51 protein-coding genes and 2 tRNA genes (2 of these 53 only partly in view) are annotated in these 57119 nt (G+C 61.0%); 32 read left to right on the plus strand and 21 right to left on the minus strand.

Annotated elements, in window-relative coordinates; genetic code table 11:
- From D3Y59_RS07305 to D3Y59_RS07335, 6 genes are all read left to right on the plus strand, one after another.
- Positions 1–35 carry the end of a hypothetical protein gene (locus tag D3Y59_RS07305; protein ID WP_162910616.1) on the plus strand. The gene continues 1168 nt to the left of window position 1, outside the view, so 35 of the gene's 1203 nt are visible here — the last part of the coding sequence; its start codon lies off the left edge, out of view; it ends in the stop codon at positions 33–35.
- Between the two features lie 784 nt (positions 36–819).
- On the plus strand, positions 820–2967 hold the full coding sequence (locus D3Y59_RS18540; protein WP_240410565.1) for a hypothetical protein: 2148 nt from the start codon (positions 820–822) through the stop codon (positions 2965–2967).
- A gap of 255 nt (positions 2968–3222) precedes the next feature.
- Positions 3223–4335 (plus strand): GDP-mannose 4,6-dehydratase, encoded by a 1113-nt coding sequence (gmd, locus tag D3Y59_RS07320; protein ID WP_119444459.1) that lies wholly within the window; start codon positions 3223–3225, stop codon positions 4333–4335.
- Positions 4336–4375: 40 nt separating this feature from the next.
- A complete protein-coding gene (locus tag D3Y59_RS07325; protein WP_119444460.1) occupies positions 4376–5347 on the plus strand; it encodes a GDP-L-fucose synthase family protein in 972 nt (323 codons plus the stop codon).
- Between the two features lie 46 nt (positions 5348–5393).
- Positions 5394–6623 (plus strand): glycosyltransferase family 61 protein, encoded by a 1230-nt coding sequence (locus D3Y59_RS07330; RefSeq protein WP_119444461.1) that lies wholly within the window; start codon positions 5394–5396, stop codon positions 6621–6623.
- 75 nt (positions 6624–6698) lie between these two features.
- Positions 6699–8657 (plus strand): glycosyltransferase family 2 protein, encoded by a 1959-nt coding sequence (locus D3Y59_RS07335; RefSeq protein WP_119444462.1) that lies wholly within the window; start codon positions 6699–6701, stop codon positions 8655–8657.
- 169 nt (positions 8658–8826) lie between these two features.
- Here D3Y59_RS07335 and D3Y59_RS07340 read toward each other — a convergent pair whose 3' ends face one another.
- From D3Y59_RS07340 to D3Y59_RS07385, 10 genes are all read right to left on the minus strand, one after another.
- Positions 8827–10119, minus strand: coding sequence for a UDP-glucose dehydrogenase family protein (locus D3Y59_RS07340; RefSeq protein ID WP_240410566.1), 1293 nt, complete (start codon positions 10117–10119; stop codon positions 8827–8829).
- Positions 10119–11234 (minus strand): NAD-dependent epimerase/dehydratase family protein, encoded by a 1116-nt coding sequence (locus D3Y59_RS07345; protein WP_119444464.1) that lies wholly within the window; start codon positions 11232–11234, stop codon positions 10119–10121. Before D3Y59_RS07345 ends, D3Y59_RS07340 begins: the two co-directional genes overlap by 1 nt.
- A 51-nt stretch (positions 11235–11285) precedes the next feature.
- Positions 11286–12599 (minus strand): NAD(P)H-dependent oxidoreductase, encoded by a 1314-nt coding sequence (locus D3Y59_RS07350; RefSeq protein ID WP_119444465.1) that lies wholly within the window; start codon positions 12597–12599, stop codon positions 11286–11288.
- A 302-nt stretch (positions 12600–12901) separates the two neighbouring features.
- A complete protein-coding gene (locus tag D3Y59_RS07355) occupies positions 12902–14272 on the minus strand; it encodes a glutamate-1-semialdehyde 2,1-aminomutase (RefSeq protein WP_119444466.1) in 1371 nt (456 codons plus the stop codon).
- Between the two features lie 59 nt (positions 14273–14331).
- Positions 14332–15555 (minus strand): class I SAM-dependent methyltransferase, encoded by a 1224-nt coding sequence (locus tag D3Y59_RS07360; RefSeq protein WP_119444467.1) that lies wholly within the window; start codon positions 15553–15555, stop codon positions 14332–14334.
- 86 nt (positions 15556–15641) lie between these two features.
- Positions 15642–16907 carry a class I SAM-dependent methyltransferase gene (locus tag D3Y59_RS07365; RefSeq protein WP_119444468.1) on the minus strand — a complete coding sequence of 422 codons (1266 nt, stop codon included), beginning with the start codon at positions 16905–16907 and terminating at the stop codon, positions 15642–15644.
- A 152-nt stretch (positions 16908–17059) separates the two neighbouring features.
- On the minus strand, positions 17060–17626 hold the full coding sequence (rfbC, locus tag D3Y59_RS07370) for a dTDP-4-dehydrorhamnose 3,5-epimerase (protein WP_119444469.1): 567 nt from the start codon (positions 17624–17626) through the stop codon (positions 17060–17062).
- Positions 17627–17761: 135 nt separating this feature from the next.
- Positions 17762–18649 carry a glucose-1-phosphate cytidylyltransferase gene (gene rfbF, locus D3Y59_RS07375; protein ID WP_119444470.1) on the minus strand — a complete coding sequence of 296 codons (888 nt, stop codon included), beginning with the start codon at positions 18647–18649 and terminating at the stop codon, positions 17762–17764.
- 208 nt (positions 18650–18857) lie between these two features.
- Positions 18858–19634 (minus strand): WecB/TagA/CpsF family glycosyltransferase, encoded by a 777-nt coding sequence (locus tag D3Y59_RS07380; RefSeq protein ID WP_119444471.1) that lies wholly within the window; start codon positions 19632–19634, stop codon positions 18858–18860.
- 81 nt (positions 19635–19715) lie between these two features.
- Positions 19716–21113, minus strand: coding sequence for an undecaprenyl-phosphate glucose phosphotransferase (locus D3Y59_RS07385; RefSeq protein WP_119444472.1), 1398 nt, complete (start codon positions 21111–21113; stop codon positions 19716–19718).
- Between the two features lie 570 nt (positions 21114–21683).
- Between D3Y59_RS07385 and D3Y59_RS07390 the strand changes: the two genes are divergently transcribed.
- Positions 21684–22208 carry a GNAT family N-acetyltransferase gene (locus D3Y59_RS07390; protein ID WP_119444473.1) on the plus strand — a complete coding sequence of 175 codons (525 nt, stop codon included), beginning with the start codon at positions 21684–21686 and terminating at the stop codon, positions 22206–22208.
- Positions 22209–22392: 184 nt separating this feature from the next.
- Here the strand turns inward: D3Y59_RS07390 and D3Y59_RS07395 are convergent, their stop codons facing one another.
- The 3 genes from D3Y59_RS07395 to D3Y59_RS07405 all read right to left on the minus strand — a co-directional run bounded on the left by D3Y59_RS07395 (position 22393) and on the right by D3Y59_RS07405 (position 24840).
- Entirely contained in the window at positions 22393–23634 is a 1242-nt protein-coding gene (locus D3Y59_RS07395; RefSeq protein WP_119444474.1) for a hypothetical protein, read from the minus strand.
- Positions 23635–23798: 164 nt separating this feature from the next.
- Positions 23799–24413: a trimeric intracellular cation channel family protein gene (locus D3Y59_RS07400; RefSeq protein ID WP_119444475.1), complete on the minus strand. Its 615-nt coding sequence runs from the start codon at positions 24411–24413 to the stop codon at positions 23799–23801.
- Positions 24414–24766: 353 nt separating this feature from the next.
- Positions 24767–24840, minus strand: a tRNA-Ile gene (locus D3Y59_RS07405).
- A gap of 89 nt (positions 24841–24929) precedes the next feature.
- Here D3Y59_RS07405 and D3Y59_RS07410 point away from each other — a divergent pair.
- The 4 genes from D3Y59_RS07410 to D3Y59_RS07425 all read left to right on the plus strand — a co-directional run bounded on the left by D3Y59_RS07410 (position 24930) and on the right by D3Y59_RS07425 (position 27850).
- Positions 24930–25598 carry an HAD family hydrolase gene (locus D3Y59_RS07410; RefSeq protein ID WP_119444476.1) on the plus strand — a complete coding sequence of 223 codons (669 nt, stop codon included), beginning with the start codon at positions 24930–24932 and terminating at the stop codon, positions 25596–25598.
- Positions 25573–26787 (plus strand): site-2 protease family protein, encoded by a 1215-nt coding sequence (locus D3Y59_RS07415; protein WP_240410567.1) that lies wholly within the window; start codon positions 25573–25575, stop codon positions 26785–26787. The genes D3Y59_RS07410 and D3Y59_RS07415 overlap by 26 nt, the downstream gene beginning before the upstream one ends.
- A gap of 46 nt (positions 26788–26833) precedes the next feature.
- The gene (locus D3Y59_RS07420; RefSeq protein ID WP_119444477.1) at positions 26834–27187 is read left to right on the plus strand and encodes a hypothetical protein; all 354 of its coding nucleotides are present in this window, start codon (positions 26834–26836) and stop codon (positions 27185–27187) included.
- A gap of 72 nt (positions 27188–27259) precedes the next feature.
- Positions 27260–27850, plus strand: coding sequence for a hypothetical protein (locus D3Y59_RS07425; protein WP_119444478.1), 591 nt, complete (start codon positions 27260–27262; stop codon positions 27848–27850).
- A gap of 444 nt (positions 27851–28294) precedes the next feature.
- Here D3Y59_RS07425 and D3Y59_RS07430 read toward each other — a convergent pair whose 3' ends face one another.
- A complete protein-coding gene (locus D3Y59_RS07430; protein WP_119444479.1) occupies positions 28295–29482 on the minus strand; it encodes a phosphoglycerate kinase in 1188 nt (395 codons plus the stop codon).
- A 325-nt stretch (positions 29483–29807) separates the two neighbouring features.
- Between D3Y59_RS07430 and D3Y59_RS07435 the strand changes: the two genes are divergently transcribed.
- The 5 genes from D3Y59_RS07435 (at position 29808) to D3Y59_RS07455 (ending at position 36711) form a co-directional block, all read left to right on the plus strand.
- Positions 29808–30434: a porin family protein gene (locus tag D3Y59_RS07435; RefSeq protein ID WP_119444480.1), complete on the plus strand. Its 627-nt coding sequence runs from the start codon at positions 29808–29810 to the stop codon at positions 30432–30434.
- 84 nt (positions 30435–30518) lie between these two features.
- Entirely contained in the window at positions 30519–33290 is a 2772-nt protein-coding gene (locus D3Y59_RS07440; RefSeq protein ID WP_119444481.1) for a D-alanine--D-alanine ligase family protein, read from the plus strand.
- 91 nt (positions 33291–33381) lie between these two features.
- Complete coding sequence (locus tag D3Y59_RS07445) at positions 33382–34167, plus strand: PASTA domain-containing protein (protein WP_119444482.1); 786 nt, start codon at positions 33382–33384, stop codon at positions 34165–34167.
- A gap of 257 nt (positions 34168–34424) precedes the next feature.
- Positions 34425–36326, plus strand: a complete 1902-nt coding sequence (locus tag D3Y59_RS07450) for a T9SS type A sorting domain-containing protein (RefSeq protein ID WP_119444483.1) — start codon at positions 34425–34427, stop codon at positions 36324–36326.
- 85 nt (positions 36327–36411) lie between these two features.
- The gene (locus tag D3Y59_RS07455) at positions 36412–36711 is read left to right on the plus strand and encodes a rhodanese-like domain-containing protein (protein WP_119444484.1); all 300 of its coding nucleotides are present in this window, start codon (positions 36412–36414) and stop codon (positions 36709–36711) included.
- 109 nt (positions 36712–36820) lie between these two features.
- On the opposite strand, the gene D3Y59_RS07460 is transcribed toward D3Y59_RS07455, so the two are convergent.
- From D3Y59_RS07460 to D3Y59_RS07470, 3 genes are all read right to left on the minus strand, one after another.
- Positions 36821–38749: a RecQ family ATP-dependent DNA helicase gene (locus tag D3Y59_RS07460; protein ID WP_119444485.1), complete on the minus strand. Its 1929-nt coding sequence runs from the start codon at positions 38747–38749 to the stop codon at positions 36821–36823.
- 531 nt (positions 38750–39280) lie between these two features.
- Entirely contained in the window at positions 39281–40057 is a 777-nt protein-coding gene (locus D3Y59_RS07465; protein WP_119444486.1) for a hypothetical protein, read from the minus strand.
- Between the two features lie 348 nt (positions 40058–40405).
- Positions 40406–41059, minus strand: coding sequence for an ABC transporter ATP-binding protein (locus D3Y59_RS07470; RefSeq protein ID WP_119444487.1), 654 nt, complete (start codon positions 41057–41059; stop codon positions 40406–40408).
- Between the two features lie 325 nt (positions 41060–41384).
- Between D3Y59_RS07470 and sucC the strand changes: the two genes are divergently transcribed.
- Entirely contained in the window at positions 41385–42593 is a 1209-nt protein-coding gene (gene sucC / locus D3Y59_RS07475) for an ADP-forming succinate--CoA ligase subunit beta (RefSeq protein WP_119444488.1), read from the plus strand.
- A gap of 176 nt (positions 42594–42769) precedes the next feature.
- A complete protein-coding gene (locus D3Y59_RS07480) occupies positions 42770–43663 on the plus strand; it encodes a transglutaminase-like domain-containing protein (RefSeq protein WP_119444489.1) in 894 nt (297 codons plus the stop codon).
- A 57-nt stretch (positions 43664–43720) separates the two neighbouring features.
- Here D3Y59_RS07480 and D3Y59_RS07485 read toward each other — a convergent pair whose 3' ends face one another.
- Entirely contained in the window at positions 43721–44206 is a 486-nt protein-coding gene (locus tag D3Y59_RS07485) for an Ohr family peroxiredoxin (RefSeq protein ID WP_119444490.1), read from the minus strand.
- 145 nt (positions 44207–44351) lie between these two features.
- On the opposite strand from D3Y59_RS07485, the gene D3Y59_RS07490 reads away from it, so the two are divergent.
- From D3Y59_RS07490 to D3Y59_RS18240, 3 genes are all read left to right on the plus strand, one after another.
- Positions 44352–44423 (plus strand) — tRNA-Arg (locus D3Y59_RS07490).
- A gap of 565 nt (positions 44424–44988) precedes the next feature.
- Complete coding sequence (locus D3Y59_RS07500; protein WP_240410593.1) at positions 44989–45492, plus strand: fasciclin domain-containing protein; 504 nt, start codon at positions 44989–44991, stop codon at positions 45490–45492.
- Between the two features lie 172 nt (positions 45493–45664).
- Positions 45665–46384, plus strand: a complete 720-nt coding sequence (locus tag D3Y59_RS18240) for a hypothetical protein (protein ID WP_162910618.1) — start codon at positions 45665–45667, stop codon at positions 46382–46384.
- Positions 46385–46510: 126 nt separating this feature from the next.
- Here D3Y59_RS18240 and D3Y59_RS07510 read toward each other — a convergent pair whose 3' ends face one another.
- Positions 46511–46786: a GNAT family N-acetyltransferase gene (locus D3Y59_RS07510; protein ID WP_119444492.1), complete on the minus strand. Its 276-nt coding sequence runs from the start codon at positions 46784–46786 to the stop codon at positions 46511–46513.
- A gap of 143 nt (positions 46787–46929) precedes the next feature.
- Here D3Y59_RS07510 and D3Y59_RS07515 point away from each other — a divergent pair, with 143 nt between their 5' ends.
- From D3Y59_RS07515 to D3Y59_RS07555, 10 genes are all read left to right on the plus strand, one after another.
- Entirely contained in the window at positions 46930–47112 is a 183-nt protein-coding gene (locus tag D3Y59_RS07515; RefSeq protein ID WP_119444493.1) for a hypothetical protein, read from the plus strand.
- Positions 47113–47139: 27 nt separating this feature from the next.
- Entirely contained in the window at positions 47140–47406 is a 267-nt protein-coding gene (locus D3Y59_RS07520) for a hypothetical protein (protein WP_119444494.1), read from the plus strand.
- A 114-nt stretch (positions 47407–47520) separates the two neighbouring features.
- Positions 47521–47817, plus strand: coding sequence for a hypothetical protein (locus D3Y59_RS07525; protein ID WP_119444495.1), 297 nt, complete (start codon positions 47521–47523; stop codon positions 47815–47817).
- 186 nt (positions 47818–48003) lie between these two features.
- Positions 48004–48348: an ArsR/SmtB family transcription factor gene (locus D3Y59_RS07530; RefSeq protein WP_119444496.1), complete on the plus strand. Its 345-nt coding sequence runs from the start codon at positions 48004–48006 to the stop codon at positions 48346–48348.
- Between the two features lie 51 nt (positions 48349–48399).
- Entirely contained in the window at positions 48400–48558 is a 159-nt protein-coding gene (locus tag D3Y59_RS18245) for a VOC family protein (RefSeq protein WP_162910619.1), read from the plus strand.
- Positions 48537–48944, plus strand: a complete 408-nt coding sequence (locus D3Y59_RS07535) for a VOC family protein (protein ID WP_119444497.1) — start codon at positions 48537–48539, stop codon at positions 48942–48944. The genes D3Y59_RS18245 and D3Y59_RS07535 overlap by 22 nt, the downstream gene beginning before the upstream one ends.
- A gap of 33 nt (positions 48945–48977) precedes the next feature.
- Positions 48978–49514, plus strand: a complete 537-nt coding sequence (locus tag D3Y59_RS07540; protein WP_119444498.1) for a GNAT family N-acetyltransferase — start codon at positions 48978–48980, stop codon at positions 49512–49514.
- Between the two features lie 144 nt (positions 49515–49658).
- Positions 49659–50468, plus strand: coding sequence for a universal stress protein (locus D3Y59_RS07545; protein ID WP_119444499.1), 810 nt, complete (start codon positions 49659–49661; stop codon positions 50466–50468).
- Between the two features lie 58 nt (positions 50469–50526).
- Positions 50527–51324 (plus strand): phosphatase PAP2 family protein, encoded by a 798-nt coding sequence (locus D3Y59_RS07550; RefSeq protein ID WP_119444500.1) that lies wholly within the window; start codon positions 50527–50529, stop codon positions 51322–51324.
- A 209-nt stretch (positions 51325–51533) separates the two neighbouring features.
- Positions 51534–52688, plus strand: a complete 1155-nt coding sequence (locus D3Y59_RS07555; protein WP_119444501.1) for a Gfo/Idh/MocA family protein — start codon at positions 51534–51536, stop codon at positions 52686–52688.
- Between the two features lie 18 nt (positions 52689–52706).
- On the opposite strand, the gene D3Y59_RS07560 is transcribed toward D3Y59_RS07555, so the two are convergent.
- Entirely contained in the window at positions 52707–53036 is a 330-nt protein-coding gene (locus tag D3Y59_RS07560) for a hypothetical protein (RefSeq protein ID WP_162910620.1), read from the minus strand.
- Positions 53037–53262: 226 nt separating this feature from the next.
- Here D3Y59_RS07560 and D3Y59_RS07565 point away from each other — a divergent pair, with 226 nt between their 5' ends.
- Positions 53263–55593 carry a PAS domain-containing sensor histidine kinase gene (locus D3Y59_RS07565; protein WP_119444503.1) on the plus strand — a complete coding sequence of 777 codons (2331 nt, stop codon included), beginning with the start codon at positions 53263–53265 and terminating at the stop codon, positions 55591–55593.
- On the opposite strand, the gene D3Y59_RS07570 is transcribed toward D3Y59_RS07565, so the two are convergent.
- Positions 55544–57119: the 3' portion of a TonB-dependent receptor family protein gene (locus tag D3Y59_RS07570; RefSeq protein WP_119444504.1), read on the minus strand. The gene runs 575 nt beyond the window's last position; the window shows 1576 of its 2151 coding nt (coding positions 576–2151); its start codon lies beyond the right edge, outside the window; its stop codon occupies positions 55544–55546. The two genes, D3Y59_RS07565 and D3Y59_RS07570, sit on opposite strands and share 50 nt — an antisense overlap.

Raw genomic sequence — 57119 nt, forward strand, 5'->3', positions numbered from 1 at the left:
CCAAAGCGTTGGCCGTCCGCGCCAAACGCGTCTGATTACCAACCTTTTTCAACTTTTTTTCGGCAGCACTCCCACTCGGAGTGCTTTTTTTATGGCCGAGCTTACTTAGAATTGGTCTATCAAAATTAGGTCTAGCTGTACCGTACGGGCTATAATTTCGACGCTAGGGCGCCGAAAGGCATATAAATAGTGCAATTCAACTTTATTTTGCCCCCCCCTTGCTGTTTACAAAACTTTTATACATTTGCATTGAACAACGGCATCAGCAATTGTACTTTTAACATACAATAGCTGAGTTAAAAACCTAATCAACCAGCGTGCATTTCGCAGTAGCCAGATTGCACGACGCAAAATTAGGTGATGGAAGAAGTAGGTGATAAGTGGTTGCCTGCTAAGTTTGGAGAACAGTGAAGTTGGGTTAAAAGGCTTAATACAAGCCTACTTAGCTTGGTGACGACGCCAGGCAAACCGACGCTAAGTTCTGGGCCCGGAACAAGCATTTCGGTTAGCACTGCGGTCGAAAATGGATTTTCTGGTTTAATTCTTTTCCTCTCCGAGGATAATTAAATCTCAAACCCACAATTGCACATTAAACATCTGGCGGACGGAACAAATTGTAACGACCCCAGGTTGAAACCGCAACAATTCCTGCAAAGGATCTTTTTCCCTAACAAAAACAGAATGCAAAAAACCTCTGGATTCCGGCCGCGGTTTGACCGTGAAAACTCTGGTGCACGCTTTCTGCCCTCAGTGGTGCTCGTGCTGTCGATGATTGGACTGCAGCCTAGCGTTTCGCTAGCGCAGGGCCAAGCCCCTAATGTGACGTATTCGGCACCCCTCGTAATTACGCAAGGTGGTACCTACTCTGGCAACTTCCGAAGCACGGACTCGAATACCCCGTGCATCCGAATCCAGACCACTCAACCGGTTACGATTGAGAACTGCATCCTGGCAGGCGCCGGCGACCTGATTGATGCCAAGAACGGCGGTAGCACGCTGATTATCCGCAACAACAAGGGCTACGGCCTGAACCAAAGCGTAGATAATCGCCGCCATGGCCGTTTCGTGGAGGTAAACTCGGGTCGTTCGGTACTTGTTGAAAACAATTACTTCGAACACACCTCGGGTGTGGCTGCCTACCAGTGGAGCGGCGATGGTTCGCCCTCGCAAACCCTAACGGTGCGCCGCAACGTGGCCAAGAACATCGACGGCCGCTACCGCAACGGCGGCGGCGAGTACGTACAGTTCCTAGGTCTGAACCAGGTGCGCAACGTGGGCAACATCGAGGTAGCCTGGAACCAGGTTATCAACGAGCCCAACAACTCGCTCGTCGAGGACAACATCAACTTCTACAACTCGGGTGGCAAAGCGGGCAGCCCGGCGCGCGTGCACAACAACTACGTGCAAGGTGCCTACCCCATCCCGGCCAACGCCACCAAGTTTACGGGCACCGGCATGACCACCGACGGCGACGGCTCGTCGGCCACGACCACGGCTGCCTTCATCGAAGCGTTCAACAACCAGTTCATCTCGACGTGCAACGCGGCGATGAACATTGCTTCGGGCCACGATATCCGCTTCCACCACAACCGCATGGTTACGGCTGCCGTTCTGCCCGACGGCACCAAGTTGCCTTCGGCTTGGGCCGCTACGGCTATCTTCAATGCCTACCAGCAACCGAGCAGCGTATTCTACAATAACCAGACGGACAACAACACCATTGGTTATTACCGCCAAGGCTACAACGTTCCCTTCGCCAACCGTCACGATTTGAGCACCGGTGCCTGCAACAACTGCACGAGCACCAACCACCTGCCCAACCCGATTACCATTGACACGGAGAAGAACGAGTTGACCCTGTGGCAGCAGAAGCTCCAGCAAAACAACATCACCATCGGTGTGGGTGGCTCGGGTACGGTTGTCGTTACCACACCTACGGCTCCTGCGCCGGCCCCCGCACCGGCCCCTGCTCCCGCTCCGGCTCCTGCCCCTACCAACACCGGTAGCACGCCCATGAGCGGCCCCGCCGATGCTGCTTTCTACCGCGGCATCGACATCAACGGCACGGCTGTTACCCTCGACGGCAACAAGTGGGAAGCTTCGGCTGGCGCTGCCAACGTGCAAGTAACGGGCACGAACTTCTCGAACACCTCGACTGCACTGAGCCCGGCAACGGATGCAACCCGCGCTGGCATGTTGCAAACGGCTGTAGGCGGCAGCTCGGTAGGCACTACCCTAAGCGGCGTGCCCGCTGGCACCTACTCGGTATACGCTTACATCTGGGAAGACAACAGCGCTGAGACCACCAACATTGTGCTGAATGGCCAAACGGTGAAAGCAAACCACAACACCGGCGGCGCCGGCAAGTGGGAGCGTGTAGGTCCTTTCAAAATCGAGGTAAGCAACGGCAGCATTGCCCTGAGCACCTCAGGCGGCCACCCCAACCTTTCGGGTGTGGAGGTTTGGAAACACAATACCACGACTACCGCACCGGCCCCCACGGCCCCGGCCGTAACCCGCACCTTGTTCCGCGCCATCAACCTGAACGGCCCGGCCCAGACCATCGACGGCATTAGCTACGAAGACGGCACTACGTTCAAGGACATCACCACCAACGGCGGTAAGATCTCGACGCAATCGGTGACGCTAAACCCGGCTACCGACGCAGCCCGCGCCCAGATGATCCGCTCGTTTGTATGGAGCAATAGCCTGAGCTTGAAGGTGAACAACGTTCCGAACGGCACCTACGAGGTATCGTACTACGTCTTCGAAGACAACTATGCACAAACCTACAGCACCACGCTGAATGGCCAGCCTTCGCTGACGAACTACAACAGCGGTACAGCCGGCAAGTGGCAAAAAACCGCACCGCAGAAGGTAACCGTTACCAACGGCGTTATCGAACTGCGCAGCACCGGCGGTGCCATCAACGTATCAGGTATGGAAATTTACCGCATCACGCAGTAACCCCTGCCTTCACTCAACCTCTTGCAAAGCCCGGCTCCTGCCGGGCTTTGCTGTTTTGCGACCTACTTGCTAAGCCCAGCCATTGCAATGGCTGGGCTTTTTGCACTGAAGCAGCATGATGGTACTTTTCTGAATAAAAATAAAATTTTATTTATTGAAACCGTTGTTTGCCAAATAAGTAATCCAATTATTTGCTGGCAAAGTTCTAGGATGAACTTTGTCGTATCTCCTCCACCTTTCTTTTGCCTACCAACCATGAAGCGTGCCCTCCTTACCGGCATTACGGGCCAAGACGGCTCGTATTTGGCCGAGCTGCTGCTCAGCAAAGGTTACGAAGTACACGGCATCAAGCGCCGCTCCTCGCTCTTTAACACCGAACGCATCGACCACCTCTACCAAGACCCCCACGAGCAAGACATCCGCTTCAAGCTGCACTACGGCGACTTGTCGGACTCGACGAACCTGATCCGCATCGTGCAGGAGGTGCAGCCCGACGAGATTTACAACCTCGGGGCCATGTCGCACGTGAAGGTGTCCTTCGACACGCCCGAGTACACGGCCGACGTGGACGGGGTGGGCACCTTGCGCCTGCTGGAAGCCATCCGCATATTGGGCCTGACGGAGAAGACGCGCATTTACCAGGCCAGCACCTCGGAGCTCTACGGCCTGGTGCAGGAGGTGCCGCAGCGCGAAACGACGCCCTTCTACCCCCGCTCGCCCTACGCCGTGGCCAAGCTCTACGCCTACTGGATTACGGTGAACTACCGCGAGGCCTACGGCATGTACGCCTGCAACGGCATCCTCTTCAACCACGAGAGCCCGCTGCGCGGCGAGACGTTCGTGACGCGCAAGATCACGCGCGCGGCGGCCCGCATCGCGCTGGGCCTGCAGGACAAGCTGTTTTTGGGCAACCTCGACGCCAAGCGCGACTGGGGCCACGCCAAGGACTACGTGGAGGCCATGTGGCGCATCCTGCAGCAAGACACGCCCGAGGACTTCGTCATCGCCACGGGCGTGACCACGACCGTGCGCGAGTTCGTGCGCCTGGCGTTCCGCGAACTCGGCATTGAGCTGACGTTTTTCGGCGAAGGCGCCGACGAAACCGGCCACGTGGTGGCCTGCCACAACCCCGAGTTCCAGCTGCCCCTAGGCAAAGAAGTGGTAGCCGTCGACCCGGCGTACTTCCGCCCCACCGAAGTGGAGCTGCTCATCGGCGACCCCACCAAGGCGCAGGAGAAGTTGGGCTGGAAACCGCAATACGACTTGCCGGCCCTGGTGCAGGATATGATGCAGGCCGATCTGGAGCTGTTCCGCCGCGACGCCACGTTGCGCGAAGCCGGTCACAAAGTGCTGAACTACTACGAATAATAGCTATTCGGCACCGGACTGCTTTCCACCTCCTCCACCTATGGAAAAGAACGCTAAGATTTACGTTGCCGGGCACCGCGGAATGGCGGGCTCGGCCATTGTGCGCCGCTTGCAACAAGCCGGCTACCACAACCTGGTGCTGCGGACCTCTAAGGAACTCGACTTGCGCAACCAAGCCGCAGTGGCCGACTTCTTCGCGGAAGAAAAGCCCGGGTATGTGGTGCTTGCTGCTGCCAAAGTAGGCGGCATTGTAGCCAACAACACCTACCGCGCCGATTTCCTGTACGACAACCTCATGATTGAGTCAAACGTGCTGGAGCAAGCCCGCGTGCACGGCGTGCAGAAGCTGCTATACCTAGGCTCGTCGTGCATTTATCCGAAGATGGCGCCTCAGCCCATCAAGGAAGAGTACTTGCTGACCGGACCGCTGGAACCCACCAACGAACCGTACGCCATTGCCAAAATTGCGGGCCTCAAATTGTGCGAGGCCTACCACGACCAGCACGGTTGCCGCTTCATCACGGTGATGCCCACCAACCTGTACGGCCCCGGCGACAACTACCACCCCGAAAACTCGCACGTGATGGCCGCGCTGCTGCGCAAAATCAGCGAGGCGGCAGCCCTAGGTCGGCCGCAGGTGGAGGTGTGGGGCACGGGCAAGCCGTACCGCGAGTTTTTGCACGTCGATGACTTGGCCGATGCTTGTCTGCACCTGCTGCTGCACTACGATGGGCGCGACCCCATTAACGTGGGCACCGGTGAGGACCTTACTATCCGCGAATTAGCCGAAACCATTGCCGAGCTCACCGGCTACCAAGGTGAGTTGGTGTTCGATACTTCTCGCCCCGATGGCACCCCGCGTAAGCTGCTCGATGTAAGCCGCCTGCATAACCTAGGCTGGCACCACCGAATTGAATTACGCGAGGGCATCCGGCACGTTTTGGAGGCCGCTGAGTGGCACACCGATGCCGCCGAAGTAGCCAACCACGCGCTGTCGGCCTTGGCCACCTAGGCGGCAGGTTCGTCGCATTCCATTTAATTAGCCTTACCGCCTATTTATGCACGCAGTACTAAGTAGGGTTCAGCGCAGGGCTGGGCGTTTGTTGCGCGAGTGGGTACCGTACCGCCGCCACTACCGCCCGGTAGGCGTACATGCTAGCAGTGCCCAACTGGCCCAGCAGGCCGGCAGCGGTGCTACGTACAATGAAATTGAGCCGGCCCATACCTCCACGCTGGAGCTTCCGGCCGGCTTTTATGAGTGCGCGGCCGACTTTTCGGGCTTGCACGGCAAACCCAACGCTACCGAGCAGTTGCCCGCTGCTTTTGTGCTAACGCTGCGCAACGGCCGGGTGTACGCCGACAACCCCAACAGCGTAGCCATCATCAGCGCCGACAACCGGTTGGTGGGCGATGTATCGTTTCAGTACGGCAACTCCTGGAACCTCGCGCAGCCCGAGCACAACAACATCTTTCGGCAGCAGTGGTTTGTGGCGCCTACCCGCATCGAGGGCACCGTGTTCAGCTTGCTTTCGGGCGGCGGCGCGGCCTCGGGCAACTACTACCACTGGCTCGTCGACTCGCTGCCCCGCTTGCACCTGTTGCAAGAGGCCGGACTGCTTGGCTCCGTCGATTACTTTTTGGTGTACAACCGCAACCACGGCTTCGTGCGCGAGAGCCTCGCGCACCTAGGCATTGGCCCCGAGCGCATCATCGACGTAGAAACGCACCGCCACGTGCAAGCTACGCAGCTAATTGCCACTACCTCGGTGCGAGGCCAGGGTACCCACGTGCCCCGCTGGGCCAGCGACTACCTGCGCGCGGCATTTTTGCCCCCCGATGCGGCCGTAGCCAGCCGCTTCGGGCCGCTGGTTTACATCAGCCGCCGCGACGCTTCGATGCGCCTAACCCGCAACGAGGCCGAGGTAGAAAAGCTGCTACACGGCTACGGTTTCGAAACGCACGTGCTCAGCCCCTACTCGTTTGCCGAAAAGGTAGCCTTGTTTGCCGGCGCGCGCGTTGTGGTGGGCCCCGTCGGCGCGGGCCTTGCCAACCTGGTTTTCTGCCCCACCGGCGCCAGTGTAATTGAGCTGTTCTCGGAACACTTTGTGGTGGCCGATTACCTCGACTTAGCTACCAAAGCCGGCATGCATTACCAATTTTTGGTCTCGACCCTAGGTGCTCTTGTAAAAGACCGACGCCAGGCCTGGGAAGAAGACCTGCTGATTGACGTAGACGCCCTGCGTGCTCGGGTAGAGCCGCTCGTGGCCGCCAAGCAGCAACTTGCTTAAGCACCTACCCCGCTCCTGTTCACCTGCTTGCGGCAACGGCCGCAACTCCTCCTTTTCAGCTAGCCGCTCCGCCTCATGGCTACTTCCACTGCCACGCCTACGGCGTTGCTTTCCATTGTTACCTGGAACAGCGCCGACACCATTGAACAGTGCCTTGCCTCGGTACTGGCGCAAGACCACCCCAACCTTCAGGTTTGGGTGGTCGATAATGACTCGACCGACGACACCTGCGCCCGGGTGCAGCGCCTCATCGGGGGCGATGCGCGGGTGCAGCTGCACGCGCTGCCCCAAAACACCGGTTTTTGCGGCGGCCACAACTACGCCCTCGACCGCACCAGCACCGATTTTGTGTTGCTGGTGAACCCCGACGTGGTGCTGCCCCCCGACTACCTCAGCCACGCCTTACGCATTATGGAGCGCGACGAGCACATTGGTACGGTGTGCGGCCTGCTGGTGCAAAGCGATGATGCCGACCCGCTCATCGACTCGGCTGGCATGAACCGTTACTCTGCCGGGCGCTTTGGCCTGCGCCTGCACGGCCAGCGCGTTTCGGAGGCGCGCCCCGAAGCCGGTTGGGTTGATGGCGCCGATGGGGCCCTGCCGCTGTACCGCCGCCGTTTTATCGACGACCTGCGCGTGGCCGGCCATTTTTTCGACGAACGTTTTTTTGCGCACAAAGAAGACTGGGACATTGCCTGGCGCGGCCAGCTGTACGGCTGGCGCACTTGGTTCGAGCCCGGGTGCCGGGCGGTGCATCCGCGCGTTTTTCGCCCCGGCGACCTAACCCTGCGCCGCCGCCTAGGGGCCGCTATCAAAGCCGATGCTGTTAAAAACCAACTGCTGCTGCTCACCAAAAATGCGCCCGCCAAACCTGGTTTCTGGTTGCGGGCGCTGCCCCGGCAAGCGGCCGTATTAGCTTATACTTTACTTATGGAACGCTCCTCGTTATCAGCTTATTCCTACATCTGGCGCCACCGGCGCGAGGTGCTAACCAGCCGGCGCCTGGTGCAAGCCCGTGCGCGCCTAGGTGCCCCAGTGCCCCAGGCCGCGGCCAACCAAACCAAGCCTGTGCTGAGCCTGTGCGTGCCCACCTACAAGCGGCCCGAACTGCTGGAGCGCACCCTGCGTTCCATTGGCCCGCTGCCCCCCGATGTGGAGCTGGTTATTTCCGACAACTCGCCGCTGGAGGATACGCGCAGCGAAGAGCTGGTGAAGCGCGTGCTGGCCGATGTGCCGGCCACCCAGTGGCGCTACTACCACAACCCGCCCGGCGGCACCACCGCTACCAACTTCAACCTGTGCATTCTGCGGGCCAAGGGTCATTACGTGATGCAATTTCACGACGACGACTACTTCTTCCCGGGGGGCCTGATGCTCATGCTCAACCGGCTGCGGCGCACGCAGCGCACCCACCCCGTGGTGCTGTTCGGCGTCGATCTGGTGGATATGCAAGAACGCTTTATTCGCCACCAAGGGGTAAAGCAAGAGGTGTTCCTGAAACCCGCCGACGCGCTCAAAGCGGTGCTCACCAATTCTTCGCTGGTGCGCATGCCGGCCATGATCGTGAGCCGCGATGCGTACATGGCGGCCGGCTGCCTCGACGAGCAGCAGGGCCCCAGCGGCGACTCCGATATGTGGGTGCGCCTGTTTGCGCAGCACGGCGTGTTGCGCGTGCCCGAAACGCCGGCCGCCTACACCATTCACCAAGGCGCCGTTACGGCCCAAATGTTTAACCAAGTAACCATCCGGCACCTGATGCGCATGTTCGATAAGGTGCGCACGGCCCAGCACTTGCCCGCCGAGGCGCTCGACCGCGCTCAGGCCAACTATTTCTACCAATTTGTGTTGGCCGGTGCGTACCGGGCCCTGCAACGCGGCGACGTAGCCGAAGGGCGCCAAATTTTGGGGCTGCTGGGCACTCCGGAGTTGCGCGGCCTGCCAGTGCCCGTGCGCTGGTTGCCGGTGCGCGCGGCCTTCTCGCTGCTTTCGCGCCTCGATGGCCGGGTGGTTCGCCCGCTGCTGCCGTCGATATAGGCCGCTGGCTTCCGTTGCAATGCCAAGCCCCGCGGCGCTAACGAGCGCTGCGGGGCTTGGCGTTTTCCTAGATAGCTGGTTTGTGCTTTGCGCGGGGCACCCCGGCGCAAAGCATACCGCCCTAGGTGCCGGCGGCACCTAGGGCGGTTTTGTAGGCATGGGCAGCTGGCTAAGCCACGCTCTCGGCCGCTACTGGCGGCTTGGGCAGCTCGGCAAACGCATAGCGGAAATCAAACAAACGCTTGCTGGTAATCAGCTCCTTGTTTTGCTTGAACTCGGCCCAGCTCGTCAGCAGCACCAGTTCGTCGGCCTGCTCCACGAGGCTTTCGAGCGAGTCGGCGTAGGCTATCGGCAGCTTAAACTCTTTGTCGAACACCTCGTTGGCCATGGGGTCGTAGGCCACAATGCGGCTGTAGCCTTTGGCCAGCAGCTTCTCGATGATGAACTTGCTCGGGCTCAGGCGCACGTCGTCGGAACCGCTCTTGAACGCCAAACCCAGGATGCCAATGGTGGCCTCTTTGTTGGGCACCGCAGCGGCAATCTTGTTGGCCATAAAATCCATGATTTCATCGTTGATTCGCAGGTTGCCTTCCAGAATTTTGGCCTCGAAGCCGTTCTCCTTGGCAATGCTGGCCAGCGCGGCCGTATCCTTGGGCAGGCAGTAGCCGCCGTAGCCGCAGCCGGGGAACACGTAGCTGGCCATGTTGGCCGGGGCCCCTGTCCAGCGCTTGTCCTGATGCAGAATCTTGAATGCCGAGGGCACGTCGATGTCGCCGATGTGCTCGGCAATCATGCTCATCTCGTTTGAGAAGCTGATGAGCGTAGAGAGCAGCGTGTTGGAGAGGTACTTGATGAACTCGGCCGAGTTGTACGTAACGTAGTGTACCGGCGCGTTGAAGGGCAGGTAAATCTGGTTCAGCACTTCTTTGGAACGCTCGTCCTCTACCCCAATCACCACGCGGTCGGGGTTCATAAAGTCGTCCCAGGCGTAGCCCTCGCGCAGAAACTCGGGGTTCGAGGCCAGGCCAATGGGCTTGTTGTACTGTTGGTTTAGCTGATCAACGTAGGGCTTCACCTTCCGCGACACCGTGGAGGGCGGCACCGTGCTTTTCGTCACGATTACTTTAAAGTCGCCTTCGCTGGCCTCGAACACGTCCTTCACGGCGCTCAGCAGGTACGTAAGGTTGGCGCTGCCATCGGGGTTGCCGGGGGTGCCCACGCAAATGATGATGGCCTTGCTGTCGTTCACGGCTTCGTGCAGCGACGCGTCGACGATGAAGTTCTGGCCCAGCTCCTCGCGCAGGGCTTCGTCGAGGTGAGGCTCGTAAAACGGCACCTCGTAGTTCTTGATTTTGGCTACGCGCTCCTGGTTTACGTCGATGCCGTACACCTTGAAGCCTTTTTTGCTGAAGCCCAGGGCCGTGGTAAGCCCAACGAACCCTAATCCGAGTACCGTAATCATTATAGCTGGCCGTTGTTGAGGTGGAGAAATTTCAGGTAGCGCTGGATGCCTTCTTCAATGCGCACCTGCGGGTCGTAGCCCAAAATGGTGCGTGCCTTGGTGAGGTCGGGGCAGCGGCGGTTGGGGTTGTCGGTCATGTACTCCTTGTCGTGCGACACGCTAAAGGAGATTTTGCCCGTGTACCCGAAAATTTCGCGGCCGTTGCGCTCGAAGATTTCGGCAAACTCGCGCACCGACAGCTCTGGGTTGTCCATGCCGATGTTGAACACATCGAACTCGCCGTGCAGCAGCACTTTGAGGTAGCCCGTAATGGCATCGGAGATGTAGCAGAAGGTGCGCGTGGGCGTACCGTCCGACAGGATTTCCAGGTCGCGGCCTTCTACCACGGCTTTGGCAAAGTCGGCGGGCAGGCGCTTGTCGTTGATATTCATGCCGGGCCCGTAGTTGTTGAAGGGCCGCGCCATGCCGATGGGCATGTTGTACTTCTGCGAAAACAGGTAGCACAGCGTTTCGCCGAAGCGCTTGGCCTCGTCGTAGCAAGCCCGTGGGCCAATGGTGGCTACGTTGCCGCGGTACTCCTCTTTGGTCGGGATGAATTCAGGAAACGGGTCGCCGTAAATCTCGCTGCTCGAGAAGAACAGGAAGCCACGCAGCTGCTTTTCGGCATAAAAGTCGAGCAGGCGGCGCAGGCCCGTGATGTTGGCATCTACCGTTTCGATGGGGTAAATGCGGTAGAACGTGGGCGAGGCAATGGAGGCCATGTGAATGACCAAATCGGCCTCGGCGGCACCGGGAATATCCGCTACCGAGTCGGTAATTACGTTGAACTCGTGCAGCTTAATTACCTCGGGCTTGCTGGCCACCAGGTTGTCGAGCCAGTCTTTGGTGCCGGTCAGGAAGTTCTCGAGGGCGATGATGCGCTTGATTTGCAGCTCCTCGGCAAAATGCGCGAAGAAGTGCATAAAGTAGTAGCCCAAAAAGCCGCCGCATCCGGTCAGCAGAATGGTGGAGTCGCGCAGTTTATCCTTTTCCTGGTCGCTAAGCTTTTCATAGATAGCCACCATGTCCTCCCGCAAAATGCGGTTATCGGTTTTGGTAGGTAAGGCGTCGATCATGTATGGGGTAGGTGAAAGGTGGAGGAGCGTGTGCAGGAAGCGAAGCCGGGCTTACACCAGCTCGGCTTTGGGTTGCAAATGCGGGAAGAACAGGGCCGTTTGCTCGCGGTAAAGGCGCTGCACCAGGTTGTCGGCGGGCAGCTCTACGTCGTCGAACGTGATGGGGTGGTCGCGCGGCACGTCGCGCTTCAGTACGCAACCTTCGGCCAGGCCCACGGGCAGCAGGTTTTCGAGGCGGGCGGTTTCGGCGTTTTCGCACTGCCCGTAAGTATCGTAGCCCCCTAGGCCATCGAGCTTGTGGCCGGCTTTCAAGGGTGTTTTGGCGTGCGTTATTACTTCTACCACCGGGCCACCTAGGGGCGCCATGATGATGTCCTGGAACAGCACCATGCGGGCAATGGAAATCGGAATTTCGGCGTAGATGAGGTGGTACGGCGTGTAGAAGCTGTAGAGCGGCCCCGTGCCCAGCTTGCCGTACTCGAGGTAATGCTTGGTTTTGGGGTCGTCGGTGGTGGCGAATACAAACACGCCGGGGCCGGGCTTGGGCCCTACCACATAATCGACGATGCCACCTAGGCGCTTCAGCTCCTCCACGTCGTAGAGGCCGGTCATGTCGTCGACGTGGCCGTCGTGGTGGTAGCCAAGCATACCGCGCTTGGCCACGCCCATGCCGGTGGCGTTGGCCACGCAGGCTTGCTCAATCGAAATTTTGGTGCCGTCGGCAAAGCTGGTTACCATTTCGGGCGTCAGCTGCCAGCGTTCGGCAAAGCCTTTTTGGGTGGTGGGGTTGCGGTAGAAATCCTGCAGCCCTTTGATGTTGCCGCAAATCAGCGGCGTCAGACCCAGGCCCTTCACAAAGCGGTACAGGTTCATGATTACACCGGGTTGGTCGCCGTCGCAACCGCTCAGCATCACGCCCGCTTTGTCGGCGTACACCTTCATAATCGGCCCCACGGTGGCATCTACCTCCGGATTGAAAAGCAGCACGTGCTTTTTGTTCTCGATGGCCTTCATCACCAAGTTGGCGGCGTAATGGATGGTACCGGTGCACTCCACCAGCAAATCCAGCCCCTCTACTTCGCACAGCAGCTCGGCATTTTCCGTCACGGCCAGGCCGCCACCCGAAATACACGCCTGCAGCGAGGCTAAGTCGTTGCACTCCTGAGCGGTGTGGCCGGTGTACGCGTAGGCTTCGTGGGCTTTGCTCAGGGTACGGTTGGCAATAACGCTCACCACCATGCCCGGCGTGTAGCGCATTACCTGGTTTACCATGCCCTTCGCCATTTCCCCGGCGCCCCAAAGTCCTACGCGAATTGGCCGTCCTTCTTGCTCGCGAGCTTGCAGAAATTTATCAAGTATGATCATAACCTGGTTTGGTTGGCAGAGACTTTTACTTATTTTGATTTAAGATAGCCACAAATAGGCCAATATTTCTATTTATTCATAGTAAAATATTACGATCAGGTTTTACACGAAATAGGCTTAAACGTGGTATTCAGCAGGCATTTCATTGATTCACAACGCATCTATTTTAGACTAATTAAAGGCGTTGCCCTAGGTTTTGCTCAATAAATAATGGGTGGTTTTTGCTGAGCCGTAAATAACAACCCCGCCGGTCCCTTTCGGGTCCGACGGGGCGGCACAAGGCATCGAAACTGCTCCACCTTTCAGTTTCGCGCCCGGTACACGGGTTGCACGGAGCGGCCGTGCAGGTATTTGTCGAGGCCTTCGTCGAGGGCCTTGCGGTATACACCAAGCACCTCGTGCAGGCGCTCGGCGGTTAGTTCGATGTCGGCGGGCTGGTGGGCGTAGCTCACAATCAGCGAGGGCAGCAGCAAGCCCCGGCGCAGCGCTTCTTGCAGCACCAAGGTGCGGAACCCCTGCGAGGGCTGCTGGTCGGCGTCGCGGGTGGCGTACACCAGGCACTGCGGCTGGCCCAGTACCGCAAAGTGCCCGCCTAGGTGGTACTCGTCGATCGACTGCGACACGAGGCGGCGCAGGCAGTCGCCGGCTTGCTGCATGTGCTCGTTCACGGGCTCGCGGCGGTAAGCGGCCAACACCGCGCGCATGGCCGCCAGCGAGTGGCTTTCGGCGCCGTAGGTTGTCGAGAGCAAGAACACCCGCTCCTTTTGGTGGTGCAAGCCGCCCAGCTCCATCAGCTCGCGCTTGCCCGCGAGGGCCGCAACGCTAAAGCCGTTGCCGAGGGCTTTGCCCCAGGTGCTGAGGTCGGGCTTTACGCCGTAAAGCGCCTGCGCACCGCCCACGTGCCAGCGCAAGCCGGTAATGATTTCATCGAAGATAAGCACGGTGCCGTGTTGGTCGCAGAGACGGCGCAAACCGGGCAGAAAATCGGGAGCCGGCGGGGTTTCCTTCTCAATTTCCAGAATGATGCAGGCAATTTGGCCGGGGTGCTCGGCAAAAAGCTGTTCCACGCTGCCTAGGTCGTTGTAGCGGAAGCCGAGGGTAAGCTGCCGTACCGCATCGGGTATGCCCGCCCGAACGGCGGTGGTGCCGATAAACCAGTCGTCGGTAGAAAAAAACGGGTGGTCTTGGCAGCAGGCCACCAGGTCGCGGCCGGTAGCGGCACGGGCCAGCTTCACGGCGGCCGTGGTTACGTCGGAGCCATTTTTGGCAAACTTCACCATGTCGCCGGCGCCGGTGGTTTCCAGGAAATCCTCGGCGGCGCGGAGCTCCAGCACGGTTGGCCGGCCCACGTTGGTGGTGCCTCGCAGCATTTCGCGCTGTGCTGCCCGCAGCACCGGGCCGTAGGCGTGCCCTAGGGTTACGGCCCGCAAGCCCATGCCGTACTCGATGTACTCTTGCTGCTCGGTATCCCACACGCGGCAGCCCTTGCCGCGCACCAGGTACGGGGCCATGCTCTCCGGAAACTGGTCGTCGCCTTTGGCATAGGTATGACTTCCGCCCGGAATAACCGCATGAAAGCGCTCCTGCAACGCCAGCACGCCGGTGGCCGTTGCGGCCAGCGCAGGTGTTTGGGCTACGGGCGGCGCCAGTGCTGCAAGTACAGAGGGAGTCATGAGCAGTAGGTATGTTGGGAGGTGGAGCTATAGGAGAAGGTACGCGAAGCGACCCTAGGTCAGAGGATTAGAAACTCGCCTTGGAACCCGAGCTGGCGGGCTTGCTCCTGAATTTCGGGGGCGTAGGTAGGGTTGCTGATGAGCACTACATCAGGATGAAACCCCATCAGTTGTTGGGGCGCTACCACCGGGTGCGCCGTATGGGGCATGTATTGGCCCTGCCGGCGGGGGTTGATGTCGACCACTGCTACCACGCAGTCGTTCAGGTCGAACGTGTTCAGGAAGGTAATGGCGCGCGACCCAGCAGCCCAGATCACCACGTGCATTCTACTGCTACGCAGCTCGTTTACCCGTAGTTGCCATTGCGCAATTACTTTTTCGGCGGCGGTTGTGAAAGCACGCACGGCTACGGGCGTGGTGGGGTCGTTGGTTGGCGGCAACGCGGCAGGCTCGGGCAAGGGCATGCCCGCCGGGCGCGCCACCAGGCTAATGTATTCGCCGTGCCAGCACGGCTCTACTTCGAGCACCTCAAACCCGCTGCTCCGGAACAGGTACGCCAACGATTGCGGCGTAAACCAAGCCGAGTGCTCGTTTACGATGTTCCAAACCACCTGCTCGCCGATGTTGTAAAGCGCGTTTGGCACCTCAAAATAAATCAGCGGCTGTTCGTCCTCCGGAATGGCCCGGCGCAGCATGCGCACAAACTCGGCTTGGTTGCCGGCCATAATATCGAGCATGTGGCGGCAGCTGATGAGCGCGGCCCCGTGCAAGGCGTGGGCTTTGTCGGCCCCGAAAAATTCTTTGCTAAAGTGCAGGTTATCGGGGTTGCTCTGCCCCTCCCGCGGCGCGTAGCTCGGATCGATACCTAGGCCCGACCCCATGCCCGAGCGCAACATAGTGCGCAGAAAGTCGCCGTCGCCGCAGCCGATATCCACCACGCGCTTGCCTTGCAAGCGGTAACGCTGCACCAGGTTTGTTGCCAGGCCATCGGTAAAGGCTTTAAACGAAGGCGAAAACTCCAGCGAAAAGTCGTTGCGGGTGTGGATTATTTTGGCTGGCTCGTAGGCTTCGTTTATAATAAAGTGGCAATGCGGGCAAAACGATAGGCGCACATCGGTGATGGGCGCCGCCAGCGCCGCCGCGCGCGTGGGCCACAGAATGCCGGTTTGCGTGGGTACCCCGTGCACTTCGTAGAATATCTCGCAATTGGCAAAGCCACACACCCTGCAGGGTTTGCTGGCTGCCTGGCGCGGGCGAGCTTCTGTTAGTATTTGGGGTTCCATGGGGAGCGGTCTGAAACGGTGGTGGAGGCGGTAAGCGTACGCATCAGGCCATGGCCAGCAACTCGGCCAGCGCCGAGGCTGCCGCCTCAGACTTGTGCAACACGGCTGGTGCTGGGTGCATGGCTGTATACCTCGAGTTCGGGAATGGCCACTACAAACTGCCCGCCCCACTCGCTGATGAAACCGAGGCGTTCGGCAATTTCTTCGCGTAGGTTCCAGGGCAGAATGAGTACGTAATCGGGTTGTTTTTCGCGAATCAGATCGGCTGCCAGCACCGGAATGTGGCTGCCGGGCAAATATTTATTCTGCTTGTAGGGCGAAACATCGGCCACAAACTCGATGAGCCCGGTACCCTGAATGCCGCAGTAGTTGATAAGCGTATTGCCTTTGGCGGCGGCGCCGTAGCCGGCTACGCGCTTGCCCAGGCGCTTTTGCTCCAGCAAAAACCCCAACAAATCGGTGCGCACCGTATCGATGCGGGGCTGAAAATCTTGGTAGTACTCCAGCGTGAGCATGCCCGCCTCCCGCTCGCGGGCCAGCAAGGCCCGCACCGCCTCGGTTACGGGCTTGGCGGCGTCGGTGGTGTGGCGCGCAAAAATGCGCAACGAGCCGCCGTGCGTGGGCAGCTCCTCCAAATCGAACACGGTAAGGCCCTGCGAGGCAAAAATGCGGTTTACCGTGCTCAACGACAGGTAGCTGTAGTGCTCGTGGTAAATCGTGTCGAACTGGCACTTCTCCACCAAATTCAGCAAGTGCGGAAACTCCATCGTTACCACGCCGCCGGGCTTCAGGGCCACGTGCATGCCGCCCACAAAGTCGTTGATGTCGGGCACGTGGGCCAGCACGTTGTTGCCGATGATGAGGTCGGCCTTCTGATCGGCGCTGGCCAGCTCGCGGGCCAGCTTGGTGGTGAAGAAATCGACCAGCGTACGAATGCCTTTGCCGGCCGCAATGCGGGCGGTGTTGGCCGTAGGGTCGATGCCCAGCACCGGCACGCCGTACTCCTGGAAGTACTGCAGCAGGTAGCCGTCGTTGGAGGCCGCTTCAATCACCAGCGAATCCTGGGTGTAGCCAAAGCGCGTCATCATCATGTCGACGTAGCGTTTGGCGTGGTTGAGCCAGCTGCTGGAGTACGAAGAGAAATACGTGTACTCGGCCCCGAATATGTCGGCGGCCTTTTTTACCTCCCCGATTTGCACCAGAAAGCAGTTGTGGCAAACGTAGGTCTTGAGCGGGTAGTGCAGTTCGGGCTCCTCCAGTTGCTGGGCACTCAACATCGAGTTGGAGGGCGGACAATGACCTAGGTCAGCGAAAACGTGGTGTAGTTCTGTTTCACAGTGCCGGCAGTTCATAGTGCAAAGGCTTTCAGAAAGCTCAGGTGAAGAAGGCCGCTCCGCCCGCAAGCGTGGCTCCTGGCTGCTACCTTGCTAGGTGTGGGAAATGAGTTGCTGGGCAAACGGGGCAGGCTAGCCGAGCCAAGGGCTGGGCAGCACCGCCCAACGCTTTACTCGGCACTTACCACTGCTGGTTTGGGAGTACGGATAAGCGTGAAATCGGGATGCTGCTGGTCGCGGGCCGAAACCAGCACCGGTTCCATCGGCCACTCGATACCAAAGGCTGGGTCGTTCCAGCGAATGCCGGCCTCGTGCTGGGGCGCGTACTTGGCCGATACCTGGTAGCTGATGTCGGTATTGTCCTGCAGGGTAAGAAACCCGTGGGCAAAACCCGCCGGCACGTACAACATGCGGTACGAGTCGGCGGTTAGCTCCACGCCCAGCCACTGCCCATAGGTGGGCGAGTCGGGACGCAAATCCACGATTACATCGTAGAGGGCGCCGCGCGTGCAACGCACCAGTTTGGCTTCGGCGTAGGGTTCGGTTTGGTAGTGCAGGCCGCGCAAGGTGCCCTTGCGGGGGTTGTGCGAAAGGTTGGCTTGCAGCGGCGGCGTGCTGATGCCGCGGGCCGCAAACTCGTCTTCGCACCAGGAGCGGGCAAAAAAGCCGCGCTCATCGGCTATCCGCTCCACATCGACGATGAAAGCGCCGGGAAGTTCCGTCTCGGTGAAGATCATACAGGTGGGGTTGTTGCAACAGGCAGGGCAGCGAGCCAACTCGGCACCGGCCCCTAGGGCTGGCGCACGGCGGGGCACCTAGGGCCCGCCGGGTGTGCTTGCCGCAGCAGCTGGCTGCCGACAACAAATAGGGCGTTAGTCGATGGGCAAAATGGTGGGCAGGGCAATCCGCTCGCCGATGGGCGCCTGCACCGGCCCCGACAGAATTTCTTCCATCACCGGGTCGGCGGCGGGGGCGGGCTTGTCGCTCCAGACCTTCCAGGCGGCTTCGCCGCGTTGCCACATATCCTCGAGTAGGTTCTTGTCGCGGAGTGTGTCCATGGGCTGCCAAAAACCTTGGTGGCGGAAAGCCGCCAGCTTGCCTTCGGCTGCCAGGCGCTCGAGCGGGCCTTTTTCCCACACGGTGCTATCGGCCTCGATGTAGTCGAACACGGCGGGCTCCAGCACAAAAAAGCCGCCGTTGATCCAGGGCGTTTCGGCGCCTTCGGGCTTCTCCGTAAACGCCTCGATGCGGCCCGAATCTTCGCCTAGGTTAAACACCCCAAAACGGCCTGGCTGGCGCACCGCTGTAAGGGTAGCCATGGCTCCCTGCTCGCGGTGGAAGCGCACGGCCTCGCGAATATCAATGTTGCCCACGCCATCGCCGTAGGTCATGCAAAACGTTTCGTTGCCTACGTACTCGCGCACCCGGCGCAGGCGGCCACCCGTCATGGTTTCGAGGCCGGTATCAACCAAGGTCACCGTCCAGGGCTCGGCGTTGTGGCGGTGCACCTGCATTTCGTTGCGGTCGACGCGAAACGTGATGTCGGCGTTGTGCAAGAAGTAATCGGCAAAATATTGCTTGATCATGTGCCCTTTGTAGCCGCAGCACACCACAAAATCGGTGATGCCGTGGTGGGCGTAGATTTTGAGGATGTGCCACAAGATGGGCCGGCCGCCTACCTCGACCATCGGTTTGGGACGTACGCCGCTTTCCTCGCTAATGCGGGTGCCGTAGCCCCCCGCCAGGATAACTGCTTTCATGTATTGGGTGAAATTTGGTGGAGAGTAGCTGTTGAACGGGTGTATTCGCCGGCGCCTCGGCTGGACGCAAGCAGGATACTTGATTCGATATGACTAAAGATATTTTTAATTATAACTTACGAATTACAAATTCCACAGTTAATTTTAATAAGTATAATACATCTTAAAATATTATAAAATTTGCGTTGGCGGTTACGCAGCGACTGGCTCACCAAGGAGCCGGCTCGGCAGGCCGCCCCACTAGGTGTTGCACCGCCCGCTTCGACATCAGCCACACAAACCGCGAGTTGGTAACGAGGTAGCGGCGCCACAGGCGGCGGGGTTCTAGGTACAGGCGGTAGGCCCACTCCAGCCAGAGCTTACGGGCCCACTCGGGTAACCGACGCTCCAGGCCGGCGTAGGTCAGAAAAGCCTGCCCCACCCCAAGCATACAAGCCGTTACGCGCCCCTGGTGTTGGGCCATCCACTGCTCCTGGCGCGGGCAACCTAGGGCCACAAACACAAGGTCGGGGTTGGCGGCGTTGATGCGGGCCACGTCGGCTTCGTCTTCGGCCGGGGTAAGCGGCCGGAAGGGCGGCGCGTGCATGCCGGCCACGCGCAGCGTGGGCAACTCGCGCCGGATGCGTTCGTCGATGGCTTGCAGCACGTTTTCGGTGGTGCCGTAGAAGTACACCGACTGGTTGCGCCGGGCGGCCTCGGCCAGCAGCAAGGGCAAGGCATCCATGCCGGCTACGCGCGGCTGGCGGGGGCCACCAAACCAACGCACGGCGGCAGCCACGGGGCTGCCGTCGGGGGCTACCACGGCGGCCCGGTTTACCACGGCGCCAAAAGATGGCTGGCGGTAGGCCTCCACCACCATGTGCACGTTGGCAAAGCACACGTACGACGAGGTACGGGCTGCACCTAATTTCAGAATGGTGTCGACCATGGCCGTGGGCGTACCGGTCGAAATCCAGGTGTTCAGGACGGGGTAACGAGGTAGCACAGAAGCGGTGGATGAAGTAGGAGTCGGGAGAAGTTGGCTGGGTAGCCGTGCGGGCTTGGGGGCTGCCGAACGGGGCTGGGGCTAGTAGGCGTTCTTCTCGCCGCGCACCATGTTCCAAACCGTTTGGCCGATGATCTTCATATCGAGCCCAAACGACCAGTTCTCCACGTACTTCAGGTCGTACTCCACGCGTTTTTCCATGGTGCCTTCCTCGCGGGTTTCGCCGCGGTAGCCGTTCACTTGGGCGTAGCCCGTGATGCCGGGCGTTACGGCGTGGCGCATCTGGTATTGGGTGATGTGCTTGGAGTACTCCTCGAGCTGCGACACCATGTTGGGGCGCGGGCCCACCACCGACATGTGGCCCAGCAGCACGTTGAAGAACTGCGGCAGCTCGTCGAGGTTGTACTTGCGCAGGTAGGCGCCCACGCGGGTTACGCGCGGATCGTTTTTGGTAGCCTGCAGCTCGGTGCGGCCGTGGGAGGCGCTCATGGTGCGCAGCTTAAAGCACGGGAAAAGCTGGTTGTGCTTGCCTGGGCGCATCTGCTTAAAGAATATCGGCCCGCGCGAATCGAGCTTGATCAGCAACGCCAGAATGGGCATGATGATCGGGAACACCAGCAGGATTACCGCCAGCGAAAAAGCCACGTCGAAGATGCGCTTGAGCATCTGGTTCGTGCGAATGCCCAGCGGCTCGTGCCGAATGGTAAGAATGGGCATGTGGTCGTAGAAGTACACGTTCACGTCCTTGCGCACGGTACCGCGGAAATCGGGCACGATGCGGAACGAGAGGAAATGCTGATCGGCAAACTGCGAGAGTTCCTCGATGAGGTCGCGCCGATCGAGCGGCATGGCAAAGTAGATTTCGTCGATGCGGTTTTGCTGGCAAAAGGTTTTCAGATCGGATACTCCGCCGCGCACTAAGTTGCGCAGGCCGCCGGGCACGGGCTCGTCGGCAAAAAAGCCGGCAAACTCGTTGGCGATGGGGTCGTGCGAGGCCAGGAAACGGTACAGGCTTTGGCCGCTTTCGCCGGCGCCTACAATTACGTAGCGGCTAACCGGGCGCGCTACGTGGCGCAGGTACTGGCGGTAGCCAAACGTGAGCACGAAGCGCCCCGACACCACTGCTACCAGCGACAGGCTGTAAGCCGCAAACAAAAAGCGGGCGGGCACCCAGTATTGTTGCATCAGTACTGCGCCCGTGAGCAGCAGTACCGCGTGCAGCAAAAAGGTGCGCACCACGTACATCAGCTTCTCGGGGTACGTGATGAGCCTGTCGACGCGGTAGATGTTGGCGTACTGGCCGGAGAGTATCCACCAAAGGAGGGCGAATACAACTAAAAGTGCCGGGTAAATGCCTTCAAAATTCCAAGTACCCGACGTGATGTAGCCAGCGCAGCGAAAGGCGCCGAAAATCAGCAACACGTCGGTGATGGGCAGGATTACACGAGAGGCATCGGTGTAGTGGCGGTACCGTTCCATAGTTACGGGTGCAGGTGGTTGCGACGTAAAGACTTGGAGCTGCCGGAGTCCGTTACAAGGGCTCAGTACGGGCAAGGTAAGAAAAGGATATTACTTAATAAGTATTAATTATTACTTATTTAATATTAAATCTAATCAAACTAGTTTAAGTACCATGGCTAAGCCTATGCCTCAGGCTTCGATTTTCCTGCGGCAGGCCCTAAACGCCGCATACAGCCGAGCTTTGCTTTGTGCTTAAGCTACTGATGCTCACCTGCTTCGTCGGCGAAGCTCCTCTGTAGTTCCGGCTACACCCGCGTAGGGAGGGTTTTGGGATGCGACATCCAAAATCTTCACAAAAAAATTTTAGATAAACCACATTTTCACCTTGCAGCCAGCGGCAGGCGGGGGCGGCAAAAGCGCTGCGGTAAGCAAGCCAGGCTGCGAGGTACTGTTGAGTTGGGTGCGTTCTTTTGGTCGGGTACCTTTGCGCTGCCTAGGTGCCACGGGCCGTGTGGGGTGCCGGAGCAGTGCGGGGCCTTCTCTCCCATCCGCTCCTGCTGGATTATGACGACGGCGCTATTTTTGGCTATGAACCCTGCTTACACGGTGGCCCCGGCCACCGCCGCCGACGTGCCCGCGCTTGTTCAGCTCATTAACGCTGCATACCGCAGCGAACCAGACCGCGCCGGCTGGACGGGCGAAGGGCACCTGCTCAGCGGCCCACGCACCGACGCCGCGGCACTGCTGGAGCTTTTACAGACGCCCGGCGCCACTATTCTTACCTACCGCAACGCCGTGGCCCAACTGCTGGGCTGCGTGTTTGTGCAGCCCCAGCAAGACACCCTTTACCTGGGCCTGCTGGCGGTGCAGCCCACGGCCCAAACGCACGGCATCGGCAAGCAGCTGTTGCAGGCAGCCGAGGCCTACGCCCGCCAACACGCCTGCCGCAGCATCACGATTACGGTGCTTTCGGCGCGGCCCGAGTTGGTAGCGTGGTACGAGCGGCACGGCTTTCGGGGCACCGGCAACGCGCACCCGTTTACGGATGACACGCGCTTTGGCGTACCCTCCCAGACCCTTACGTTGCTCGAAATGCAAAAGCCGTTGCCTTAGCCCGTTAGCTGCTCGTTAAAAGCTGGCCCTGCGGCACCTAGGGCGCGCTGGCTTTGGCACGCACCTGGGGCAATTGGCTGGTTGGCGGGCCGGCCTTGGCCGCTGGTGGCCGCGGCACCGCCTAGGTGCCGCGGCGCGGCTGGCGTGCGGGCAGCTGTTGCCTGCCGGGCAAGCGCCCTATGTGCTATTTAAAGCTGAACAGAAACGGAAAAATGAACGTGACGATAACCGTCCAGATAAAGTAAATGGGCAGGTACACGGCAATGGCGCGCCCCACCCCGCCGAGGCTGCTCTTGCGCGACGCCGCCCCGAACAGCTGAGCCGTTACAAGCAGCAGGTGCACCAAAATGAGCACGTTGCCGCCCAGCACTGCGGCCCGGTTCGGGGTGATGCCCCAAGTTGAAATCCGGAACAGAATGGCCGACAGCGCCACGCCGTTGACGAGTACTGTAACGGCCGAAAGCAGGGCCAGCACCCAAATTTCGGGGCGCGTTTTGGTGGCGTGGGCGCCTTCCGAAACCGAGAAAAAGATAATGGCCAGCACACCGATCAGCAGCGCGTTGAAAATCAGCAGAAACTCCCGGTCGTTGTAGGGGTCTTTGCCCGAGTACAGCATTGCGCCCAGGTACACCACCAGCATTACCAACACCAGCGGGCTGAAGATGCGGGCAATAACCGGCGACACCCGGCCCACCAGCTGCGGGTTGGTTTGCGTGAGGTAGGTGCCCACAATGGGCGCGGCCGCCAGCCCGAATACCACCACGTACTGCACGTAAAACTCCTCGATTTGCAGCCCGATCAGGGAAAACAAGCCGATGGTGATGCCCGTCATGATGGCGCCGGCAATCAGGATAAGCGTGGTGATAACCACCAAGTCGCCGTTGTATTTCAGAAAACCCAAGCGCTTATCGGGGTTATTGGCAGCGCCGCCCACGTAGGCAAACCCCAGCAACGACCACAAAAACAGCAGCAAGTGCACGCACGAGAGCAGCAGTGTGTCGCTGGTGGGCACATTGGGCAGCCAGTTAATGAACAGCACGGCCAATAGGCTGGCCCCTACCAGAAACGCCGCGGGGCCAACGGCCAGCTTGTTGCGCCAGGCGAAATAGGCCGAGAGCAGCGGAAACACCACGAAGCCGATGTTGCGCAGGTAAAAGAACTCCTCGCGGAGGTGAAAAATGGCCGGCAACTTGGCAATCAGCCCCGCCAGCAACGACGCAACGACGACAAACCCTAGGTGCGTGCCGCCTCCGGCAACCGCCGGGGCAGTATATGTAAGGCGGGCGTGCCAATAGGCCAGCAGCACGTTGTCGGGTTGCGCGGGGTACGCAGCCTGAAAGGCCCGCCGGAAAGCCGGTTTGTCTTCGCGGTACAACCGTTCCAGCAGCTGCGGATTGTTAAGGTTGGCGAGGATGAGGTTTTCCATGCGGGCGATGAATTGGCGCGTTACACTAAAGTACTTTGTGTTTCAAAGCTAATAATCTTGCCGTAACCTGCATTGCTCCTGCGCGAAAAAGTTTGCACTACCACCTAGGGCCGCGCCAAGTAATTCAGTCAATTCCTCTGCGAAGGGCAAGCAGCCCACCTTGGCTATACCCGTATGGGCGGCAACGACCAACCTTTTTTGGCAGCCAGCAGCCGAAAAACGGTAATCACGCCCACCGACACGAGGAAATTAATCGTCGGATCGAAGCCCAAAAACAGCAGCAGCACGTACAGCACCGCTCCGGTTAGGCAAGGCGTAGCGTACAGCTGCCGCTCAAACACCAGCGGCACCTCGTTGGCTAGCGTATCGCGGATGACGCCGCCAAACAGCGCCGACACAATGCCGAGCAGCACTGCCGCCCACGCGTTTACGCCCGCGCTCAGGGCCTTTTGCAGCCCCAGAATGGTAAATATGCCAATGCCCAAAGTATCGAACACCAGCAGCGGGCGCTGCAACACGCCCAACCACCAGCGCCGGCAAACCACGGCAATTAGTACGCTCGCGGTTATTACCACCAGGTAGTTGGCGTCGGTAATCCAAGCCACCGGATGGGTTCGAATGATGACATCGCGCAGGGTGCCGCCGCCCACTGCCGTCACAAACGCGAAGATGAACAGCGTGAGCACGTCGTGGTCTTTCTTCTTGTGCAAGGCGGCCAGGGTGCCCGATATGGCAAACACGCCGGTCCCGATTAAATCCGTCAGGTAGATTACACTCATACACAAACTCGTCAAGCGCCAAAGGTCGGGCCCCAGTTACCGAAGGTGCCCGTTAAAAAGCAAATTGTTGGCAGTGCGTACGCCGCCCGAACGGGTTGCGCCCGTGCGCTTGCGGCCCCGCTTAGGCCGAAGCTTTGCGGGCGAGGGCGTGCCGGCAACCGCGCTCCTCCTAGGTGCCGCCAGCCAAAGCGGTGCCGGGGAGCTGGCCCACTGCGTAGTTGGCGTAGTGTGCGCGATAGGTTCGTCCTTTGCTCGTTGGGTGGGCTTGGCGGCTGGTTGCTGCAGCTAACGACGGGCAAAGCTATTGGCATTAAACAAAAAACCCTGCTTACTGGTCGTAAACAGGGTTTTAGTGGGCCCAGCTGGAATCGAACCAGCGACCTACTGATTATGAGTCAGTTGCTCTAACCGATTGAGCTATAGGCCCGGCTGAAACCTCAGTACTGAAAAGGCAGTTGGTTGGTTTCGGCGGCGCAATCTACCAATTTCGCGGGCTCATTACCAAATCTTGCGCTTATGTCTGCTCCTGCGCGGCGGCTGCCCAACCTGCTTTTCGACTTCGGCGGCGTTATCATCAACGTCGATTACAACCGCACGCTGGAGGCCATGCGCGCCCTAAGCCGCGCGGGCTCCACCATCGAGTTTACGCAGGCCTCGCAATCGGCTTTGTTCGACGAGCTGGAGACGGGCCGCCTCACGCCTGCCGAGTTCCGCACGGGCCTGCGCCACCACTACGACCTGCACCACGCCACCGACGCCCAGCTCGACGAAGCCTGGAACGCCATGGTGCTCGATTTGCCGCTGGAGCGCATCGAGTACATTCGGGAACTGCGCCGCGAGGGCTACCAAACCGCGCTGCTCTCCAACACCAACAGCATCCACATCGACATGATTCTGGAGATGCTGCGGCGCCAGTACGGGTTGCAAAACGGCATTGCCGATGTGCTCGACCGCGTGTTCTACTCGCAGGAAGTGGGCCTACGCAAGCCGGGTAAGGAGGTGTTCGGGCACGTGCTGCGCGAGCTGAACTGGCGCCCCGAGGAAACTCTTTTCGTGGAGGATAGTATCCAACACATCCGGACGGCCGAAGCGCTGGGCATTCGCACGTTGTTTTTGCAGCCGCCGCTTACCCTCACCCAAGCCCTACCCGCTGCGCTCCGTGCCTTTTCCGTCCCTTCCACCTAGCCCCCACGGCAGCGACCCGGCCACGCCGCCCGTTGGCCGCGCGCCCCACGCCCCGCTGCGCTGGCGGTGGCGGCGCTACGAGCGCCCCGAGCCCCCGCTCTGGCGCGTGGTGCTTGTGCACCTAGGGCTGTTTCTGATTACCCTGTACACCACCACGGTGGCCGGCGCCGAGCAGGTTACGGCTAAGTCGTTGTGGTCGGGCTGGTGGCCGTCGGTAGCGGAGCTCAAGCGTGGCTTGGCTTACTCGATTCCGTTTTTGGCTATTCTGACGGTGCACGAGTTCGGGCACTATTTCACGGCGCGTTACAACCGCATCCGTACCTCGTTGCCGTATTACATCCCCATTCTTAACGGCCTGCTCGACATCGGCACGTTTGGAGCGGTTATTCAGATTCGGGACAAGATTTTCTCGCGGCGCGAGTTTTTCGATGTGGGCATTGCCGGGCCGCTGGCCGGGCTGGTGGTAGCCGTGGGCGTGCTGGTGTACGGCCTCACGCATTTGCCGCCGCTGGAGTACCTGTTTCAGGTGCACCCCGAGTACCGTTTTTACGGCGCCGACTACGCCCGCCACGTCTACAACGCCGAGTCGTTTGGCGTGAACCCGCCGCTGCTCTACCACGGCCTGGCCCAACTGCTGGCCGACCCCGCACGCCTCCCCCACCTCAACGAGCTGATGCACTACCCGTACCTACTGGCGGGCGTGCTGGGGCTGTTTTTTACGGCGCTGAATTTGTTGCCCATCGGGCAGCTCGATGGCGGCCACATTTTGTACGGCTTGCTGGGTTTTCGGCGCGGCAATCAATTGTCGGCGGTGCTGTTTCTGTGCTTTATCTTCTACGCCGGCCTCGGGCTGTTTTCATTTAACGCTTCGCGCGAAACCTGGCTCTACGGCGTGCCGGTTTACCTGCTGTATCTGTTTTTTGTGCTGCGGCGGGTGTTGCCCACGCCCCGCCGCGTATGGATGCTGGTGGCGGGGGTGCTATTGGCGCAACTAGCCGTAACGGTAGCTTTTCCGGGCATCGAAGGCAACCCCGGCTGGCTGTTGTTTGGCTTGCTGCTGGGCCGGGTTACGAGCATTTACCACCCACCCGCCACCGACGAACGCCCCCTGTCGCCGGGCCGGCAGGTGTTGGGCTGGCTGATGCTGGCGGTATTTGTGCTGTGCTTTTCGCCTTCGCCCTTCCGCTAAGCCCGGCTGTTGGCAACACCTAGGCGGCCGGTGCGTACCTAGGGCCATGGCAACCACCACCGCTCCCCCCGACCGCACCACTCCCGAGTACCGCTGGGCTTTGGCCGAGCGCATTGCCGGCCACATGCTCGAGGCTGGCCTGAGCCACCGCGACGTAAGCGACGCCACCACCCCCGAAGACTTCGTGCAGATGGGTACCCTGCCCAAGGCCGATGCCGCGTACGTGCGCAGCCTGGAAATTGTGTCCGAAGCCGAAGCTCGCGAGTTGTTTGTGCGCCACGCCCGCGGCAAAGCCGCCAAAACCGACCCCGAGTGCTGCGCCACGTTCAACTTCTTCCGGCAGCTGGTGTGGGTAAACCTCTACAGCCGCCCCGACGAAGAAGACGGCCTACCGGCTTAACTACCTGCGTCGTAAGTACCGAAGCTCGGCCGTGGGCTGTATCTTTGCGCTTGCTTTTAACGGCTCTTTTCTGTGTTCGAACAGCGTGCCTTTTTCACTTACCGTTCGCTTAAGCTCGAGCCCGAGGGCCTGCGCTTTACCGAGCGCCAGCTCAACGCCTACAACGAGCTGACCATAGCTTACGAAGACCTGCTGCCGCTGGGCACGGCCCGCTACCGGCGCGTGCCGGTGCGCCTCACGCTGCTCTGCCTCTTTTTGGCTTCGGCTTGCGTACGGGCTGTTGCTGATTACCAGGAATATGGCATCTGGACTGTGCTTGTGTTCTTCGCGCTGTTCGGGTTGGCACTTGCCTACACCGTTAAAAAGTGCCACTGGCACTTCGTCATCACCACTGGCAGCGGCAACCTGCGCTTTCTCGACCTAGGGGCTTCGGGCCGGCAGCTGCCGGCAGTGCTGGCCCAACTGGAGGCCTACACCGTTGCCCACCTGCGCCGCAAGTACCTCCGCGTAAACGCCCTGGAGCCAACGGAGGCGCAGCTAGAGCGCCTCACGTGGCTGCGCGACCACAACGTCATCAAGCAAGCCGAGTACGAGCAGTACAAGCAAAAACTGCTGGGCCAAGGCAGCCAGCTTATCGGCCCGGTTGGCTTCAGCCTGAACTAAGAGCGTGGCTTCTTGCGCGTCATGCTGAGCGAAGTCGAACCAAAGGTCGGCGTAGCCAAGCGTCTCGCGTGCTGACGTTGAATGGCGTTTGTCATCCTGAGGCGCCAGCCGAAGGACCCTCTCACGACTGAACGACCCAGGGTCGTTGTTATGTCGAGCAGAGCGAGACATCTGGGAGGCTGACGCCGAACGGGATTGTCATCCTGAGCCCGGATAGCATCCGCTCCCTTCTCCTGTTGGGGAAATGCGCATCGAGCATTTCTTCGGGGGCCGTGCCCCGTAGGAGTCCTGTGAGGCCCCAACGTGATAAGGTCCTTCGCTTGGGCTCAAGATGACAGAGTGATCCGGCCAGATGTCTCGCTTTGCTCGACATTACAGGCTTAAACGCAAAAGGACCCGCAGCGTGTGCTGCGGGTCCTTTTTGCTTCGGCTGTTTAGGTGTTGCTAACCTAGGGCTGCAACGCCGGGCAAGGTTTTGCCCTCCATGTACTCAAGCAGCGCACCGCCACCCGTCGAGATGTACGTTACGCGGTCGGCAAAGCCCAGCTGGTTTACGGCAGCGGCCGAGTCGCCGCCGCCAATCAGCGAGTAGGCGCCGTTGGCCGTGGCTTCGGCAATGGCGCGGGCCACGTACTCGGTACCGAGCGAGAAATTGCTCATCTCGAACACGCCCATGGGGCCGTTCCACAGAATGGTTTTGGAGTTGCGAATGATGGCTGCAAACTCCTCGCGCGCCGTGGGACCAATGTCGAGGCCCATCCAGGTGGGCGGAATGTGCGTGTTGGCCGCTACATCCACGTTGGCGTCGTTGGCGAATTTGTCGGCGATGATGCTGTCGGCGGGCAGTACCAGGTTCACGCCTTTTTCTTTGGCTTTTTGGATCAGGCTCAGGGCCAAGTCCATCTTGTCGCCTTCGAGCAAGGAGGAGCCGATGTCGCCGCCTTGCGCTTTGGCAAAGGTGTAGGCCATGCCGCCGCCAATTAGCAGGTTATCAACCTTATCGAGCAGTTGCTCAATGATTTCGATCTTGTCCGAAATTTTGGCGCCGCCCATAATGGCCGTGAAAGGCCGCTCGGCGTTGTTGAGCACGCGGTTGGCGTTTTCCACTTCGCTGTGCAGCAAGTAGCCGCCCACGCGGGCCTGCGGGAAGGATTCGGCCACTACCGCCGTGGAGGCGTGGCGGCGGTGCGCGGTGCCAAAGGCGTCGTTCACGTACACATCGCCGAGGCTGGCCAGGCGCTGGGCAAATTGCGCGTCGCCTTTTTCCTCTTCGGGATAGAAACGCAGGTTTTCGAGCAGCAGAATTTCGCCGGGCTGCAGCGTACGGGCTTGCTCAACGGCCTCGGCCTCAATGGCATCGGGGGCAAACTTCACGGGTACGCCGTACTCCGTGCTGAGGCGGTTTACGAGGTGGCGCAGCGAGTACTTTTCCTCGGGGCCGCCTTTGGGGCGCCCTAGGTGCGACATCAGAATAACCGAGCCGCCATCGGCCAGGATCTTGCGGATGGTACGCGTTGCGGCCCGAATGCGCGTGTCGTCGGTAATGCGGTAATCTTTGTCGAGGGGCACGTTGAAATCGACGCGCACCAAAGCTCTTTTGCCGGCGAAGTTGTACTGATCGATGGTTTGCATAGGCAACCGATTAGGTGGGTAAACGCCGCCTTATACGCGGCGCCGCGTAGTTCGGTGTTTTTCGGCAGTGATGCAAAAAGCGCTATGTAAGAATATGCACCCCTAGGTGCCCAATGGACCTGCGGCCGAAGGGACCACGGGCCTTGGTTGCTGGCGCGGAGTTTAGCGCGTAGCACGCAACTCGTGCCCGTAAAGCCACGCCCGCAAGTTCAATAAGTTATCAATACCGTACCATCAGGAATATTAGCAGCTTCTATATTTGCCTCGCTTAATAATTACCAACTGCCGTTCAGCAAATTATTCTGCACGGCCCTTTTCAGCTTATATGAAACGATTTTATCTGCTAGCAGCCGCGGCGCTGCTGCTCGCCCCGGCGGCCTCTGCCCAACAAGTTCGGTACGGCTTAAAACTCGGAGCTACGTACTCCAAATACACCTACCACAGCAACCCCCAGCCCAACGAGCGGCTGCTGGCTGCTGGCGGCGGCCTAATGGCGCGTTACGACTTGGCCCCCAACCACCCGCTGAGTCTGCAGGCTGAGTTGCTGTATTTGCGCAAAGGAAGCAGCAATGAGCGCCTGCATTACTACGAGGTGCCGGTGCTGACCCGCCTCAACTTGGCCGCGTTTAACCTGCCCACCTTGTTGCGAGGCCACCTCAATCTCAACAGGTTCGCGGTGGAGGTGGGCCCGCAGCTGAGCTCGGTATTCACCCCGGCGCACCGCCACCTTACCCGCAGTGCCGACGCCCGCACCAGCTTCGACCGAAGCCAGTACGCCGCCTTTCAAGTAGGCTATGCCGCTGGCCTCAGCTACGAGGTACCCGAGGGCTGGAGCCTAACGATACGCCACACCCACGACATTACCGGCGTGATGCGCGGCAACGGCGTAAAGGGCAAGCGCAACGCTGTTTTTCATGCCCAGGTGGGCTACATCTTCGGCGGCAAGCAGTAACGTTTCTGTCTACTTTGATGTTTGGCGCCGAGCGGCCTGCAGATAGCTGCGGGCCGCTCTTTTTTCGCCTAACTTTGCAGCAGCATGAGAATTGGCATTTTCTTCGGTGGCCCGTCGCGTGAGCGGGAAATTTCCTTCGCTGGCGGCCGCACGGTTTACGATAACCTCGATAAGTCGCTGTTCCAGGCCGTGCCGGTCTTCGTGGACAGCCACGGCAACTTCATTCTGCTCGATTGGCAGTACCTTTATAAAGGTACCATCCGCGACTTCTACCCGCCCGTGTCGGCCCTGCCGCCCTCGGACCTGAAGCTGCAGGTATACCTCGAGAGCCTAGGTGCACTGAGCCCCGACGAGCAAGACCGCATTATTGCGGAGGTAGGCCGCCGCCTGCGCCCCGACGAGCTGGCCGAGCTAATGGACTTTGCCTTTCTGGCCCTGCACGGCCCCAGCGGCGAAGACGGCGCCATTCAGGGCTTGCTCGAGTGGTACGGCATTCCGTACTCGGGCTCGGGCATATTGCCTTCCGCGTTCGGCATCGATAAGATTGCGCAGAAAACCCTGATCCACGCCCTAGGTCTGCCTTCGCCGGCCTTCCGCGTGCTCACGGCCGAGGAGTTCGACGCTGCCGACCCCGCCGCCCTGCTGGCTTACTTAGAGCGTGAGCTGGGCTTGCCGCTGGTAATGAAAGCGCCACGCCAAGGCTCGAGCATTGGTGTAAGCATTGTGCGCGATGCCGATGTGGCCAAGTTTACTGCCGCTGTGGAGCGCAGCCTGTTCCGCCGCACCGTAACCCGCGAGGAATGGCAGCGCCTAGGTGCGCAGGACCGCATTGCCTGGGCACAGCACCTCATTGATATCCGCGAAGGCATTGGCCTGCCCGTGGTAATTGATGAGTCGCCAGTTGCCGGTTTCCAGTTGTCAGTAAACGGCCAGCCGAACGACCTGACAACTGGCAACTCGCAACTCGCACCTGGCTTCATTTACCATCCCGAAGAACTGCTGCGCGCCCTTGATGAGCGCCTGAAACTGCAAGACTCGGTGCGCCTCACCAACGTGCAAGGCGAGCAGCAAGTGCTGGTAGAAGCCTTTGTGCAGGGCCGTGAGTTTTCGTGCATTGTGGTAGAAGACGTGGATGGCACGCCGCTGGCCCTACCCCCCACCGAAATCGTAAAGGGCACGGAAGTATTCGACTACCGCTCGAAGTACCTGCCCGGCATGGCCCGCAAGATCACGCCCATCGAGTTGCCCGAGGCCGACATCCAGCGCATCCGCGAGCAGTGCGAACAGCTGTTCCGCACGTTCGGCTTCCAGGTGTATGCCCGCCTCGACGGTTTCATTACCGAAAGCGGCGACATCTTTCTGAACGACCCGAACACCACCTCGGGCATGCTGCCGGCATCGTTCTTCTTCCACCAGGCAGCGGAAATCGGGCTGAACCCCTCGCAGTTCCTTACTTACATTATCCGCACTTCGCTGGCCGCACGCCGCCGCGGTGGCCTGCAGCCCGTAAAGCTGGGCCGCAAGCTGCACGCCCTCGACCAAGCCGTAGCCAGCCGCCAGCACGAGCAAAAGCCCCGCACCAAAGTGGCCGTGATTATGGGCGGCTACTCGTCGGAGCGCCACATTTCGGTGGAAAGCGGCCGTAACATTTACGAGAAGCTGTCGTCGTCGGCGAAGTACGAGCCGGTGCCGGTGTTCCTCACGGGCTCGTCGGCTGATTACCAGCTCTACGTGCTGCCCATCAACGTAATGTTGAAGGACAACGCCGACGACATTCGCGACAAGGTGCGCCACTACGAGGCGGGCCACGGCCAGCACCCCATTTTGGAGCGCATTCGTCAGGAGGCTTCCAAAATCACGCACACCTACGCCGCGCAGTCGGTGGCGGTGCCCGAAAAGCTGACGTTTGAGCAACTGGCCGAGCGCGTTGACGAGGTATTCATTGCCCTGCACGGCCGCCCCGGCGAAGACGGTGCCCTGCAGCAGCAGCTCGAGCGCGTGGGCTTGTCCTACAACGGCTCGGGCGTGGAGTCGAGCAGCATCACCATCAACAAGTTCGAAACCAACCGCCGCCTGCGCGAAGCCGGCTTGCGGGTGGCCGAACACCGCCTGGCCGCGCGCCTGGAGTGGGAAGCCAACCCCGAAGCGTTCTACCGCTCGCTTGAGGAGCAGTTTGCCTACCCCTTCATCGCCAAGCCTTCGGATGACGGTTGCTCGTCGGCGGTGAAGAAAATTAAGAACCGCGCCGAGCTCGAAGCATTTGCCCGCCTGATCTTCCGCGACCAGGAAGACCTGCACGAAGACGCTGCCCGCACCCTCAACCTAGGGTTCAAGGAGGAGTTTCCGCGCAAGGAAGTGTTCCTGGTTGAAACGCTCATCTCGCGCGACGGCGCTAAGCACTTCCTTGAAATTACGGGTGGGTTGCTCACGCACCGCCGCCCCGATGGTGGCCGCGACATCGAGGTGTTTGAAGCCTCAGAAGCACTGGCAACCGGCGAAGTACTGAGCTTGGAGGAGAAATTCCTGGCCGGCGAAGGACAGAACATTACCCCGGCCCGTTACGCGGCCGACGCCGCCGAGCGTCAGCGCGTATCGGAGGAGGTGAAGAAGGAGCTGCGCCGCGTGGCCGAGGTACTGAACATCGAGGGTTATGCTCGCATCGATGCTTTTGTGCGGGTGCGCGAGAACGGCGAGGTGGAGGTGCTCATCATCGAGGTGAACTCGCTGCCGGGTATGACGCCGGCCACTTGCATCTTCCACCAAACGGCGCTGGCCGGCTACACGCCCTACGATTTCATCGACCGCATTTTGGAGTACGGCAAGGGTAGAAGTGAGAACTCAGAGGTGAGAAGTTAGACTTCGAGTTTGGCAGTCTTGCCTGCTCGTCTGCTTACTTCATTGCTTCGAAAGCCTCATTTCTCACTTCTAATTTCTCACCTCTACATAGATGGCTTTTCTTAAATCCGATACCTGGTTCGACCTGCTGAAGCACCTGCTGGTGATTACGGGCGTATCGCTGCTGCTGCTGTTCCTGTTCTTCTTTGTGTACCTGCCCCTCACCACCAACCACGGCGAGACGATTGCGGTACCCAAGATTACCGGCATGCAGCTAACCGACCTGGACGGCTACCTCGACGACCGCGACCTGGCGTACTTCGTCGACGACAGCACGTACCGGCCCGACATCCGGCCCGGCACCGTGCTCACGCAGGACCCCAGGCCGGGCGAAAAGGTGAAAGAGGGTCGGAAGATCTACATTCAGGTAGCCATGAAAAACCCGCCCGTCATCAAAATGCCTAAGCTGACGGAGGGTTCGCAGAAAAACGCCCAGATGATTTTGAGCAGCTACGGCCTGGCCGTGGGTACGCTCACCTTCGTGCCTGATTTGCGCCAAAACGCCGTGCTGAAGCAAATGGTGAACGGTAAGGAAATTGCCCCGGGCGCCCCCATTGCCAAAGGCACCCGCGTCGACCTAGTAGTGGGCGACGGCCTGGGCAACCAGGAGTTTGCGGTGCCCAACGTGGTTGGCATGCCCGCCGACGAAGCCGCCACGCTGCTGGCCGGCCAGGGCCTGGTGCCCGGCGAAACCTTCTACCAAGAACCCGAAGAAGGCCAGCAAGAAGGCACCGTGGTAAAACAACGTCCCGAGGCGACGCCGAACGCCACCATCCGCTCGGGCCAGCTTGTTGATTTGTGGGTAGCAGGCAAAGAGCCCATCAAAGCCGTGCAATAACCACCTAGGGTTGTATGAAAAGCCACCTGGCCTGCCGGGTGGCTTTTTTGTTGCTGGGCACCTAGGGCAGTGTAACGCGGAAATCCGTTCCGCGACGCGCCTGGGGCGCGTGTCCGGAACCGCGCAGCAACGTATACGCGCCCCAGGCGCGTCGCGGAACCGAAGGTCGGCGCAGCCAACGGATTTCCGCGCTATCCGGCCGGGCAGCATAATCTTTTCCGCCGCTGGCACGTTTGCGGTGCGTAACTTACCCGCTCATGACTTATCGGCTACGTTTACCATTTGTCGTTTTTGCGGTGCTGCTGGCGTTTGGCATGCGCCCGGCCGCCGTACTGGCACAGCAAGCCGGCGTGCTGCCGCTGCCGGCCGATCCGGGCCGGGCTGCCCGGCAGCAAGCTCCTAGTGCGCGGCGCGGCAACGTGTTGCTTACGCTACCCTTTTTCGAAGACTTTGCCGGCCAGCGCGAAGGCGCGCCCAACCCCGACCGTTGGGAGCCCAAAGGCGGCGTGCTGGTGAACGAGCGTTTCTCGCAGGCTCCACCCTCGCGGGGCATTGCCACCTTCGATGGGCTCAATGCCCAAGGCAAGGCATATGGCACTACATCGTCGTTCAGCTTCACCGATACGCTCACCTCGCACCCCATCGACCTAAGCGCGGTGCGCCCCGCCGACCGCACCTACCTGAGCTTTTTTTGGCAGGCCGGCAGCATCGTGGGGGCGCCTTCGGCCCAATCGGGCACGCGGCCGGTGTTCTTGCAGCTCGAGTTTCTCGACAACAACGAAAACTGGGTGGTGGTGTGGCGCAAGCCCAGCCAGGGCGTGCGCACCGATTTTATCCAGCGCTTTATTGCCGTAAACGAAGCGCGTTTTCTGCACGCCAACTTTCGGTTTCGATTCCGGAGTTCGGGCAACCAATTTGGTACCCGCGACACCTGGAACCTCGACTACTTGGTGCTCGACCGCAACCGCGACACCACCAACGTATCGTACGCCGATGTGGTGCTGAGCCGGCCGTTGTCGTCGTTGCTTGAGCGTTACACCGCCATGCCGGTGTGGCAGTACAACGCGGCCACTAACCCCGCCCAAGAGCTCAACGACAGCACCTTTACCACCTTCAACAACCTCGATGCCGGCGCGGTACCGCCCACCCCGTTTTCCTGGACGGGCACGGTGCGCCTGCTGCCCGCGGGCGCGCCAAGCCAGTTCCTGACGGGCGGCACCTCCCTAGGTCCGGGCACGCGGCAGTTTTACATTGGGGGCCCGGTGGGCACCAACCCCGTGCCCGCCACCTCCGACCCCAAGCGCCTCGAGCACAGCATCTACCTTTCGCTGCTGAACAGCCCCGCGAATCCGCGCACCGCCCCCAACGATACGGTGCGCCGCATTACCGAGCTCAGCAACTATTTTGCCTACGACGACGGCTCGGCCGAGGGCACCACCCTGCTGCGCCAGAGCGAAGCCCGGGCTACCTCGCGCGCCATGCGTTTTGCCCTTAACCGGCCCGACCAGGTGCGCAGCGTACGCTTTTACTTTGCCGGCGCCACGGCGGCCCCGGGCACGGCCGTGCCCACCAGCGTAACCCTCACGTTTGCGGTGTGGGAGGCCACCGGGCCCAACGGCCTGCCTGCCGAGCAGCCCAAGGTCACCAAGTCGGTAACGCTCCGCACCGATGCCGCACAGGGCAGTACGCAGGAGGTAACGTTCGACCAGCCGGTGCCGGTGAGCGGCAACTTTTACGTTGGCTACATTCAGCCGGCCACCAACCTGTTCATCCAGTTCGGCGCCGACCTGAACAGCCACCAGCCGCGCAACGCCTTCTACGACAACGAGACCGGCGTGTGGGTCGTGTTCTCGAACCGCGACGTGGTGCCCATGCTACGCCCCGTGATGACGGGCACCGTAACGAGCACGCGCCCGCCCAAAACCGCCGCCAGTCTTCTGGTGTACCCCAACCCCAGCCACGGCGCGGTGCAGGTGGACGGCCGCTACACGCGCGCCGCGCTGGTTGATGCCCTAGGTCGGGAGGTGTGGCAGCAGCCCGCCACCGAGGCCGGCCAAGCGCAGCTCAACCTGCGGGCCGTAAGCCCCGGCGTATACCTGCTGCGCCTTACCTTGCCCGATGGCAGCCTGAGCACCCACCGCGTGGTGCTGCAGCCGTAAGGCGCTGCTTCGCCGGATATTTTCTTTTTTTAGCGGCGCGGCTCCGCCTAGGTGCTGCCCAACCTTCCACCCCACTTTACCGCACATGAACGACATCACCCCCACCGAACTCAAAGAGCGTCAGCAGCAAAACCAGGCTCCCGTCATCATCGACGTGCGCGAGCCGTGGGAGCACGAAGAAACCCGCATCAGCGGCAGCCAAAACATTCCGCTGGGCGAGCTGCCTGCCAAGCTGGAGGAGCTCGAAGGCCTGAAAAACCAGGAAGTAGTGGTGCACTGCAAAGGCGGCGGCCGCTCGGCCACGGCCAAAGCCCTGATGCAGCAGCACGGTTTCCAGAACGTGCGCAACCTGCTGGGCGGCATCACGGCCTACAACGCGCAGTAAACCGACCTAGGCGTAATGTAGCGTGGGCCTCAGCCCGCACGTGCCAGAGCCATACAGCAAAGTGTACGTTCTGGCACGCGCGGGCTGAGGCCCACGCTACATTTTTACTTTAGGCAGTAGCTATCAATTGCCCCGCATCGGTGTAGCGCAGCACGCCGGTATCCACTAGGTCGCGGAGCAGCGCGGTTAGGGCATCGGCCTGGTTGGGCTGAAAACCGGCCAGCAACTCGCGGGGCGTGCGTGGGGCGGTGCGCAGCTGCGCCAGCACTTGCTCGCGCAAATCGGTGGCCACCACGGCCTTTTGCTGGCGGCGCTTCTCCGCCAGGCAATGGTCGCAGATGCGGCAAGGCTTGCTGTCCAGCTCGCCGAAATACTCCAGCAACAGTTGCTGGCGGCAGCGCATGCCGTTGGTGTACTGGATAACGGCTTCGGTTTTCTGCAGGTCCCGCTCGCGTGCGGTTTCCAGGGCCTTGGCGTCGAGCGGTAGTTTCGATGCATCGTGGCGCGGAGTGGTAAACAGCGCCTGCGGGTCCTCGTGCCGCGGTTGGTACTGCACGATGCCCGCTTTGTGCAGGTACTCCAGGGTTTTGCGCACATCGGAGGTGCTCCAGCGCAACTGCTGTGAGAGGGCGCCCTCCGAAACGTTCTGGAACGAGCTGAACACTTCGCCCCCGTACAGTCGCAGAATGGCTTTGATCAGCTGATCGTGCCGTTCGTTGGCTACCTGAAAGCGGTACAAATCGCGCACATCGAGGGGGATGTGTACCTTGGCCGGGCTGAACACGGCTTCGTTCAGCTGCACCAGTCCGGCTTTTTCGAGCACGCGCATGGCATTGTGCGCGTCGATGGGCTTGAGGCGGTAGGTGCTGGCAAACTGCTGCAAATCAAAGTCGAAGGCGACCAGCTCGCCGCCGCCCACGGCCGTGCCGGAATAGTTGGCCAAGGCCTGGTACACGCGCCGCACCACATCAATGGGCGGATGACCTAGGGCCACGCGGCGGCGCATCTCGTGCGCGTCGTTGGGGGCCCACAGCAGCACGGCAAAAGCGTAGAGCTCGTCGCGGCCCGCCCGCCCGGCCTCCTGGTAGTACGCCTCCAGCGAATCGGGCGCGTCGAGGTGCACCACGCAGCGCACATCGGGCTTATCAATGCCCATCCCGAAAGCGTTGGTTGCCACCACAATCCGGGTTTTGTCGTTGGTCCAGTCCTGCTGCACGCGCGTGCGCTGATCGGCTGCCAAGCCGGCGTGGTAGGCCGCGGCGCTTAGCCCGTTTTGCTGCAGCCACGCGGCCGCTTGTTCGGTTTGCTTGCGCGTGCGGGCGTACACCACGGCCGTTTTGCCCGGTCCTACACCCTTCAGTACTTGCAGCAGGCGCTGCAATTTGTCTTCGGTGTGGAGCACCGAGTACGAAAGGTTGGGCCGCTGAAAGCTGCGTTGGAAGATTTGCCCCGTTGGGCCGAAGTTGAGTTTTTGCCCGATGTCGCGGCGCACTTCCTCGGTGGCTGTGGCCGTAAGGGCCAGCACCGGCACGCCCGGCAGCAGCTCGCGCAAGGCACTGATTTGCAGGTACGGCGGTCGAAAATCGTAGCCCCATTGCGAGAGGCAGTGCGCCTCGTCGACGGCAATCAGCTGCACCTTCATCTTGCCCACCCGCGCCCGGAACATCTCGGTGAGCAACCGTTCGGGCGATACGTACAGGAACTTAACCGGCCCGTACACGCAGTTGTCGAGCGTCTGGTCGATGTCGCGGTGGCTCATGCCGGCATACACCGCCTCGGCCTTGATGCCGCGCTTGCGCAGGTTCTCTACTTGGTCCTTCATCAGCGCGATGAGCGGCGAAATGACCAGGCAAAGCCCATCGTGGGCCAGCGTAGGCACCTGAAAGCAAACGCTCTTGCCGCCGCCAGTGGGCAGCAAGGCCAGCGTATCGTGGCCAGCCAACACCGAGCGGATAATTTCCTCCTGCCCGGGCCGGAACGCCTTGTGGCCCCAGTGTTGGCGCAGTACGGAAAGGATGTCGTCGGTGGGTGCGGGCACGGCAAATGCTTTTGTCGGACGACGAAGTTACGCACGAAACGCAAGCCCCTAGACCGCTCACCTCGGCTGTCATTGCGAGCCAAGCGAAGCAATCGGTCCTGGGCTGGGCACCACTGTTCACCTAGCAGCAACCGAAATGTAGCGCGGACTCTGCAAGTCCACGTCCCCATACAGTAACTTCTGACCTAGGGCGTCCGGTGTAGCCCGCGTTTTCTAGAACGGCTGGCGTCAGGGCAGTTCCGCGCGCAACTACTCGTCCACGCCAACGCGGGCTGAACCGAAGGTAGGCGTAGCCAAGACCGCGCTACACCGCACAACGATTGATTTTACCGTCCGAGGACGCGAATTTGCCGAGTTTGCGCTACAGCCCTAGGTGCATTTCGCTTAGTGCTGCGTGAAGGGTTGTGCCCAGCCCAGGACCGATTGCTTCGCTTGGCTCGCAGTGACACCGGGCGAAACGGCTGCTTACCCGCACAAACAAAAAAGCCCGGCTCCTGCTGGAGCCGGGCTTTCGTATGGGTGCGCTGCTGGTTAAGCAGCGGCTTGGCCGTTCTCACGGTCGTCAATGGTCTTCTTCAGGTTAGCAATGGCCTGCGTGGCACGCTCCTGATCGAGCTTGTTGATGTTGAGGAGCATTTTGGTTTTCTCCTGACGTGTGATGACCGGATGGTTCAGCAAGCGGATGATTTCCTCCTTCTGCTGCGCCGTGGCGTAAGCCGATGCGTTGGCAGCGGGTGCTACCGGCTCGGTTGCCGGGGCAGCTTGCTCAGCCTTCACGGCTTTCATCGGGGTGGCTTCGGCGTTGCGTGCTTCGGCGGGTGTGTTGCCGCCGTACTCCATCTCCTCAGCGGGGGTGGGCTCGTAGCCAGCAGCGCGGATAATCCAAGCCAGAATGTTGCGGTAGGCCTTGCCAATGGCACGCGTTTGCGCCATCGAAGCAATAGCAAACTCCTGGTAGAATTTCTTGCCTTGCTCCTTGTTCGAGCAGATGGCAAAGCCCGCGCCCACGGTGTGCTCCGAGCGCATGTCGAAGAGCGTTACCTTGGCCTGGTATTTAATCTCGGTGTCGGTGCTCATGTTAATCACGTGGTCGACGATGGGCACAATGCCCAAGCGCGAGCCGGCGTACTGCCAGCCTTCCACGTTCACGAACTCTTTACCTTGCACCGAAGTGGTGAGCTTATTCTCCTTGATGAAGTTAGCCAAGTCCTTGGCCAACGACAGCGTCTCGTCGGAGCGCGAGATGTCATAGCTTTCCGCTTTCATTTTACGAACCGGTGCTTTGGTGTCTTTTTGTGCCTCAGTCATGGCTTTCTTGATTTCCCTGTAGTACGTCCTGTGTTACGGATGGATAACAGGACACCTAGGCAATTAGTGCATTTTACGCGTTGATTTTTAGTATTTTTTCTTGTTGTAAATCAGGCACTTACAAACAATATTCAAAAACATGATAGCTAAAGCTTTTAGTCAGGCCGCTGCACCTCCGCGGTGCGTTTTAGAGGGCTGCTGATACCGGCTTTTTGCTCACGCTTTCAACGTATTGAAAGCAAAGAGGTTGAGCACAGCCTGACTACACCCTAGGTAACTAGGCACGAAAAAACGCGCCACAGGGGCGCGTTTCCATATGGTGTGCAAGGGCGGCCACAGGGCCAGTGCTTACTCCAGAATGTAGCCGTCGCGCATGGTGATTTTGCGGTCGGCCATTTCGGCAAGTTGGTCGTTGTGGGTTACGATTACGAACGTTTGGCCGAGCTCTTTGCGCAGCAAAAAGAATATCTGGTGCAACTCCTGCGCGTTCTGCGAATCGAGGTTGCCGGAAGGCTCGTCGGCAAAAATGATTTCGGGCGAGTTGATGAGTGCCCGGGCTACGGCCACGCGCTGCTGCTCACCGCCCGACATTTCCGAGGGCTTGTGGTCGGCGCGGCGCTCTAGGTTGAGCATGCCCAGCAGCTCGCGGGCCCGCACGCGGGTTTCTTGCTCGTGGCGCCCGGCCAGGTACGCGGGCAAGCACACGTTTTCGAGCGCCGTAAACTCGGGCAACAGGTTATGAAACTGAAACACAAAGCCGATGTGTCGGTTGCGAAACTTCGCCAGCTCGGAGCGTTTAAGCGTGCTCACGGATTCGCCGTCGAATAGCACTTCGCCGGTATCGGGTGTGTCGAGGGTACCTAGGATGTGCAAGAGCGTGCTCTTGCCGGCTCCCGAAGAGCCCACGATGGATACGATTTCCGACTTTTCAATGGTCAGATCGATGCCCTTGAGCACTTCCAGCGAACCGTAGCGTTTGCGGATGTTGACGGCCTGCAGCAAACCGACTGGGTGTTAGGAGGAGAAGAAGCAAGTAGCGACAAAGCTACGCAGAAAGGCCCGATGCCAACCGGTTGACAACCGGCCTTGGCTGCGTACCCGCCGGCTTATACGGCAACTCGGCCGTAGTGGCTTGGTGCGGGACGCCAAAGTACGCACGTGCCCACTGCCAAAGCCCGGGGGCCGGCCAAGCCTAGGTAATTGCTAGCCAAGGGGCAGCGCCACAAAGTGGGTGCAACTGCGCCCCTACTATGTGCTACTTCGCGCTACATTGCCTACTTTCGCGGGCACATTTCCGGAACCCGAAAACCCACCTCAAGTCCGAAGTATGAACATTCACGAATATCAGGGCAAGGACATTCTTAAGCGCTACGGCGTGCGCGTGCAGGAAGGCATCGTGGCCGAAACTGCCGAGCAGGCCGTAGAGGCCGCCAAAAAGCTGACCGAGCAAACCGGCACGGGCTGGCACGTAATCAAAGCCCAAATCCACGCCGGTGGCCGTGGCAAAGGGGGCGGCGTTAAGCTCGCCAAGAACCTTGACCAGGTACGTGAACTCTCGGAGCAAATCATCGGCATGCAGCTGGTAACCAAGCAAACCGGCGCCGAAGGCCGCAAGGTGCACAAAGTACTGGTAGCCCAAGACGTATACTACCCCGGCGAGTCGGAAACGAAGGAGTACTATATGTCGGTACTGCTCGACCGCACTTCGGGCAAGAACGTTATCATCTACACCACCGAGGGTGGCATGGACATCGAGGAGGTAGCCGAAGCGCACCCCGAGAAAATCCACAAAGAGTACATCGACCCGCGCGTAGGGCTGCAGGGCTTCCAGGCCCGCAAGATTGCGTTCAACCTAGGCGTTGAGGGCGAAGCTTACAAAGAGATGGTGAAGTTCGTATCGGCCCTCTACAAGGCCTACGACGACACCGACTCGGCCATGTTCGAAATCAACCCCGTGTTGAAAACTTCGGACAACAAAATCCTGGCCGTTGACGCCAAAGTAACCCTCGACGACAACGCCCTGTACCGCCACAAGGATTTCGCTGCGCTGCGCGACACCAACGAGGAAGATCCGCTGGAAGTAGAGGCTTCGGAGTCGAACCTGAACTACGTGAAGCTCGACGGCAACGTAGGCTGCATGGTAAACGGCGCTGGCCTGGCCATGGCTACCATGGACATCATTAAGCTGAGCGGCGGCGAGCCGGCTAACTTCCTCGACGTAGGGGGTGGAGCCAACGCCCAAACCGTTGAAGCTGGCTTCCGCATCATCCTGAAAGACCCGAATGTGAAGGCCATCCTCATCAACATCTTCGGTGGTATCGTACGCTGCGACCGGGTTGCCAACGGTGTGGTGGAAGCTTACAAGAACATCGGCGACATCCGCGTGCCGATCATCGTACGCCTGCAGGGCACCAACGCCGAAGAAGGCGCCCGCATCATCGACGAATCGGGCCTGAAAGTGTACTCGGCTGTATTGCTGAAGGACGCCGCCCAGAAAGTAAAAGAAGTACTGGCCGCGCAGGAGCAAACGGCCTAACGCCGCGCAGCACCCCGGCCCCAACGCAAACGGGCTACCCTACTGGCAGTGGGGTAGCCCGTTTGCGTTGGGGCCGCCCGCGACGGCACCAAGCCCGCGCAGCCCTAGGTCTTTGTAAATCAACCCAACCCCAAGGGCTGGGTTTGCGTTTCGGGGCCCGTACCCGAACTGGAATTATGCCTCGAATTGCTACGCTGCTGTTTTTGTTTGCTTGCCTGGGCGCCACGCCCACCATCCGGGCCCAACCGGCCGCGCCCAAATTGGAATTGGCGCTGCCCTACTCTACCGAGCCAGCTGCGGCTGGTGCTACGTTCCAGTTCAGCTCGCCCAACTCTGCTTACCTGCAAACCCTACGCGAGCGGTACGGCCTGGAGGCCGTGGTAGCCAATCAGCCCACTGCGCTGGGCAAGGCGCAGGCCTTGTGCGCCTGGGTGCACAACCGCCTCACGCACGACGGCCGCAGCGCGTGCAGCAAAGCCGATCCGCTGGGCATATTGGAAGAAGTAACGCGCGGCAAAGCTGTGCAATGCGTGGAGTTTGGGCGGGTGCTGGCCGGCGCCCTCACGGCCGTGGGCCTACCGGCACGCCCGCTGTACCTCAAAGCCAAAAACGCCGACACCCGCGCTGCCGCTGGTGGGCATGTGCTTACCGAAGTTTGGCTGCCCGATTACCAGAAGTGGGTGGTGGTAGACGGGCAGTGGGACGTTATTCCGACGCTGAACGGGGTGCCGCTGAATGCGGCGGAACTCAGCGGCGCGCTGGCCTCCGGAGCAGCGGGCCTCGACGGCCTTACCTCCAGCAACGCCAAAATTCGGTTTTACTACCGCTGGCTGCGCCCCTACCTGTATTACCTCGACGCCCCGCTCGACAACCGGTATGAGCAGCCAACAGCGGCTGCGGCCCACCTCATGCTTGTGCCGCTCGGCGCCGAAAACCTCACCACGTTTCAGCGCACCACCCGTTTGCGCGGCATGCGCTACACCAGCTCACTGGCCGATTTTTACCCGCCGCTCACGGCGGCTGCGCCGCCCCAGCCTGCCGCTACCACTTGGCCGCACCTGCCTCATTAAATACGCCGAAAGCCCCGCCGGCGGTCCGGCGGGGCTTTCGGTAAGCATGCGCTAAATCTATTGGCCTTGCTGCGCTACGCCAATATTTTCTTCGGCCTTCACCGGAATGGCCTGGCCCTTCACGCGCAGCTCTACTTCCATGTTGCCGCGGGTGCCCACCGAGTACGGGCAAATTTGGTGAGCTTGGCGTACCATCTCAACAGTTTTGTTGTCGTCGAATTTCTTCAGGTCTACATCCAGAATGGCGCTTAGGCCGTACGCCTCGCCCTCCTGAAAAAGCGACACCGAGCAATTTACCGACGTATCGGGGTCGAGCCGGTCGCCGGCGCGTTGGGCAATTACCAGCAGCGCCTGCTGAAAGCACGATGCGTAGCCCGCGGCAAACAGCTCCTCGGGGTTGGTGGCGCCGCGCTTGCCGCCGAGGCCCTCCGGCACCGACATATCCAAGTCGATTACGCCGGTGGTGGAACGCACGTGGCCGCTGCGGCCGCCCACGGCTTGGGCTTCAGCGGTATACAGGGTTTTCTTTTCGGATGTAGCCATACAACTAAGCTTTAGGTTTCGGGTTGTGCGTAAGGCTTAACTGCCGAAACCGGCCGAAGGTTGCGCCTGCATTTTCGCGGAAAATGCCAACCCGATTTGCCCGCGCCGCATTTTTGCCTACTTTTGCCGCCCACAGCTGCTATTTGGTCGCGTAGTACAACGGATAGTATAGGAGTCTCCGAAGCTCTTGATCCAGGTTCGATTCCTGGCGCGACCACAACCGCTTAAACCCTCTTGGCCAACCGCCAGGAGGGTTTTGTTTTTTGCGCACCGCGGCAGGCCCACCAACCTCGAAGCCAGATTTACGAAATTATTAGCTGTGCCCAGGACGCCGTGCCGGGCCCTTGGTTTAGTTGCGCTCAGTCATACCTAGGGTATATGCAGTGGCCGCCGCCTGTTTGCAGCAGACTACAAAGCAAAGCGCGGTTGCCACCGTCGAAGCAAGCATGGCTCCGGCAGGGCTGAGTGCAGGCAGCAAATAATTAATCTGCCTTAACGCGACGCCACCCGCGAAAAACACCCGGCGCACTTTGGATTGGTAAACCATGCGGTAGCAATCCGGTTGAATATGAACGCCGTAGGTCCGGCATCAACCAATTCATCAACCACACCAAACCCCAAGCACCATGTTCAAGCACAGCATTGCCGCCCTTGCCCTTGTCGTAGCTATCGGATCGGGCGTCGGCACCTCGGCGCTGGCCCAAACGAAAACCAAGGCCAAGGAAGACAAGATGAAAACGAAGGGGAAATCTTCGATGAACGGCACCACCACCGGCGGTAGCATGTCGAAAAGCTCCCCGATGGCTACTTCCTCGGCTGCGGGCGGCGTGATGGTGGGCGGTGCCATGATGACGCCGGACAAGGATATTGTGGCCAACGCCCTCAATTCTTCGGAGCACACCACGCTCGTAACGGCTGTTAAGGCCGCTGGATTGGTATCCACGCTGCAAGGCACAGGTCCTTTCACGGTGTTTGCACCCACCAACGCGGCCTTCGATAAGCTGCCCGCGGGCACTGTGCAAACGCTCGTAGAGCCGGCCAACAAGCAGCAGTTAACGAGCATTCTTACCTACCACGTGGTGCCCGGCCGCTACCTGGCCACCGATTTGAAAGACGGACAGCAGCTAACCACCGTGGCGGGCGAAACCCTGACCGTGATGAAAAAAGGCAACTCGGTGATGCTGCGCGATGCCAAAGGCGGCATGGCTACGGTGTCTATCCCCAATGTGGTGTCGAGCAATGGCGTAACCCACGTGGTTGACACCGTGCTCATGCCCACGCGCTAGGCGTACGCGCTTGACGAAAAAAACCGCCCGCGCCGCGCGGGCGGTTTTTTTATGCCTAGTACCCTAGGTGGTCGGCGGCCGCGCACCAACAGGGAGCGGGCAATCTAGACCCTGCTTGCATTTTACCCGTATAAGGGCTGAGTTTTCCCAACCACTCCCATCCTGACCAACCATGCTTAAGAAAACAATCTCCCTGCTGTCGCTGGCACTTGCCATGTGCGCCGTAACCACCGTGGCCGAAGCGCAAACCACGAAAACCAAGTCGGACGAAGAAAAAACCAAGACCACAACGCCCGACGGCACCGTGACCAAGGTGAAAAACGACGACAACGGCAATACCAAGCTGAAAGGCAAGACCGAAGCCGGCGACAAAATGAAGTCGAAGGTGAAACCCATGAAAGACGGCTCGATGGATGCCACCGGCACCTCCACGGGCTCTTCGGGCTCCTCTACGGGCGGTTCGATGATCAATTCGTCGTCGGGCTCGATGAGCGGCTCGAGCACAGGCAGCATGAGCACCGGCACTAGCACCGGCACCACCACCGATACGAACTCGTCGGGCACGATGGGCACCGGTACGAGCACCGGAACCAGCACAGGTACTATGTCGGGCTCGGGCACGGGTACCATGAGCACTGGCTCGGGTACGGGCACCAGCACCGGTACCATGAGCACCGGCTCGGGCACGATGAGCGGCAGCGGTACCTCTACTACCGGCACCAGCAGCGGCTCGATGTCGGGCACCGGCACCACTACCACCGACACGAACACCTCGACTACCACTACTACTACCGGCGCTGACGACATGCGCGTAGGCCGCCGCATGAAGCCCGGCAAAGAAGAAAAAATGAAGGCCAAGAAAGACAAGATGAAAATGAAGTCGGAGATGTAATTCCGGTTCATTTAAGCTGAAAAGCGGCTCCGGGTGCGTTGCACCCGGAGCCGCTTTTTTTTGCGGCCGGCCGTGCCAGGCGCAGCCCCCGGTAGGCGCCACGGGCAGCGGCACCTAGGGCCGCTGCTAGGCCAGCAGCTGCTGGTACTTGTCGTGGTTTTTCTGCACAAATTTGGCCATGTACGGGCACGAGGTGCGCACGCGCAGCTTTTCGCTGGCGGCCCAGTCGAGGGCTTGTTCGGCCAGGCGCTCGGCCACGCCCTTGCCGCGCAGCTCTTCGTCGACGTAGGTGTGTGCGAAATCGACAACGCCGGCTTCCGGCCGGCTGTACGAAAGCTCGCCTTCGTAGCCGTGCGAGGTGGCGTAAAACGTCTGGTCTTCGGGTTGGTGTTCGATGTGCATGGGTTGGCGGGCTAGGGAGTTGAAAGGTGCAGTAACTGGGCAGGCGGCGCGTTGGCGCTGCCCTCGTCGACCACAACCGCCTGTGTTACGTATAACGGGGCAGCCGTTGCCACCTGCCCGGCTTTGTTTTTTTCCATCCTCCTATGCCTCAAGTAGCTACCCCCAAAACCGAAACGCCGCAGCCGCTCAGCAACCGCGTGGGCCCGGCGCCGGCCGCGAAGCCGGTTCCGGCTTCGCCCACAGCCCAGCCCGTAGCGCCGGCCCCGCGCATGCGCTATTGGGAGCAGATTGACCCTGCCAGCCACAGCCTCTACCCCGTCGACTAACCCTTCCCGCCTCTCCCCACCCCCGCTATGCATTCCCAGTACCCCATCCAGCCCGCCGACGACGCAGCCGACAAACTGCGCAAAACCGTGTCGGCCGAAGAAAACCAGCGCGATACCAGCACCAAGGCGCCCAGCCTGCTCGACCGCGAAACATACGGGCAGATTCTCGATCAGCCCGCCCCCGACGAAGACACCTCCGACTTTGCCTCGGGCCTGAACCAACCGGCCTCGCAGCACCTCGGCAACGAGGAGCGCGTGCCGGGCGAAGAAAACCCCAACACCCGCGCCGAATAGCCCCGGCGCCTGCACCCATTGCAGCCCCGGCCCTCAATGGCCGGGGCTTTTTTATCGACCTAGGGCCCGCGGGCTACGTACACCCAGGCAGTACCCTACTTACCATCCGCAACCATGGCATCGAAATCACAGCACCCCCAGTACAACGAACCCGACGACCACCAGGCTCGCGAGGAGCGCCAGGAGCAACAACAGCGCGACGCACAGGACCGCCCCACCCCCGCCCAGGAAAACAATAATACCGAGGGCAGCACCACGGCCATGCTGAACCGCGAAACCCACGGCCAGATTATGTCGCGCAGCACGCCCGACCGCATTTATTCCGACGGCAGCGACGACACCGAAACCCCGCGCCCGCCCACATTCACCGACGACACTACTGGGTTCGACCCCACCAACCGCACCCGCTAAGCCCGCCACGGCCCGCCGCACCTCGCAGCGGGCCGTGTTGTTTTGGGCTGCTTAACCTGTGGCACCTAGGGCTTAGTGTCGACAAGCCGGAGCGAGGCTTAAATAGTCAATTATAAATATTTATCCGACAAACGGTTGGAGTTACAATTATCTATGACGTATGTTTGCGTCATACTTCATGAATATATGACCTACGCCAAGCTTTCCGAGTTCACCGAGGCCCAGCAGCAGCTGGCGCGGGTAGCCAAGGCCCTAAGTCACCCGGCCCGCGTGGCCATCATCGAGCTGCTGGCCGCCAAAAAAACTTGCATTTCCGGCGACATAGCGGCCGAGCTGCCGCTTTCGCGTACCACCGTTTCGCAGCACCTGCAAGAGCTGAAAGCGGCTGGCTTGGTGCGCGGCGACATCGACGGGCTTACCGTGTGCTACTGCCTCGATACGGAGGTGCTCGGGCGCGTGCAGCAGCAATTCGGTGCTTTTCTGGAGCAGGCCGCTTGCTGCGGGCCCGCAGCACCCGGTTGCGCCTGCTAGGTGCCGCCGCTTCCGCGTTTGTTCAGCAACCTTTTTCTGCCCTTCTGATCTATGAAAACCGCTCTCTTCCCTCGCATGCACGTTTCGCTGTACGTGTCCAACATTGAGGCTACCGTGGCCTTCTACAACCGCTTTTTCGGCCAGCCAGCCAGCAAGCAAGCAAAACAAAGCCCGGCTACTCCAAATACGTGCTCGAGCGACCGTCGCTGATTATCTCCTTTGTGCAAAACCCGGCCCGCGTGCAAAGCCACTTTGGCCACCTGGGCTTTCAGGTTGAAACTCCCGAGCAGCTGCAGCAGCGCCTAGCCGTAGCCAGCGCCGCCGGGCTGGTGCAGCGCCAGGAAATGGGCACCAATTGCTGCTACGCCAAGCAGGATAAGTTTTGGGTAAACGACCCCGACGGCGTGGAATGGGAAGTGTACTACTTTCACGAAGACGCCGAGTTTAACGACCCGCACTACGACGACCTAGCGGCCAGCACCGGCCAGTGCTGCATCGCTTCGGCCCCGGCCGAAGCGCTAACCACCGCACCCATGGCCTTTACGCTGGTTGAGGCGGGCCCAACCCCACAGTGCTGCAGCACCGGCACCTGCTAACGCAGTTCGTGCTTTACCTCACAACCAAGCCCCATGACCCTGCACCCCTTAACCGAGCAACACTGGCCCGCCGTGCAAGCCATTTATGCGGCGGGCGTAGGCACGGGCAATGCTACTTTTGAAACCCAGGTGCCTGCCTGGCCCACCTGGCACGCCAGCCACCTAGGGCACAGCCGGCTGGTGGCATGCAACGAGCAGCAGCAAGTAGTGGGCTGGGCAGCACTCAGCCCTGTTTCGGGGCGGTGCGTGTACGGCGGAGTGGCCGAGGTTAGCGTGTACGTTGCCGCCGAAGCTCGTGGCCAAGGCGTAGGCCTGCTGCTGCTGCGGGCCCTGGTGCAGGCATCGGAAAGCAACGGCATTTGGACGCTGCAGGCCGGCATTTTGCCAGAAAACACCGCCAGCCTCGCCCTTCATGCCAAAGCGGGTTTTCGGGTGGTGGGCTACCGCGAACGGCTGGGCCAGCTGCACGGCGTATGGCGCAACGTGGTGCTGCTCGAGCGGCGCAGCGCCGTGGTAGGCACCGCAGGCGCAGATGCCCCCGCTTCGGCCGCGGCACCCACCCGCATTTGATTGCCAAGGCCCAGCGCCCAACCGAGCGCAATTTTGGTGCATTCCGACGCGATTTTCCGACCGGCGTAATTACCCATTAACACACAGGTTGTAAACTGCAGCGCCAATGCGCCATTGTCAGGCGCCCGGCTAAAGCTCCCCGTTATGCTCACTTTGCTTGTTCTGACCGATTTTTCGCCCGTTGCCGACCACGCCCTGCAATATGCCGCTGCCCTGGCCGCGCCAGCGGGCGCGCACCTTGTGCTGCTGCACGTGCGCCCTTCGCTGCTGAGCCCGCGTGCTTTCACTGGCACCGCCGAGTACTCCGAAAGCCAAGCCCACGACCTGCTGCAGCAACGCCTGCGCGCGTTGCCGGCGGGCGTGCGGGCTACCTGCGCCCTGGAGCGCGGCGACGTAGCCGCCGAGTTGGCCGAAGCAGCTCGGCGGCACAACGCTTCGGTGCTGGTGGTGGGCCGCCCCGACCTAAGCAACACCCCCGAAGAGCTGGAGCACACTACCTCGTTGGATGTACTGCGCCACGTGGCCTGCCCCCTGCTGGTGGTGCCGCACAACGCAGCCGGTGCGGTGCCGCCGCGCCAAGTGCTCCTTGCCCTCGACGACCAGCCCCTGCCCACCACGCACACTACCACCGAGTTGCAGCCCTTGCTGGGCAATGCGGCCCTTACCGTGCTGCACGTAAGCGAGGAAGAAGTTGCCAACGACCCCAGCCGCGTTTTTGCCAACGCCGAGCACGCGGGCCTGGTGGCCGGTTTTGCCAGCGCGCAGGCCAGCGGCATTAGCGGCACCAGTCCGGCGGCCGGCATTGCCGACGCCACCGCCATGCAGCAGCCCGACTTGCTGCTGCTGGTGGCCCGGCGCCACAGCTTCCTGGGCAACTTGTTTCACCAAAGCGTAACGGCCACGGTGGTGCGCGAGGCGCGCCTGCCCGTGCTGGTGCTGCCCGAAAAAGCCTAGGTCCCGTCGGCTAGCTCATCCATAACACCGGAGTACCTTTGCGGGTACTCCGGTTTTTATGCGTCACCTCCGACTCCTGTTTTTGCTGGCTAGCCTGCTGCCCACGGCGGCGCAGGCACAAACGCCGCTGGCGCCCGCCGCGCCGCCCGATACCGTTCGCAAATACGAAAACCCCGGCGGCCTGTCGGCGGCCGACAAGAAGCCCTGGTACAAGGGCAAGCTGGTGCGCGCCACGGTGGTGCCAGCGGCCCTCATCGGCTACGGCGTGAGCACCATCAACGGGCGCGGCTTTTACAGCAGCTACGACGCCCGGCGCGACATTCAGCGGCACTTTCCCAACTTCCGCACCCGTGTCGATGATTTTCTGATCATCGCGCCTTACCTAGAGCTAGCCGCCGTGGAGCTTTCGGGCGTAGAAACCCGCAACGACCGGCTGAACATGCTGCTGGTGGTGCTGAAATCGGAAGCCATTTTTGCCGCCACCACTTTCACGCTTAAGCACACCACCAAGGTGCTGCGCCCCGATGGCAGCACGCGCAATTCGTTTCCGTCGGGCCACACGGCGCAGGCGTTTTTGGCGGCCAGCATTGTGCACACCGAGTTCCGCGACAAAAGCCAGTGGTACGGCGTGGGCGCCTACACCATTGCCACCAGCGTGGCAGCCTTGCGCATGCTCAACAACCGCCACTGGCAATCCGATGTAGTGGCTGGTGCCGGCGTGGGCATTTTGTCGGCGCACCTGGGCTACCTCACCCACCGCAACCGCTGGGGCCGCAAGCCCTTGCCGGGCCGCTACAGCGTGGCCCCGCTGGCCTACCCCGGCGCGGCGGGCCTCACGGTGGTGTGGCGCCCCTAGGTGCGCCGTCGTCTTTCTCGTTTCGGCACCCGCAACGCCGCCCGCGCCCCGGCCTTTGGCTGCCGAAGCGCGGGCGGCGTTGCGTTTACGGCCGGCTGCCTGGGTGGCGCATGCCCGGCGCTACCTAGGCAGCCGGCCGCGCGGCGCGGGCCGCAACCCCGGGTTGGGCCAAGCCGTTAGTCCTGCTATTGGCCAATTGCGCATTGCTCATGGATGCTACCGATTCGCGCCGCCGGTTTTTGCGCCAAGCTGGGCTGGGTGCTGCCGTGGCAGCGCTGGCCGCGCCGGGCGCGGCTGCGGCCATGCTCGCACAACCCCTCACCGCCGCTATGCAAAACTCCGACAAGAAGAAACTCGGCTGGGCCATTGTGGGCCTGGGCAAATTTGCCACCGAGGAAATCATGCCCAACTTCAAGGATTGCCAACACTCGCGCCTGGTAGCGCTGGTAAGCGGCTCGCCCGACAAGGCCCAGAAGCTGGCGCAGCAGTACGGCCTTCAGGAGAAAAACATCTACAGCTACCAGAACTTCGACAGCATCAAGGACAACCCCGAGGTGGATGTGGTCTACATCATCTTGCCCAACAGCCTGCACGCCGAGTACACCATTCGGGCGGCGCAGGCGGGCAAGCACGTGCTCTGCGAAAAGCCCATGGCCACCTCCGTGCACGATTGCCAGAAGATGATTGACGCCTGCCAGAAAGCGGGCAAGCAGCTGATGATTGCCTACCGCTGCCAGTACGAGCCCTTCAACCTGAACGCCATCGAGCGCATCCGGAAAGGCGAGCTGGGCAAGCTCCGCTTTATTACCTCCGACCACGGCCGCCGCGTGAAGCCCACCGAGGACAAGGCCGATACTTGGCGCGTGCAAAAGAAACTGGCGGGCGGCGGCTCGCTGATGGATATCGGCATTTACTCGCTGAACGCGGCGCGTTATTTCGCCGGCGAGGAGCCCGTGGAGGTTACCGCCCAAATTGCCTCCGACCCCAACGACCCTAGGTTTAAGGAAGTGGAAGACAACGTGGCTTTTACGCTGCGTTTCCCGAGCGGGGTGCTGGCCGCCTGCACCTCGTCGTACAGCTACGAAACGGTGAAGCGCGGCCGCGTTTTTGGCGACAAAGGCTGGCTCGACCTCGACCCGCTTTCCGACTATGATAAGCACACCATGAAAATTGGCAAGCCCGACGGCAAAGAGGAGCCGCAGCTGAAAGAGGGCAACCAGTTTGCCGCCGAAATCGACCACCTTTCGGAGTGCATTCTGCAAAACAAAACGCCCCGCACGCCCGGCGAGGAGGGCCTGCGCGACGTGCGCTACATCATGGCCATTTACGAATCGGCGCGCAAGGGCAAGGCCATAAAGGTGTAGCCCGGGGCGGTGCCGGCCCTAGGTGCCGGGGTTGGGCGAGGTGCGCGGCAGCCGGGGCAAATGCGCCCACGGGTACAGCGCCCCGTTGAGGGCGGTGAGCACCAGGCGCCACTGCGGCAAGGGCTTGGCTGTTTCGGCCACGGCCATTTCGAGCAGCTCGCGGCTGGCGCGCACCTGCCGCTGCCACGGCACGGCAATATCAACGGCGGCCAGGCGCTCGAGTTCGGGCAACGCTTCCTGGCTGAGGCGCAGCATCTCGCCGTGGTGCTCGGGCGTAAACTCATTGAGGCCTAGCAGCTGCTCGTGCAGGTGTTGCAATTGCCGCAGGGAAGGGTGAAGCCGCTCCATTTTGGTGAATGTTCGGGCTTTGTACGCGGATTGCGGCGGCGTGGCTATTTGCGGCCGAACTTCCGCCCGGGAGGGCTTCGGGCGGGCTGTACCGGCCGCGCTACCGAGCTGCTTGGCGGGGGTTGCCAGCCGGCCCCGGGTGCTTCCGGTGCTTGCAGGCCGGCTCTCGGCTCTGATAGTATTACCTTCGGGCAATAGCCCGTGCGCTACGCTTTTTCAACCAGCTTTGCCAAACCACCCCAAATCCGCTTCGCAGCTGGCCCAAGCCGTGCTCCACGTGTCGTTTTCGCCGGGGGCACTGCTGCGGCCGGTGGGGCCCGATACGGCCGATTTCGTTGTAACGCACCTCAACCAAGCAGCGCAACAAGTGCTTCAACAGCCCGCCGAGCCCAACGTACTGCTCGGCGCGTGTTTTGCGGCCCTAGGTGGGCAGCGGCTGCTGGCGCACTGCCAGCAGGCCTACCGCACGGGCCAGCCCCTGCACATGATGCTGCCCGCCCTGCCCGATGGCACGGCCTGGCAACTGTCGTTGCAATGCCAGCACAACGAACTGGCCCTGGGCTTTGCCCCGGCGGCCGCGCCCGCTGCCCTAGGTGCCGCCGCCCCGGCCGAGCCCCGGCAGCTAAGCAGCAGCTTGGAGCGGTTGTTTCGGCACGCGCCCACGGCCATCTGCACCATGGCAGGCCCCGATTTTGTGTACGAAATGGTTAACGCCGCCTACGAGCGGCTGTTTCCGGGGCGCGCCTTGTTGGGCCGGCCCTTGCTGGAGGCTGTGCCCGAGGCGGCCGGGCACCCGGCCTATCTCTCGTTGCGGCAGGTGTACGAAACCGGGGTATCGCACGAGGCGCAGGGCGTGGTACTGGCCATGCAGCGCACCCCCGGCGGCCCCACCGAGTTAGGCTACTTCAACTACATTCAGCAAGCCCGCTACGACGAGCACGGGCGCATCGACGGGGTGGTGGTGTTTACCTACGAGGTAACGGAGCAGGTGGCGGCCCAGCAGCAAATGCAGCAAATGCAGCACGAGTTGCTTACGCTCACCAACGCCATCGATCAGCTGGTGTGGACGGCCAAGCCGCACGGCGAGGTGGATTACTACAACGAGCAGTGGTACCGCTACACCGGCAGCACTTGGGAGCAATGCCGCAACAACGGCTGGACATCCTGTTTCCACCCAAATGATTTGCCCCGCCTGCAGCAGCACTGGCAAACCGCGCTGGCGCAGGGCACGCCCTACGAGGTGGAGGCCCGCCTGCGCAGTGCCGAGGGCGAGTACCGCTGGTTTTTGGTGCGGGCTTTGCCCTCGCGCGATGCTGAGGGCAACATTACGCGCTGGTTTGGCACCGACACCGACATTCACGAGCAGAAACGCCTGCAACAGGTGCTGCTCGAAAGCGAGGAGTATTTCCGCTCCATGGCCGACAGCCTGCCCTCGATGGTGTGGGTAACCGACCCCAACGGGCACTGCACTTACCTCAACAAGCAATGGTACAGCTACACCGGGCAGCAGCAAGCCGAGGCGCTGGGCATTGGCTGGCTGCAAGCCGTGCACCCCGACGACGCCCCCGCCGCCGAAAAAGCGTTTCTGGAAGCCAACGACTACCAGGTGCCGTTCCGGGTGGTGTACCGCCTGCGCCGCCACGACGGGCAATACCGCTGGGCCATTGATGCGGGCATGCCGCGCTACAGCGCCAGCGGCGAGTACGCCGGCATTGTGGGCACCGTTTTCGACATACACGAGCGACAGCTGGCTGAGCAGGCCTTGCAGCGCCTCACCCAGCAACTGCGCACCGCCCGCGACGAAGCCCGTGCCCTCAACAAGCAGCTGCAGGCCACCAACGAACGGTTGGTGCGCACCAACGTCGACCTCGACAACTTCATTTACAGTGCCTCGCACGATTTGCGCGTGCCCATTACCAACATCGAGGGCCTGCTCGATTTGCTGGAGCACCAACTCCCGGCCGCTTCGCTGGGCAACCCCGAGCTGGGGCCGGTGCTGCGCATGATGCACGAATCGGTGGAGCGGTTTAAGCGCACCATTGGCTACCTGAGCGAAGTAACCAAGTTGCAGAAAGAGTTCGATCAGCCGCCCGCGCAAGTGTTGCTGGCGGCCGTGTACGACGACGTGCGGCAGGATTTGCAGCCGCTGATTGCCGAAACCGGCGCCGTGCTCGAAGCCGACCTAGGCGGTTGCCCCAGCATTTCGTTTTCGCCGCGCAACCTGCGCTCGGTGGTGTACAACCTGCTCAGCAACGCGCTCAAGTACCGCCACCCCGGCCGGCAGCCCCTGGTGCACATCGGCTGTGCGCAACTGGCGCATTATACCGTGCTGCACGTGCGCGACAACGGCCTGGGCCTCGATGCCGATCAGCAGCAGCAGCTGTTCACCATGTTCCGCCGCTTGCACCACCACGTGGAGGGCTCGGGCGTGGGCCTTTACATGGTGAAGCGCAGCGTCGAAAACGCCGGCGGCAAAATCGAGGTCAGCAGCGAACCGGGCGTGGGCTCTACCTTCTCGGTGTACTTTCCGAGGCATACCAGCGCCACCCAACCGTAAGGCCGCCGTAGTAGTTGCGCCCGGGCGCCGGCTGAAAGTAGCGGTTGCCAAAGGCGTTCAGGTCGTTGCCAAGGCTGTAACGCCGGTTGGTGGCGTTTTCGAGGCCCGCGTACAGCTCCGTTTCGAGGCGCTGCAGCCAGGTGCGCCGCCAGCCCGCGCGGGCGGCAAAAACCCAGTACCCGGCCGCGTACTCCGTATTGGCATCGTTGAGCGGAAGGCGCGCCTGGTGGTTGGTGGTAGGGCTGATGTAGAAACCTAGGCGGTGGCTGAAATCGAGCCCAGCGGCCAAGGTGTGCGGCGCGGTGCCCGTGAGGCGGTTGCCGCTGAAATCGTTGCCGTTGCTCTCGTAATGCCCGAAGCGGTAATGATTGTAGGCGTAGCTGGCAAAGGCGCGCAAACTTAGGGGCAGCGCTGCAGCACCGGCAGCGGACCCAGCGGCCGGCGGCGCTTGCCACAGCCAGCCGCTTAGGGCTACCTCCAGGCCGCGTTGCCGCGTGGCGCCCGAGTTCGAAAACAGCTGCACGCCCTGCGCATCGGTGCGCGATACAATGCTTTGGCGCAGCCGGAAATCGTAAGCGGCCACATCGAAGCGGAGGCGGTTGCCGAGCAGTTGGCCGCGCGTACCCACCTCGTAGCTGGTGCCGCGCTCGGCCTGCAGCTCGCGGTTGAGCGAACCGTTGGAAGGCCGAATTTCCTCCTCGGTGGGCGGCGAGAAACCGCTGCTCACGCTGGCGTAGGCCGATACCTGCGGCGTCAGCTCCTTGAGCAGCGCCACCCTAGGCGACACCTCGGGCCGGAAGCTGCGCTCGAAGCGGTAGTTGTTGGGCTGCAAAGCCGCATCCGACACCCGGTAGATGCGGTAGCGCAGGCGGTTGTAGCTGGCGCCCACCGTGGCCAAAAACCCATGGGGCAGCTCCCAATCGGCCTGCCCAAACACAAAACCCGTAGCCGTCCGGATTTCGTCGTCGTAGCGCAGCGGGCCGGGCGTGCCGCCCCGGTTTTGGTAGTTGCGCGCGTTTTCGAACGAGGTTTGCACCTCGCCGCCGGCCGCAAGGCGCAGCGGCAACCCGGCCAGCAAGGTGCGGTAGCCAAAGCTGGTGCGCCCGCCCCAGCCCACCTGCGTGTTGCGCTCGTAGTCAACCAAAAACGGCGTGCGAATAACCGAGCCTATAGCGTAGATGGTGGTAGTGTTGGCGAAAGCGGCCGAAAAACGGTACTCGTGCGTGGCGCCTAGCAATGCCGTGCGCGAGCGGTAGCTGGCGCGTTGCTCCACGGTGCCGGGCCCGGCGGCATTGCGCGGCCGGGCTTGCCGCGGGTTCTGCTCGAACTGTGCCCGCGTGAGGCTGCCGGGTATCTGGTAGTCGAGGTCGGTGTAGAGGGCGCTGAGGCCAAGGGTTTGCTTTTCCGAAGCGGCTAGCTCGCCATCCAGCGTCAGCACGTCGCGGCGCTGGGCGCTGTTTTGGCGGTAGCCGTCGAGCTCCTGCCGGGTATACTGGGCGCGTAGGTTGCGGCCGTCAGTGCCGGTT

Source organism: Hymenobacter oligotrophus (assembly GCF_003574965.1).
GTDB lineage: Bacteria > Bacteroidota > Bacteroidia > Cytophagales > Hymenobacteraceae > Solirubrum > Solirubrum oligotrophum.

Bases quoted from the DNA above. Each gene is read 5' to 3' on its own strand.
- D3Y59_RS07555 (WP_119444501.1), top strand. From the start codon at position 51,534: ATGGATGCTACCGATTCGCGCCGCCGGTTTTTGCGCCAAGCTGGGCTG.
- D3Y59_RS07365 (WP_119444468.1), bottom strand. From the start codon at position 16,907: ATGAACTGCCGGCACTGTGAAACAGAACTACACCACGTTTTCGCTGAC.
- D3Y59_RS07525 (WP_119444495.1), top strand. From the start codon at position 47,521: ATGGCATCGAAATCACAGCACCCCCAGTACAACGAACCCGACGACCAC.
- D3Y59_RS07410 (WP_119444476.1), top strand. From the start codon at position 24,930: ATGTCTGCTCCTGCGCGGCGGCTGCCCAACCTGCTTTTCGACTTCGGC.
- D3Y59_RS18240 (WP_162910618.1), top strand. From the start codon at position 45,665: ATGCTTAAGAAAACAATCTCCCTGCTGTCGCTGGCACTTGCCATGTGC.
- D3Y59_RS07520 (WP_119444494.1), top strand. From the start codon at position 47,140: ATGCATTCCCAGTACCCCATCCAGCCCGCCGACGACGCAGCCGACAAA.
- D3Y59_RS18245 (WP_162910619.1), top strand. From the start codon at position 48,400: ATGAAAACCGCTCTCTTCCCTCGCATGCACGTTTCGCTGTACGTGTCC.
- D3Y59_RS07530 (WP_119444496.1), top strand. From the start codon at position 48,004: ATGACCTACGCCAAGCTTTCCGAGTTCACCGAGGCCCAGCAGCAGCTG.
- D3Y59_RS07515 (WP_119444493.1), top strand. From the start codon at position 46,930: ATGCCTCAAGTAGCTACCCCCAAAACCGAAACGCCGCAGCCGCTCAGC.
- D3Y59_RS07335 (WP_119444462.1), top strand. From the start codon at position 6,699: ATGGCTACTTCCACTGCCACGCCTACGGCGTTGCTTTCCATTGTTACC.
- D3Y59_RS07500 (WP_240410593.1), top strand. From the start codon at position 44,989: ATGTCGAAAAGCTCCCCGATGGCTACTTCCTCGGCTGCGGGCGGCGTG.
- D3Y59_RS07345 (WP_119444464.1), bottom strand. From the start codon at position 11,234: ATGATCGACGCCTTACCTACCAAAACCGATAACCGCATTTTGCGGGAG.
- D3Y59_RS07420 (WP_119444477.1), top strand. From the start codon at position 26,834: ATGGCAACCACCACCGCTCCCCCCGACCGCACCACTCCCGAGTACCGC.
- D3Y59_RS07395 (WP_119444474.1), bottom strand. From the start codon at position 23,634: ATGGAAAACCTCATCCTCGCCAACCTTAACAATCCGCAGCTGCTGGAA.
- D3Y59_RS07330 (WP_119444461.1), top strand. From the start codon at position 5,394: ATGCACGCAGTACTAAGTAGGGTTCAGCGCAGGGCTGGGCGTTTGTTG.
- D3Y59_RS07385 (WP_119444472.1), bottom strand. From the start codon at position 21,113: ATGGAACGGTACCGCCACTACACCGATGCCTCTCGTGTAATCCTGCCC.
- D3Y59_RS07480 (WP_119444489.1), top strand. From the start codon at position 42,770: ATGCCTCGAATTGCTACGCTGCTGTTTTTGTTTGCTTGCCTGGGCGCC.
- D3Y59_RS07400 (WP_119444475.1), bottom strand. From the start codon at position 24,413: ATGAGTGTAATCTACCTGACGGATTTAATCGGGACCGGCGTGTTTGCC.
- gmd (WP_119444459.1), top strand. From the start codon at position 3,223: ATGAAGCGTGCCCTCCTTACCGGCATTACGGGCCAAGACGGCTCGTAT.
- D3Y59_RS07560 (WP_162910620.1), bottom strand. From the start codon at position 53,036: ATGGAGCGGCTTCACCCTTCCCTGCGGCAATTGCAACACCTGCACGAG.
- D3Y59_RS07455 (WP_119444484.1), top strand. From the start codon at position 36,412: ATGAACGACATCACCCCCACCGAACTCAAAGAGCGTCAGCAGCAAAAC.
- rfbC (WP_119444469.1), bottom strand. From the start codon at position 17,626: ATGATCTTCACCGAGACGGAACTTCCCGGCGCTTTCATCGTCGATGTG.
- D3Y59_RS07465 (WP_119444486.1), bottom strand. From the start codon at position 40,057: ATGACTGAGGCACAAAAAGACACCAAAGCACCGGTTCGTAAAATGAAA.
- D3Y59_RS07485 (WP_119444490.1), bottom strand. From the start codon at position 44,206: ATGGCTACATCCGAAAAGAAAACCCTGTATACCGCTGAAGCCCAAGCC.
- D3Y59_RS07360 (WP_119444467.1), bottom strand. From the start codon at position 15,555: ATGGAACCCCAAATACTAACAGAAGCTCGCCCGCGCCAGGCAGCCAGC.
- D3Y59_RS07450 (WP_119444483.1), top strand. From the start codon at position 34,425: ATGACTTATCGGCTACGTTTACCATTTGTCGTTTTTGCGGTGCTGCTG.
- D3Y59_RS07355 (WP_119444466.1), bottom strand. From the start codon at position 14,272: ATGACTCCCTCTGTACTTGCAGCACTGGCGCCGCCCGTAGCCCAAACA.
- D3Y59_RS07540 (WP_119444498.1), top strand. From the start codon at position 48,978: ATGACCCTGCACCCCTTAACCGAGCAACACTGGCCCGCCGTGCAAGCC.
- D3Y59_RS07510 (WP_119444492.1), bottom strand. From the start codon at position 46,786: ATGCACATCGAACACCAACCCGAAGACCAGACGTTTTACGCCACCTCG.
- rfbF (WP_119444470.1), bottom strand. From the start codon at position 18,649: ATGAAAGCAGTTATCCTGGCGGGGGGCTACGGCACCCGCATTAGCGAG.
- D3Y59_RS07445 (WP_119444482.1), top strand. From the start codon at position 33,382: ATGGCTTTTCTTAAATCCGATACCTGGTTCGACCTGCTGAAGCACCTG.
- D3Y59_RS07350 (WP_119444465.1), bottom strand. From the start codon at position 12,599: ATGATCATACTTGATAAATTTCTGCAAGCTCGCGAGCAAGAAGGACGG.
- D3Y59_RS07440 (WP_119444481.1), top strand. From the start codon at position 30,519: ATGAGAATTGGCATTTTCTTCGGTGGCCCGTCGCGTGAGCGGGAAATT.
- D3Y59_RS07340 (WP_240410566.1), bottom strand. From the start codon at position 10,119: ATGATTACGGTACTCGGATTAGGGTTCGTTGGGCTTACCACGGCCCTG.
- D3Y59_RS07390 (WP_119444473.1), top strand. From the start codon at position 21,684: ATGAACCCTGCTTACACGGTGGCCCCGGCCACCGCCGCCGACGTGCCC.
- D3Y59_RS07430 (WP_119444479.1), bottom strand. From the start codon at position 29,482: ATGCAAACCATCGATCAGTACAACTTCGCCGGCAAAAGAGCTTTGGTG.
- D3Y59_RS07325 (WP_119444460.1), top strand. From the start codon at position 4,376: ATGGAAAAGAACGCTAAGATTTACGTTGCCGGGCACCGCGGAATGGCG.
- D3Y59_RS07435 (WP_119444480.1), top strand. From the start codon at position 29,808: ATGAAACGATTTTATCTGCTAGCAGCCGCGGCGCTGCTGCTCGCCCCG.
- sucC (WP_119444488.1), top strand. From the start codon at position 41,385: ATGAACATTCACGAATATCAGGGCAAGGACATTCTTAAGCGCTACGGC.
- D3Y59_RS07550 (WP_119444500.1), top strand. From the start codon at position 50,527: ATGCGTCACCTCCGACTCCTGTTTTTGCTGGCTAGCCTGCTGCCCACG.
- D3Y59_RS07545 (WP_119444499.1), top strand. From the start codon at position 49,659: ATGCTCACTTTGCTTGTTCTGACCGATTTTTCGCCCGTTGCCGACCAC.